Origin of the sequence: Pseudomonas sp. ChxA (assembly GCF_030263855.1) — a bacterium.
Classification (GTDB): Bacteria; Pseudomonadota; Gammaproteobacteria; order Pseudomonadales; family Pseudomonadaceae; genus Aquipseudomonas; species Aquipseudomonas fluorescens_CB.
The window spans coordinates 288,358-343,519 of sequence record NZ_JARPMK010000001.1; the positions used below are offsets into that span (position 1 = coordinate 288,358).

Sequence of the window (55,162 nt, forward strand, 5' to 3'; positions counted from 1 at the left end):
GCAGCAGTTTGTCGCGGCGATCATCCAGGTGTGTAAACGCGCCAAAACCTGGGCGACGGTGGATTTCGATGCGCTGTACCAACAGCACAATGCCGAGCGCAGCCGTGTGGTGAAGGCGCTGGATTACTTCCAGGAGCAGGGTCTGATCGAGCTGGAAAGCAAGCAGATGACTGAGGTCTACAGCCTGCTCGATACCGACTTTGATCCGCGGGTGCTGAGCGCCGAGTTATACACAGGCTTCAAGCACCATGAAGTGACGGAAGTGGCACGGATCCACGCCATGCTCGAGCTTTTTGCTACCGAGCATTGCCTGGGGCAGCGCCTGGCCAAGTACTTTGGCGATGAAAATGCCCCTCAACGCTGCGGGCATTGTTCGGTATGCCACGGCCACGTCGCACATTTGCCGCCGCCGCCGAGTTTGCCGCCACTTGTGGATAAAAACTTCATGGAGCTGTGCGGTGATTTTATCCACAGGCATCATGAGCACACCATGAACCTGCCAGAAGCGGAACGGCTGACGCGGTTTCTCGGCGGTATCAGCGTGCCGCTGTTTACCAAGCTGAAGGCGCGGGCCATATCGGGGTTTGCGGCGCTGGAGGATTACCCTTACGCCGAGGTGCGTGAGTGGGCGCAAGCCCACCTGAATGACTTGTAAACCCACTTTCCAGAGAACCGCCCATGCCTGACTCAATGCCGCAACGCGCCGATTACCGTCACTTCCAGCCGATCATCACGCGTTGGCACGACAACGATGTGTATGGCCATGTGAACAACGTCACCTACTACAGCTTTTTCGACACGGCGGTGAATACCTACCTGATTGAAGAAGGTGGGCTGGATATTCATGACGGTGAGGTGGTGGGGTTTGTGGTGAGTTCGGCGTGCGATTATTTCGCCTCGATCGCGTTTCCGGATCGCCTCGACATCGGCCTGCGCGTGGGCAAACTCGGTAACAGCTCGGTGCAATATGAGTTGGCGGTGTTCAAGGCCGGCGAGGTTGAAGCCTGTGCGGCGGGGCGCTTTGTGCATGTGTTTGTGGATCGGGCGTCGAACCAGCCGGTGGCGATTGCGGGGAAATTGCGCGAGGCGTTGGAGCGGTTGGTGGTTTGAGGCCCTTTTTCATGCAATGAAAGTCAAATGTGGGAGCTGGCTTGCCTGCGATAGCGGTGGGTCAGGACGCACATCTAATCCTGACCCACCGCTATCGCGGGCAAGCCCGCTCCCACACTGGTTATTCAGTGTTCTTTAGAACTTACCGATGACGGTAGTGGTGCTTGTTCTTGCGATGCCCATAGGCATGCCCGCGTCCACGGTGGTCATCACGGTCATAACGACGGTTATCGCGCCCGCGGTAGCGGCGGTCATCGTCATTGCTCTTGTTGCCCATGTAGTTGCCCAGCGCACCACCTGCACCACCGCCGGCTGCTGAGCCGACCAGTGCACCGGTGCTGCCGCCAACACTGCGGCCCACGACGTTGCCGCCGGCTGCGCCCAGTGCGCCACCAATGGCGGCTTCGCCACGGCTGCGTTTATCGGCACCCACCGCACTGCCGCCTGCGCCACCCAGCGCGGCGCCGATGGTCGAACCGGTGTTGCCGCCCAACTGCTGGCCGACAACCGAACCTAGAACCCCGCCCAATGCGCCGCCCACACCGGCTTCGGTGGTGCCACCGGCCATGGCTGCGCCACTGACCAGGCCAAGGGACAACAAGAGAATCGAGGAGAACTTCATAGAGAGACCTCAAGAGGATGACGGCGCGATCCTGAGGTTGTATCGAGGCGCTGACAATCGAAAACCGACCGGTGGTACAGGTTGTATACAATTCGCTAAGTTGCTGTTTTGTATAGGGAACTTAAGTCAATTTTGTGAGTCTTTAACTACTTCGGAACGGCCGCTTTTATGCAAAAGCGGCCTTTTTTGTGCCTGAGTAAAACTGCCGGCATTGTTCTCTTGTGGCGAGGGAGCTTGCTCCCGCTGGGTTGCGCAGCGACCCCAACATTATTGCGGGCGCTACGCACCCGAGCGGGAGTAAGCTCCCTCGCCACGATGGTTTCTGCTTAGGCTGAGCGGGCCATGATCAAGCCACTGTCGCTCGCCGCTTCCAGGCAAATCGCCACGAACTTCGACGTCGGCGTATGGCTGCCATCCCCTGTGCTTTCCAGCGGCACCAGCGGGTTCACTTCCGGGTAGTACGCCGCCGCCTGGCCTGCCGGAATATCAAACGCCAGCAAGGTAAAGCCCTTCACGCGGCGCTCGCGGCCATCTTCCCACAGCGACACGATGTCAGCCTTCTGCCCCGGCTTGAAGCCCAGGCGGATGATGTCGGCTTCGTTGACGAACAGCACGTCACGCTGGCCTTTGACCCCACGGTAGCGGTCGTCCAGGCCATAAATAGTGGTGTTGTACTGATCGTGGGAGCGCATCGACTGCATGATCAGGTCCGGCACCCGGCCTGTGGCGTGGGTGCGTTCGTGGATCAGGTCTTTGGGCAGCACGTTCGGACGGAAATTGGCGCGGCCCGACGGCGTGTTCCAGCGGCGTGCACCGGCGGAGTTGCCCAGGTAGAAACCGCCTGGGTGCTTGATACGTTCGTTGAAGTCCTTGAAGCCTGGGATGGTGTCGGCGATCAGGTCGCGGATGCGCCCGTAATCGGCCACCAGCCAGTTCCAGTCCACCGGCTTGCTGCCCAACGTGGCGGCGGCAATCCCGGCCAGAATCGCCGGCTCGGACTTCATCAGCTTCGACAGCGGCTGCAGTTGGCCATTGGAACCGTGCACCATGCTGAACGAGTCTTCCACTGTCACCGCTTGCGGGCCGTCGGCCTGGATATCGATGTCGGTACGGCCCAGGCACGGCAGGATCAGCGCGTCTTTGCCGTGCATGAGGTGGCTGCGGTTGAGCTTGGTGCTGATCTGCACGGTCAGGTCGCAGCTGCGCAGGGCTTCAAAGGTGCGCGGGCTGTCTGGCGTGGCTTGGGCGAAGTTGCCGCCCAGGCCGATAAACACCTTGGAGCGGCCTTCGAGCATGGCGTGGATCGCTTCGACCACGTTGTGGCCGTTGGTACGCGGCACCTGGAACTGGAAGCGCCGCTCCAGCGAATCCAAAAACGCCACCGGCGGGCGTTCGTTGATGCCCATGGTGCGGTCGCCCTGCACGTTGCTGTGACCGCGCACCGGGCACAGGCCGGCGCCTGGGCGGCCGATGTTGCCGCGCAGCAGCATCAGGTTGGCGATTTCCTGGATGGTCGGCACCGAATGGCGATGCTGGGTGATGCCCATCGCCCAGCACATGATCACGTTTTTGCCTTTGGCATACATGCGCGCCGCCTGCTCAATCTCGACCAGGCTGAGGCCGGACTGCGCGACGATTTCATCCCATGAGGTGTCGTCGATCTGGCCCAGGTACTCCAGCACATTGACGCTGTGTTCATTGAGGAAGTCGTGGTCGAACACCGCCTCTTTGCCTTCGGCCTGTGCCTGGCGCTCCCACAGCAGCAGGAACTTGGCCATGCCGCGCAGGATCGCCATGTCGCCACCCAGCGCCGGGCGGAAGTACGCGGTGTTGGTCGGCTTGTCGCCGTTGGTGAGCATTTCCAGCGGGTGTTGCGGGTGCTGGAAGCGTTCCAGGCCACGCTCTTTGAGCGGGTTGATGCACACCACCTGCGCGCCACGTTTTACCGCTTCGCGCAGCGGTTCGAGCATGCGCGGGTGGTTGGTGCCGGGGTTCTGGCCCCAGACGAAAATCGCATCGGCATGTTCGAAGTCATCAAAGGTCACGGTGCCTTTGCCGACGCCCACGCTTTGCGCCAGGGCGACGCCGCTGGCTTCGTGGCACATGTTCGAGCAGTCGGGAAAATTGTTGGTGCCATAGGCGCGCACAAACAGCTGGTACAGGTACGCCGCTTCGTTGCTGGCCCGGCCCGAGGTGTAGAACTCGGCCATGTCCGGGCTTGGCAGGGCATTGAGGTGCTCGCCGATCAGGGCAAAGGCGGCTTCCCAGCTGATGGCTTTATAACGATCGGTCTCGGCGTCATAGCGCATCGGCTCGGTCAGGCGGCCTTGGTATTCCAGCCAGTAGTCACTCTGCTCCAGCAGGGCCGTAACGCTGTGTTTGGCGAAGAAGGCCGCGTCCACGCGGCGCTTGGTGGCTTCCCAGTTGACCGCTTTGGCGCCGTTCTCGCAGAACTTGACCATGCCGCTTTCCGGCGAGTCGCCCCAGGCGCAGCCAGGGCAGTCGAAACCGCCGTTCTGGTTGGTCTTGAGCATCATGCGCAGGTTTTTCATGGCGTTGTCGCTGGTCAGCCAGGCCTGCGCCACGCTGATCAGTGCGCCCCAGCCGCCGGCCGGGCCTTTGTAAGGCTTGTAGCGCGGGGTCGGGGTTTGGTCGGCTTGGTGATGCATGCTCATGGCTGGTTCTCCATCGCAGGGCTGTAGACCCGCGGCGCACTTTTCTGCGGCAGGTGGATGAGATTGAGGTTGTGCCGGCGCGCCCATTGCAGGGCCAGGCCGGTGGGCGACGACAGGCTGACCAGGGTCTGGATGCCTGCGCGCAACACTTTTTGAATCAATTCGAGGCTGCAGCGGCTGGTGACAATGGCCAGGCCGCCGTCGGTCGGAATTTTTTGGCGGATCAGCGCGCCGATCAATTTATCCAGGGCGTTATGCCGGCCGATGTCTTCGCGGCCCATCAGCAACTCGCCCTGGTCATTCATAAAGACCGCCGCATGCACCGCGCCGCTGTATTGGCCCAAGGGTTGAAACGCGCTGATACGTTGGCGCAGGCCGTCGAGCCATTCGGCTGGCGGCAAGGGCGCACCGGGCAGCACTTGCAGGTCCGGCAGCGCTTGTTCTACGGCTTCTACGCCGCACAGGCCGCAGCCGCTGGTGCCGGCCAACTGGCGGCGCTGTTGCTTGAGGTTCCAGAAGGCGCGGCTGGAGATCTGCACTTGAGCGTACTGGGCAGAGCCTGTGCCACTGAGTTTCAGATCATAAATGTCGCTAACGTCGGTGATAATGCCGCTTCCGATGCTGAAACCGACGATAAAGTCTTCCAAGTCGGTGGGCGTCACCAGCATCACCGCCTGGCTGATGTCGTTATAGGCAATCGCCAACGCCACTTCTTCGGCCAACGCAGTGCTGGCGATTTCAGTGTGTTCGAGATTGCAAAACTGGTAGCTCTGGCTGGCGGCTGGCGCGGGCGTTTCGAGGGCAGGCGCCGCGCAGACTGGGCGCTTGGCGTTCATGGGGCAGTACCACCGAGGGAATGATCAATCTTTAGACTAGGCGCGACAAAGGGTCGCGTCTAATCGGCTGTACTGATCTATTGATAGATGGCGTCGATCACGGCGTCTGTTGTGGCCTTATTCCAGGCAGCGCGCAGGCTAGCGTGTTTGGGTCTTTGGTTGGCTTGGAACCCAAGTCTGTAGGACTGGTCTAGTCTTGGGCATCTGGAACTTAAATCCCAAGGAGAGCGCACCATGAGTATTTTTAGCTTTGTTAAGGAAGCAGGCGAGAAGTTGATTGATCTGTTGACGCCGGGTAATGCCAATGCTGGCGAAGAATTGAAAAAGCATATCGAAGCGGTAGGGCTGGGTAACCCGAACGTTCACGCCACCGTCGACGGTGACAAGGTGACGATCACCGGTGAAGTTGCCAGTCAGGAAGAGAAAGAAAAAATCCTTCTGGCGGCGGGTAATATCGCGGGTGTTGCCAGCGTGGATGACCAGATTACTGTGACCGGCCCCGCGGTCACGGCCGCTCGTTTTGTTGTGGTGAAAAAAGGCGACACCCTCAGCGCGATTTCCCTGGCGGTGTACGGCAATGCCAACCAGTACAACAAAATCTTCGAGGCCAACAAGCCGCTGCTTAAAGATGTAAACAAAATTTACCCAGGCCAGACACTGCGTATTCCTGAGTAATACACCGGCCTAACTGTGGGAGCAGGTATATGTGGGAGCTGGCTTGCCTGCGATAGCATCACCTCGGTATCACTGATACACCGAGGTGCCTGCATCGCGGGCAAGCCCGGCTCCCACACTGGCCAGTTCCCACATTTACATTAGAGCCCAGCAATCAGATCTCGGTAATCATCGACTGCCGCAAACTCCCCCGTGTCCTTTGGCCCCTTCTTACTGTCCGGCTCTTTGACCGCCAGCAAATGCCCCACGCCAAACTCGCGCGCACTGCGCAGGATCGGCAAGGTGTCATCAATAAACAGGCTGCGGGCTGGGTCGAACTGGATGTCGGCTTGCAAGGCATCCCAGAATTGCTGGTTTTCCTTGGCGAAACCGTAGTCGTGGGAGCTGATCAACCGCTCGAAATACGGTGCCAGTTCAATCCGCTCCAACTTCAATGACAGCGAATCACGATGGGCGTTGGTGATCAAAATCACACGCTTGCCGGCCTGTTTGATCGCCGCCAGAAAGGTGTCCGCGTCCGGGCGCAGGGCGATCAGGTGCGCGGTTTCCAGTTTGAGTTCGCGTACCGGAATGTTCAGCTCGGCACTCCAGAAGTCCAGGCAATACCATTGCAATTGTCCGGCGTTACGCTCGAACAGCGGCTGCAACTCCATGTCGGCCATGGCCCGGCTCACGCCGTGCAGCTCGGCGTAGCGCTGTGGCAGGTGCTCCATCCAGAAGTGGTTGTCGAAGTGCAGGTCGAGCAAGGTGCCGTCCATGTCCAGCAGGACGGTGTCGATGGCGTGCCAGGGCAAAGAGGGCATGGGGCGTTCTCATGTAAGTAAAGATATCCGACACAGACAATCGGAAAAGCCACGGTATAGTAACCCGATCACGCCAAGGAGCCGCTTATGCGCCAGAAACCCACCGTCCTCGCCCGCGAAATAGTCGCCAGTAGCCGTTTGTTCCGCGTGGAGGAAGTGCAATTGCGCTTTTCCAATGGCGTTGAACGGACCTACGAGCGCCTGGTTGGCCGCGGTGCCGGTTACGGCGCGGTGATGATCGTGGCGATGATCGATGCCGACCACGCTTTGCTGGTGGAAGAGTACTGCGGCGGCACCGACGAATATGAATTGTCGTTGCCCAAGGGCTTGATCGAACCTGGCGAGGACGTACTGGCGGCGGCCAACCGCGAACTCAAGGAGGAGGCCGGTTATGGTGCGCGTCAGTTGGAGCACATTACCGAGCTGTCCTTGTCGCCTGGTTATATGAGCCAGAAAATTCAGGTGGTACTGGCCACCGAGCTGTATGAAGAACGCCTGGAAGGCGATGAACCTGAACCGATGCGCGTGGAGCGCGTCAACCTGCGCGAGCTGTCGATGCTGGCGCAAAACGAGCAGTTCAGTGAAGGCCGTGCATTGGCGGCCCTGTATTTGGTACGAGACCTGTTGACCCAGCGTGGAGCTTTTGTCGCATGAGCGAACTGTTTTTAGGCCATCCGTTTATTGCCCCTGTGATCGAGCTGGCGCGCCAGGCGGGTGAGGTCATCCTGCCGTATTGGCGTGCGGATGTGGCGGTCACCTCCAAGGCGGATGATTCGCCGGTGACGGCGGCCGACCTGGCGGCTCACCACCTGATCCTGGCGGGCCTTACCGCCCTGGACCCGAGCATTCCGGTGTTGTCCGAAGAAGACGCCGATATCGACCAGAACGTGCGTGCCGGCTGGCAGCGCTGGTGGTTGGTGGACCCGCTGGATGGCACCAAGGAATTTATTTCCGGCAGCGAAGAGTTTACCGTCAACATTGCGTTGATCGAACAAGGCCGCGTGGTGTTTGGCGTGGTATCGATGCCCACCAGTGGCCGCTGCTACTTCGGTGGCGCGGGCCTGGGCGCGTGGCGCTCGGACGTGAGCGAGGCGCCCAAGCAGATCCAGGTACGCCAGACCCCGGCGGCCGGTGAGGCCTTTACCGTGGTCGCCAGCCGCCGCCATAGCAGCCCGGAGCAAGAGCGCCTGCTCAGTGGCTTGAGCGAAGGCTTGGGTGAGCTGAAGCTGGCCAATATCGGCAGCTCGCTGAAATTCTGCCTGCTGGCCGAAGGCAGTGCTGATTGCTACCCGCGCCTGGCGCCGACGTCGCAGTGGGACACGGCTGCGGCCCAGGGCGTGCTGGAAGGGGCGGGTGGCGAGGTGCTGGAGTTGAGTGGTGCGCCGTTCAGCTATCCGGCGCGGGCTTCGTTGCTCAATCCGTTCTTTCTGGCGTTGCCGGCCAAGGCCGCGTGGCGTGAGCGCCTGTTGACCCTGGCCCGCTCTTAAGGCCACAACAGGTCAAAATGTGGGAGCTGGCGTGCCTGCGATAGCGGTGTATCAGTCGATAGTTGATTCGACTGACACGGCCTCATCGCAGGCAAGCCAGCTCCCACAGTTGTTTTGTGTTGTGCAGGCAGTTAGCGGTGCAGGACGTATTGGCCAGTAAAGTTGACTGCTCGTTCTACACTGCCCTCATTCACAATCCACGTCTCCAGCGCCAACCGTGCCCTACCATAGCGCTGGTACGTCGCCACAAAGCGCTTCCACACCTTGTCTTCCGGCGCGGCGCAAATGGCAATCGCATCCTGGGTCACTGGCAGCGGATAACTGATCTGCCCTTCCTGAATCACGATATGCCCGTCTTCAATCCCGTCTTCGCGCAGCTTCAGGTGCAGCCAGCCCCAACCCGCCAACACGGCGCCGCAATAGAGGCTGCCGCCAAACATGGTGCTCTTGTGGTTGATATTGGGCTGCAGAGGCAGGTGCAACTGCAGTTGGCTGTGTTGCCAGTCGAGCACCTTTAGGCCCATTTCCCGGGTGAGGGGAATGTCGTGGTGAAGGATCGATTCCAGGTAGCGGCTGTCGCGGTTCATGGCGGTCTCTTGGCGGGTCATTCGTCGTCGGCGCTGTGGCTGGCGCTGTCGGCGAAGTTCAGGCCGTGCTTGCGCAGTTTGTCGTGCAGAGTTTTGCGTGGGATGCCCAAGGCTTCGGCGAGGCTGCGCACCGAGCTGTGGGGGCGGGTCAGCTCGGCGGCGATCAGGCTTTTTTCGAACTGCTCGACCTGATCGCTTAAACCGCCAGAGGTTGACGTCAGCACGCCTGCGGCGGGGTTGTCCGCCGTGGCATCGAGTGCCAGCTCCAGCCCAAGGGCAAAGCGCTCGGCTGCATTTTGCAGTTCACGCACATTGCCCGGCCAGCTGTGGCGCAACAGCAGGGCGCGTTGGCCCGGTTGCAGCTCGTGCAACGGCAGGCCATGGCGGCTGCTGGCTTCGTCGGCAAAATGCTGGAACAACATCAGTGCGTCTTCACCGCGCTCGCGCAGTGGCGGAATGCGCAGCGGTGCAACGTTGAGACGGTAATACAAGTCGGCCCTGAAGCGTCCCTGGTCGGCGGACTGGCGCAGGTCTTCCTTGGTGGCGGCGATGATGCGGATATCCAGTGGGATCAACTGATTGCCACCCAAACGCTCGACCACACGCTCCTGCAACAGGCGCAGCAGCTTGACCTGCACGTCCAGGCTCATGCTTTCGATTTCATCCAGGAACAACGTGCCGCCATTGGCGAACTCGAACTTGCCGATGCGGCGTTTCTGCGCGCCGGTAAAGGCGCCGGGCTCGTGGCCGAACAGCTCGCTCTCCACCACCGATTCCGCCAGGGCGCCGGCGTTGATCGCTACAAACGGCCCGCTGCGGCGGCTCGACAGGTCGTGCAGGGCGCGGGCCACGACTTCTTTGCCGGCGCCGGTTTCACCGAGGATCAGCACGTCGGCACGGGTCGCCGCCAGGGCGCCGATCTGCTCACGCAGGCGCAACATCTGCGGCGAATGCCCGACCAGGCGCGTGCTCAATTGCTGGCGATCACTGAGGGCCAGGCGCAGGCTGCGGTTGTCCAGCACCAGGCGGCGCAGGGCCAGTGCGCGGCGCACGCTGTCGAGCAGGGCATCACTGGCGAAAGGTTTTTCGAGAAAGTCATAGGCCCCGGCGCGCATGGCCTGCACCGCCAGCGGCACATCGCCGTGGCCGGTTATCAGCAACACCGGCAGGTCCGGGTCCTGGCCGTGCAGTTCGGCCAGCAGCTCCAGGCCGTCCATGCCGGGCATGCGGATATCGCTGACCACCACGCCCGGCCAATCGCGGGACAGGCGCGCCGTGAGGCCCGTGGCTTCGCCCAGGGTCAGGACTTTCAGCCCGGCCAGGTCCAGGGTCTGGCACAGGGCCTGACGCAAGTGTGGATCGTCGTCGATCAACACCACCTGGATCTGGTTATCGATACTCATACACTGCGGTCCTCGGACGGTTGCAGACTTACGCCCGGCGAGCCGGCACGCAATTTCAGGGTTAACAGCGCGCCGCCTTCCTTGTGGTTGGCGAACAACAGTTCGCCGCCAAAGGCACGCATCAAAGTGTCACAGATCGCCAGGCCCAGCCCCAAGCCCTGGGTGCGGGTCTTGGTGGTGTAGAACGGCTCGCTGGCGCGGCCCAGGGCTTCCATGCAAAAACCTGGGCCGTTGTCGCGAATGTACAGGTTGACGCCCTGTTCGGTGGTTTGGGCACTCAACCACAGTTTGCGCGGCGGGCCTTTTTCGGTGAGGGCGTCGAGGGCGTTGGCCAGCAAGTTGCCGAGCACCTGGCGCAGGCGGGTTTCGCCGGCTTGCACCCACAAAGTCGCCTCGGGCAAATCGCGGATCAACTCCACCTCCATCGAACGCCGCCGCTTGGCCAGCAACGCCAAGGCATCGTCGAGTGCCGGTTGCAGGGCCACGCTTTCCGGGGCGTGGCGGTCGCGGCGGGCGAAGGCGCGCAGGTGCGCGATGATCGAGGCCATGCGACCGGTCAGTTCGCTGATCAGCTTGAGGTTGCCACGGGCGTCGTTGGTGCGCTCGTGGTCGAGCAGGATCTCGGCGTTTTCCGCGTAGCTGCGGATCGCCGCCAGCGGCTGGTTGAGTTCGTGGCTGATACTCGCCGACATGGTGCCCAGCGCCGACAGCTTACCGGCCTGCACCAGGTCATCCTGGGCGCGCACCAGTTCCTGCTGGGCGTGTTCACGCTCCAGCACTTCCTGTTTGAGGCGGCGGTTGAGGCCTTCGAGGTCGCTGGTGCGCTCGATCACACGCGCTTCCAGCTCGCGGCGGGCCTTGGCTTCGAAGGCGATGCGCTCCAGGTAATGGCGACGGCGCTGCATCATCAGACCCAGCAGCAACATCAGCACCAACAGCGTCGCACCACCAACGGCCACTACGGTGCGCACCGGGCGATTGATCAGCGAGCGCGGCGCGAGGATTTCCACGGTCCAGCCGGTCTCGGCGATGGCCGTGGATTGGCGCAGCCACGCCGTGGTGTTCAGCGCCAGCGGTTGCGGGTCGCGGGTCGGGTAGGGCTGGATGGCGATGATTGCCTGGCGCTCTTCTGCCGTGAGCGGTCGGGTCGCACGGAAGCGCCATTGCGGGCGTGAGGTGAGGATGACCACGCCGTTATGGTCGGTCACCAGCAGTTGCTCGGGGGTTTTGCCCCACAGGCTTTCGGTGTGGTCCAGGTCGACCTTGACCACCAGCACGCCGATTATTTTTGCGCCGTCACGCACGGCGGCGGCGAAGAAGTAGCCGCGTTTGGCCGAGGTGGTGCCCAGGCCGAAAAACCGCCCCAGGCGCCCGGCCATGGCTTCGCTGAAATAGGGCCGGAACGAGAAATTGCGGTCGACAAAACTGTCCTGCTTGTCCCAGTTGGAGGCGGCGAGGGTCTTGCCGGTGGTGTCCATCAGGTACATCACTTCCACCCCGGCCTGGGCGGCGACGTCCTTGAGCAGCAGGTTGGCGTTGGTCAGGTTGGCGCTGACGTGGGGCGCGTCCAGCGCGGTGCGCAGGGCCGGCAAGTCACCGAGGATCTGCGGCAGCACTTCATAGCGGTGCAGGGTGCCGAGCAGGTTGGCGACGTACAGGTCGAGGGTCTGACGGTTCTGCCCGGCCAGTTCGCTGCGGTAATAGCGCTCGGCCAAGTGCTCCAGCGGCCACAGCAGCGGTGCCAGGCACAACGCCAGTAAGGCGAGGCTGCGCCAGCGAGGTCTACGCGGGAGGGGTGGAGTCATGGGAGTCATGCGCCTGTGGGGACAGGCGCATTATGCCTAGGGCCGGCGTGCAAGGCACTCGCCGGTCATGCAAACAGATCGGCGTCTGCCAAGGCCTTGCCGTTCTGATCCTTGGCGGACAGGGTTGGCGTGCCCTCAAACTGCCAGTCAATCTTGAGTGCCGGGTCGTCCCAGCGAATACAACGCTCAGCCGAAGGCGTGTAGTAGTCAGTGGTCTTGTAGAGGAACTCGGCGTAGTCGCTGAGCACTACAAACCCATGGGCGAACCCCTCTGGAACCCATAGCTGGCGGTTGTTTTCGGCGGACAGACGCACGCTGGTCCACTGGCCGAAAGTAGGCGAGCTGCGGCGGATATCCACCGCCACGTCCAGGACCTCACCGGCGGTCACCCGCACGAGTTTGCCCTGGGTGTTTTCTATCTGGTAGTGCAAGCCGCGCAGCACGCCCTTTTGCGAACGGGAGTGGTTGTCCTGCACAAACTCCAGTTGCAGGCCGGTGGCTTGGGCAAACGCCTTGGCGTTGAAACTCTCATAAAAAAAGCCACGCTCATCGCCAAATACCTTCGGCTCGAGGATCAATACTTCGGGCAGCTTGGTCGCGATTACATTCATTGGTTTCCCTCGCCGGGTGAACAGGTCGTGTGATCAGAACTTTATGCGATCAGGTCTTTTGGGTCGGTATTGCCCAGGCGCTCGCCTTGATAGCTGCCGTCCTGGACCCTGCGGCACCAGTCCAGGTTATCGAGGTACCACTGCACGGTTTTGCGCAGGCCGGTTTCAAAGGTTTCTTCCGGGACCCAGCCCAGGTCGTGTTCGATCTTGCTCGCGTCGATCGCGTAGCGCTGGTCGTGGCCCGGGCGGTCTTTGACGAAGGTGATCAGGTCGGTGAACTTCTCCACACCGGCCGGGCGCTGTGGCGCCAGTTCTTCGAGCAGGCCGCAGATGCCGCGCACCACGTCGATGTTCTTCTGCTCGTTGTGACCGCCGATGTTGTAGGTCTCGCCCACCACACCTTCGGTGACCACTTTGAACAAGGCGCGGGCGTGGTCTTCGACGAACAGCCAGTCGCGAACCTGCAGGCCATCGCCGTAGACCGGCAGCGGCTTGCCGGCGAGGGCGTTGAGGATCACCAGCGGGATCAACTTCTCAGGGAAGTGGAACGGCCCGTAGTTGTTCGAGCAGTTGGTCAGCAGCACCGGCAGGCCATAGGTGCGCTGCCAGGCGCGCACCAGATGGTCGGAGGCGGCTTTACTGGCCGAATACGGCGAGCTGGGTGCATAAGGCGTGGTTTCGGTGAACAAGTCGTCCACACCGTGGAGGTCGCCGTACACTTCGTCGGTGGAAATATGGTGGAAACGGAACGCGCTCTTGGCCGGTTCCTCCAGGGCCTGCCAATAGGCTCGTGTGGCTTCCAGCAGGCTGTAGGTGCCGACGATGTTGGTCTGGATAAAGTCCGACGGGCCGTCAATGGAGCGGTCGACGTGCGACTCGGCGGCCAGGTGCATGATGGCCTGTGGCTCAAAGCGCGCCAGCACGGCGCTGACGGTGGCCTGGTCGATGATGTCGGCCTGCACGAACTCATAGCGGCTGTTGCCGGCGATGCTGGTGAGTGACTCCAGGTTGCCGGCGTAGGTGAGTTTGTCCAGGTTGAGCACTTCGTGCTCGGTGTGTTGAATCAGGTGACGAACCAGGGCAGAACCGATGAAGCCGGCACCGCCGGTGATGAGAATGCGCATTCAGAGAGCCTTTTTTCCAAGACAGACATTAAGCCAGAGCATAGCTTGAGTTGCGCAACGGGGCGGCGCAAGCGTGCGGCGGTGTGAGGGGGTTGCCTTCTGCCCTCGGGTAATGGCGATATAGACGCTTAAAAAAACCGAGGTCGTCACAATGTTGCTCGCCACGTTGATCCATCGCGCCAATTTGCCTTGCCCATACGTAGACGCACAGCAGGCGGCACAGCTGCTCGAACACTATTACGGGCTTACCGGCACCTTGCACGCACTGGGCAGCCAGCAAGACCTCAACTACCGCGTCGACAGCGAGCGCGGCCGGTTTGTATTGAAAATCTGCCGGGGTGATTACGCCGCAGTCGAGTTGCAGGCACAGCACGCGGCCTTCAACGCGCTGCAGGCGCATGCGGATGTTCGCGTGCCCAAGGTCATCAAGGCGCTCAGCGGTGACGAGTTACTCACCGTGGCGCTGGGCGGGCAAACCCTGCATGTGCGCCTGCTGGATTACATCGAGGGCCAGCCTTTGACCCATCTGCCGCATCTGGGCCGTGCGGTGATCGCAGGCTTCGGTGACCTGTGTGGGCGGATGAGCCAGGCGCTGGCCCCGTTCACCCATCCGGGCCTGGAGCGCACCCTGCAATGGGACCCGCGCCACGCCCAGGCGCTGATTACCCACCTGTTGGGCACATTGGAAAACCTGCCCCAGCGCACGGCGCTGGAGCAGGTGGCCGAGCAGGTCGGCCGCCGCCTGCAGCCGCTGGCCGAGCACCTGCCATGGCAGGCCGTGCACATGGACATCACCGATGACAATGTGGTGTGGCAGCGTGATGCCCAGCGGCATTGGCAGGTTCAGGGCGTGATTGATTTCGGCGACCTCGTGCACACCTGGCGCATTGCCGACTTGTCAGTGACCTGCGCGGCACTGCTGCACCATGCCGACGGTGATCCCTTCGCGATGTTGCCGGCGATCCAGGCGTTTCACGCGGTCACGCCGCTGGCGCGTGCAGAGTTGCAGGCATTGTGGCCGCTGATAGTCGCCCGCGCCGCGGTGCTGGTGCTCAGCAGCGAACAACAGCAACGCCTGGACCCGGACAATAGCTACTTAAAGAAAAACGCCGAGCACGAGTGGGAAATTTTCCATGTGGCGACCTCAGTGCCCTTCGAGTTGATGGACGCCGCCATTTTGAGTTGCGTCGGTGAAGCGCTCACGCCGCTTGCCGATCAAGACTTCGCACCGTTACTGCCAGGCTTGGTGGGCCGTGAGTTCGCGTTGATTGACCTGGGCGTTCTCAGCCCGCATTTCGAGGCGGGCAATTGGGAGGCGCCCGGCATCGACCGGCGGTTGCTGGATGAAGCCGCAGCGTTGCATGGGCTGGCGGCCAGCCGTTACGGGCAGTATCGGCTGTCGCGGACCTGCGCCGACAGTGCCGTGGAGCCGGACACTTTTCCCCTTCATGTGGAATTGCACCTGCCCCATGGCACCGTGCTGGAAGCGCCCTTTGCTGGCACGTTGCGTCACGGCGACGACGGTGTGCTGTGCGTACACAGCGCCGCGTTGAACCTGCGTTTATGGGGTGTGACCACGGCCCTCAAGGCCGGCGCGGTGCTGGTGGCAGGACAAGTCCTGGGTGAGGTTCACGCGCCGCTTACCGTGCAGTTATGCCGTGTCGACCTTGAGCCGCCGTTGTTCTGCACGCCGTCCCAGGCGCAGGCCTGGCAGGCCCTTTGCCCGTCGCCGGCGACGCTGCTGGGGTTGGCCTGTGATGCGCAGCCGGAGCTGGACCCCGAAGCGCTGTTGGCGCGGCGCGATGCCAGCTTCGCCCGCTCGCAAAAGCACTATTACGTCGACCCGCCGCGCATCGAGCGCGGCTGGCGCAACCATTTGATCGACATGCAGGGCCGTTCTTACCTGGACATGCTCAACAACGTCGCGGTGCTTGGCCATGGCCACCCGCGCATGGCGGCGGTGGCGGCGCGGCAATGGTCATTGCTCAATACCAATTCGCGCTTTCACTACGCGGCCATTGCCGAGTTTTCCGAACGTTTGCTGGCGCTGGCACCTCAAGGTATGGACCGGGTGTTTCTGGTCAACAGCGGCACCGAGGCCAACGACCTGGCCATCCGCCTGGCGTGGGCCTACAGCGGCGGGCGCGACATGCTCAGCGTGCTGGAGGCCTACCACGGTTGGTCGGTGGCGGCGGATGCGGTGTCCACCTCGATTGCAGATAACCCGCAAGCCCTGAGCAGCCGCCCGGACTGGGTGCACCCGGTGACCGCGCCGAATACCTATCGCGGCGAGTTTCGTGGGCAGGACAGTGCGGCCGATTACGTGCGCAGCGTGGAACACAACCTGGCGAATATCGCCGCGAGTCAGCGCCAACTGGCAGGGTTTATCTGCGAGCCGGTGTATGGCAATGCCGGTGGCATTTCGCTGCCGCCGGGTTATTTGCAGCAGGTGTACGCCTTGGTTCGCGCCCAAGGCGGCGTGTGCATTGCCGATGAAGTGCAGGTGGGTTACGGGCGCATGGGCCACTTCTTCTGGGGGTTTGAAGAGCAAGGCGTGGTGCCGGACATCATCACCATGGCCAAGGGCATGGGCAATGGCCAGCCGTTGGGCGCGGTGATCACCCGCCGGAAAATCGCCGAGGCACTGGAGGCCGAAGGGTATTTCTTTTCGTCCTCAGGCGGCAGCCCGGTGAGTTGCCGCATCGGCATGGCCGTGCTGGATGTAATGGAGGAAGAAAAGCTGTGGGAAAACGCCCAGGTGGTGGGTGGGCACTTCAAGGCGCGCCTGGAGGCGTTGATCGAGCGTCACCCGTTGGTCGGCGCGGTGCACGGGTCCGGCTTCTACCTGGGGCTGGAGTTGGTGCGTGATCGGCAGAGCCTGGAACCGGCCACTTCCGAGACGGCGCTGCTGTGTGATCGCCTGCGCGAGTTGGGGATTTTCATGCAGCCGACCGGCGACTACCTCAACATCCTCAAGATCAAGCCGCCGATGGTGACGTCTAAACGCAGCGTGGATTTCTTTGTCGACATGTTGTCGAAAGTGCTCGATGAGCAATTGTAGGTTGTCGATTGTTATCGGCTAAATGTTGTCATATTTGTCTACTATGATCTTTTATCACTTTTAAAGCCGATTTTTATCCGTTATAAAGTCGGCCTTCACCCCATCCGGAGTCTTGAACGCCATGACCACCCTGCACAGCACACCTCGCGCCGATGGCTTCTACATGCCCGCCGAATGGGCGCCGCAAACCCAAACCTGGATGATCTGGCCCGAGCGCCCGGACAACTGGCGCCTGGGCGGCAAGCCGGCGCAGGCCGCGCATGTGGCGGTGGCCAAGGCCATTGCGCGCTTTGAACCGGTGACGGTCGCGGTGTCTGCCGGCCAGTACGAGAACGCCCGTGCGCGCCTGGATGTGCCCAATATCCGCGTGGTCGAAATGTCCAACGACGACGCCTGGGTGCGCGACACCGGCCCGACCTTTGTGATCAATAACAGCGGCGAAGTGCGTGGTGTGAACTGGGATTTCAACGCCTGGGGCGGCTTTGACGGCGGCCTGTATGCGCCGTGGAACCGCGATTCGCAGGTGGGCGGCAAGATCCTCGAGATCGAGCGCGCACCGCGCTACCGCACCGAAGGCTTCGTGCTGGAAGGCGGTTCGATCCATGTCGACGGCGAAGGCACCGTGATCACCACCGAAGAGTGCCTGTTGAACCGCAACCGCAACCCGCATCTGGACCGCGCGGCTATCGAAGCGGTGCTGCGTGACAATTTGGCGGTGGATAAAGTCATCTGGTTGCCGGACGGCCTGTTCAACGATGAAACCGACGGCCATGTGGATAACTTCTGCTGCTACGTGCGCCCCGGCGAAGTGTTGCTGGCCTGGACCGATGACCCACAAGACCCCAACTACGCGCGCTGCCACGCCGCCATGGCCGTACTGCAAAGCAGCACAGACGCAAAAGGCCGCTCGTTCACAGTGCATAAAATGCCGATCCCGGGCCCGTTGTATGCCACCGAAGAAGAATGCGCCGGTGTCGATCCGGTAGACGGCTCGCAGGAACGTAATCCCACTGTGCGCCTGGCCGGTTCCTACGTGAACTTCCTGATCGTCAACGGCGGCATCATCGCGCCGAGCTTCGACGACCCGTTGGACAGCCAAGCCAAAGAGATCCTGCAGAACCTGTTCCCACAGCACGAAGTGGTGATGGTGCCGGGCCGCGAACTGTTACTGGGTGGCGGCAATATCCATTGCCTGACCCAACAACAGCCGGCACCGCACAAAAATTGAGTGCGGTTGTAACAGCGTTTGAGTGAACGCCAAGCGCTACCTGTTTATAGTGCTTACAGCAAGCCCGCAGCCTGGCTAGGTTGCGGGCTTTTTTGTGTCCGAACGCCTATAAACACGGGACATTGGCATAGCTCTTGTATCGGTGTTGCCACAGTGTCCCAAGGTGATGACTGCACAGTTCTGTCACAAACCTTGAGTAAGTTAGCCGCTCACGCAGTAGGAGAGAGCGCTGAAATGAATGCCGATATCAACCTGATCTACACGCGCCCGTTCCACCCGACGCGGGTTAGCGGTGATGCGATCCATGCGCTGGCGCTGTGGTTGAAGGCAAACGGCTCGCGACAGGTGAGACAGCAACAGCCTGATGTGCGCAGCGTGATGAGCGAACGCTACCCGGCGGGGTTGTTCAGTGAGGATGAGCTGCTGGCGTTGTGCGAACTACTGAAAACCTGAAGACCACTGAGATCAATTGTGGGAGCTGGCTTGCCTGCGATGGCATTCTGTCAGTCAGCGACTTTCCAGCAGATGTACCGCTTTCGCAGGCAAGCCAGCTCCCACATTGACCGCGTGAAATTTAGAAGCTGTAGGTGCCTGTCACTACCAGGCTACGTGGCTCGCCCGGTTGGATCTGCGCTGCGCTGGTGGCCGAGGCGTAGTAGTTTTTGTCCGCGATGTTGTTCAGCGCCGCGCGCACGTCCCATTCTTTCTGGCGGAACCCGGCCAGCGCATCCCAGCGGCCATAACCTGGCAGCACCACGGTGTTGAGGTTGTCGGCGTAACGGTCGCCCACCAGGGTCAGGCCGGTTTCTGCGTACCAGCCCATCTCCGGTTTCCAGGTGATAAACAGGCTGGCGTTACGCTTGGCGACGTCGCTGATGCGTTTGCCTTCAAAGCCGTTGTTGTCCTTCACCACCTTGGCATCCTGCAGGCCGATGCCACCGCGTACGTACCAGTTGCCGACGACTTTGCCGGTGGCGGTCAGCTCCACGCCGCGTGAGCGTTGTTCGCCGGTGAGCAGGGTGATGGTGCGGTCCAATGGGTCGCTGGTGCGGCGGTTGTAGAGTTCCAGCTCGTACACGGCCAGGGTGGTGCTCAAGCGGTCTTCGAGCCAGTCGCTTTTAACGCCGATTTCCTTTTGCTTGGTCAGCTCGGGGCTCAGGTCGTTGACGGCGCCTGCGGCATTGGGGGCGATGCCGATCAAGCCGCCGCCAGCTGGCGAGAAGGTCTTGCTCCATGAAGCATAGAACGAGTGGTGTTCCAGCGGCGTCCAGACCAGGCCGATGCGCGGGCTGGTGCTGCGGCTGTCGACCGCCTGTTGGGTGTTGAGCAGCTTGCTGGTGGTGTCCACTTCAAAGTAGTCGTAGCGCAGGCCGGCCAGCACTTGCCATTGATCGTTGAGGCGCAGTTGGTCCTGCACGTAAAGGGCGCGGCTTTCGACTTCGGTGTGGTTGTTGCTGGAAACACTCATGCGGCCGGTGTGGCTCAAGTGGCGGTTGGGCTGGTTGAGGTCCAGGCCAGGCACGGCTTGGCCGCCACGGTTGGTGGCGGTGGCGCTGTACAACTTTGGATCACGGCGCTGGCTGCCCAGCTCCAGGCCGGTGAGCAGGCGGTGCTCCAGGCCGAAGGTGTCGAAACCGCCTTCCAGCTCAAGGTTGTTGAACACGTTGCGAGTGTTCAGGTCTTGTTGCCAACGTTGGCGCGAGACTTTGTTGGTTTTTGGGTCGTAGCCGACCTGGTAGGTGTTGTCGAAATCGCTGTCGAGCTTGAACACGCCGAGGGTGTGGCGCAGCTGCCAGTTGGCATTGATTTCGTAGGCCAGCTTGGAGCGCAGGGACTGGGATTTATCGTCGATGTAATCGCGGCTATCGAAGTAGGTCGTGCTGCGACTCACATCGGCCGGGCGGCCGTTGACCCCGGGAATGCCACGGTCCGGCGTGCGGTTGTAACGGCTGTATTCGTATTGCACCAGCCAGTTCAGGTCCGGCGTCAGTTGCCAGCTCATCGACGGCGCGAACAGTTGGCGATTGCCGCTCACACCGTCGCGAAAACTGTTGTTGTCCTGGTTGCCCATGTTCAGGCGCAGGCTGATGTTATCCGTTGGGTCGGTGCTGAGGTCGGCGTACAGGCTGCGCAAATCCTGGCTGCCGCCTTGGGCTTCGATGCTGGATGTGTGGCCCGCCTGGGGCAGTTTGCTCACGCGGTTGACGATCCCGCCCTGGCCGCCGCGCCCGTACAGTACGGCGGCCGGGCCTTTGAGGACTTCAATGCGCTCGATGTTATGCAGGTCGCGCACGTACTGGCTGTCGTCGCGGATGCCGTCCAGGTAGAAGTCATTGCTCGCGTCAAAACCACGAATACGCAGGCTGTCGAAGCGCGTATCGGCGCCGCTGCTGACGTTGGGAATGCCGCTTAACGCCTGGCCCAGGTCGTTGGTGCCGTAGGAACGCAGGCTTTCGGTTTTAACCGAGTCGATGGCCTGGGGCACGTAACGCACCGAAGTGGCCGTGCGGGTGGCGGTATTGGTCTCCTTGACGCGCGGGTCGTCTTCATCGGCTTCGGCGCTCACCGAAGTTTCAGGCAAGACCGTGGCGGCACAGGCAAAACCGGCAGACAGCAAAACAGAAAGCCCAAAAGTGATGGGCGTCAGGCGAGAGGCAGGCATGGGGAATAGATCCAAAAGTGTTGGAAAAAGAAAAGCGCGCGAATGGTAATGCTTTGCATTTGCGCAAGTTATCTATTCCCAAACATACCTTCGCTAAAAATGTTACATGATGTGTTTTCTTGACGAATCAGACGATTTTTCAGGCTCGAGCGAAGGCCCTGGAATGCATCGCTTAGAATTATTTCGCCTAAATTCAGACGATTCACGAAATTGACACATAGTTCAACGCGCGCATAGGATTGCGCCCAACGCCTGTGGCTCACCGCCATGACTCATCCAATAAAAAAAGGCCCGCGGCAGTTCAGTCGTCCGCGGGCCTTATTTTTTTGGGGAAAGTCGACACCAGAAAAGCGACACGGAGCCTGGTGTCACAGCGCGTACTCAACCAGTAATAAGGAATATAAGAAATGTTGAAGCAACGGATGAGTCTGATCGCTCTGGGGATTTTGAGCGCATCGACAGCAATGGCTAACGACCAGGAGCAATCCAAGGGTTTCGTGGACGACAGCCACCTGAACATCGCAGCACGTAACGCCTACATCAGCCGTGACTACAAAAACGGCAAGCAAGACAAAGCCGAATGGGGCCAGGGCTTCATCGGCAAGTTCGAGTCCGGCTTCACCCAAGGCACCGTCGGTGTGGGTGTGGACGTGATCGGCCAATACGCTATTCGCCTGGACGGCGGTAAAGGTCGCAGCGGCGCTGGCGGTATCGACTTCTTCAAGCAAGGCGATAGCGGCGAAGCAGCCAACGACCTGGCCAAAGGCGGCGCAGCCGTCAAGGCGCGCATCTCCAACACCGTGATCAAATACGGTCAGCAGATGCCAGCCGTGCCGGTCCTGCAATATGACAACTCGCGCCTGCTGTCGGAAACCTACGAGGGCACCTCGATCGTTTCCAAAGAGATCGCCGGCCTGCAACTGGACGCTGGTCACTTCACCAAGGAAGCCCGCAAGAGCGCCGAAGGTTCCGACAGTGGCGCGCTGAAAAGCATCGACTACATCGGTGGTAGCTACAAATTCACCGAAAGCCTGTCGGCCGCGTTGTACGCCTCCAACATGCAGGACGTGCTGAAGAAGCAATACGTCAACGTCAACTACGTGCTGGCCCTGCCAGAAAAGCAATCGTTGACCTTTGACTTCAACGGCTACAAAACCAAGCTGGACCGCAGCTTCGCCCTGGAAAACCAAGGTGATGCGGACGCCCGCGACAACAAAATCTGGAGCCTGGGCGCTACCTGGGCTGTTGGCCCGCACAGCTTCACCCTCGCTCACCAGCGCAGCACCGGCGACACCGGCTACCTGTACGGCGGCTACCGCAACGCTGGCGGTGTCGGCGACGGCGGCAATACCATCTTGCTGGCCAACTCCTACTGGTCCGACTTCAACGGCAAGGACGAGCGCTCCTGGCAAGCAGGCTACGGCCTGGACTTCAGCGCCTTCGGCGTGCCTGGCCTGACCTACAACATCGCTTACGTGCGCGGCACCAACATTGACGACGGTTCCAACCGTGGCAGTGGCACCGAGCGTGAAATCTTCAACCAGTTCAAATATGTCGTTCAAAGCGGCCCAGCCAAAGACCTGAGCCTGCGCGCTCGTGCGTCGTGGTTGCGCGTCTCCAACAACGCCAGCAACTACAACGTAGGCGGTAACGAAATCCGTCTGTTCGCCGACTACCCGATCAACGTTTTCTAATTGATCGCACGTCGCGCCTGATTCCAGGCGATAAAAAACCCCGACTGGTTCGGGGTTTTTTTATGCCTGCGTGTTGATCGTTCCCACGCTCTGCGTGGTAACGCCTCTTGGGACGCTCCGCGTCCCGCAGTCAACGATCAAAGGGTTGTTTTTTATCAGTTTTGCGGACGCCAGCGAGTGGCGTCCAATCGCGTAGATGTACCGTGAGAACTTGTTACATCACATCACTAATGTAGTACTCAAACCCCCATTTATCTCGCCTCAGCGCACGCCTAAATTGACCCCACTGCCGGCCCATCACCCCGATGCCCGCCCATTGGAGTCACCAGCATGCCCTTCGTGAGCCTGCGCATCACCCGTGACGGCGTGACCCCTGAGCAAAAAGCCCAGGTTACCGCCGAGTTCACCGAAACCCTCGAACGCGTGCTCAACAAGCGCCCGGACCTGACCCACATCGTCATCGAAGAAATAGACACCGATAACTGGGGCTACGCCGGCGTCACCACCACCGAATACCGCAGATCCCAAGCCCTTACCGGAGAAACACAATGAGCAAAGTCGTGATCATCACCGGCGCCTCCCAAGGCATCGGCGCCGCCGTGGTCCAAGCCTACCGCGCCCTCGATTACCGCGTGGTTGCCACCTCGCGCTCGATCCAGCCATCCACCGACCCTAACATCCTCACGGTGCCCGGCGACATCGCCGACCCGGCCACCGCCCAGCGCGTCATCCGCGAAGCGCTGGTCACCTTCGGGCGTGTCGACAGCCTGATCAACAACGCCGGCATCTTCATCGCCAAACCCTTTACCGCCTACACCCAGGACGATTACGCCAACGTGCTGGCAGTGAACCTCAACGGCTTTTTCTACATCACCCAACTGGCCATCGCCGAGATGGAAAAACACGGCGCCGGCCACATCGTCAATGTCACCACCAGCCTGGTCGATCACGCTATCGACGGCGTGCCTTCGGTGCTCGCCAGCCTCACCAAAGGCGGGCTGAATGCCGCGACCAAATCCCTGGCGATTGAGTACGCCAAACGCGGTATTCGGGTGAACGCGGTAAGCCCGGGCATCATCAAGACACCGATGCACGGCGAAGACACCCATGCGGCGCTGGGGCAACTGCACCCGGTGGGGCGTATGGGTGAAGTGAGTGATATCGCCCAGGCGATCACCTACCTGGAGAGCGCCGGGTTTGTCACCGGCGAGATCCTGCACGTGGACGGCGGGCAAAGCGCCGGGCACTGATACACCGGCACGCCCGGCCTAACCTGGCCGGGCGTTATCATCCCGAGGCGAGCGCCCGAAAAAGGCTTTATAGGCCCGACTGAACGCGGCCTCGGACTCATAGCCAATCGCAAAACCCACCTCGCCGATGCGACCTTCCTGCTTGGCGAGCATGCTTTTGGCCAAGGTCAGCCGCCATTCATTCTGATACCGCAACGGCGAGCGCCCCACCAACGCGCTGAACCGCTCGCAGAAATTGGAACGCGACATGCCGGCCACCTCCGCCAGCGCATCAATGCGCCACTGCTGGCCCGGCGTTGCATGAATAGCCCTCAGCGCCCGCGCGATACGCGCATCCGACAACCCGCCCAGCCATCCCGACGCAGCCCCTTGCTGCACCCAAGTGCGCAGGATGCGAATCACCACCAAATCAATCAGGCGGGAAATCATCAACGCCCCGCCCGGCTGCGTGTCATGGGCCTCAAGCAACATGAAATGCAGGATGCCTTCGGCCCAGGCGGCGGCTTCGGTGTGCCGAATATGAATAAGCCGGGGCAGGGCAAACAGCATCGCCTGGAAACTGCTCGCGTCGAACCAGAACCGACACACCACCACACTGGCCGGCCCATCGCACGCCGTCAGCGTGATGCCCGTGGGGTTGTGAGGCAGCAACAGCACATCGCCCTGTTGCAGCGTACTCGGCGCGTGGCCGCCGCCCTCCAGTTGTAACTGGCCTTGCTGGAGCACGCAGATATGCGCGCTGTTTTCATCCAGTTCGAGCGGCTGCTGATCGGCCAGCGTAGAGGAATACACCCGATCACCCGTCAGACGAATCTGCGCCAGCACCTGCGACAACAGATCGCCCTTGGCCAGCCCCTCCAACTGCATTTCCGGATGAATGATCAAGTTATCGAGGGGATTCATCATGTCTACCCGGCCACGCCTTCACTAAGCTGATCCCCAGATCATAACGCGCCGACGTCATCGCGATAAACGTTTCCAGCGCGGCCCGTTTATGCACATCATCCACCCACACGGGACACATACAATGTTCGGAATCTCCCCCCTCGGCTGGCTCCACACCCTCGGCAGCCTGCCCGCCATCCCGCTGGCCGCCTACATGTTCATCCGCCACGGCCGCATCGTGCCCCGCTCAACACCCGGCAAGTTCTACCTGGCATCAATGCTGATCGGCGCCTTCAGCGTATTCCTGGTCGCCAAACAGCCAGTGAGCAACATCATAGGCATCATCACCCTTGCCCTGCTCGCGGCCGGATATGCAGTAGGGCACATAACCTGGCTGGGCCGCGCACGCGCGTACCTGGAAACAATCTTCCTGAGCCTGACCGCATTTTTCCTGATGGTACCCACCGTATCCGAAACACTGCGCCGCGTGCCCGACGGACACCCGTTCGTGACAGACCTGCAATCCCCCGTACTGCTCGGCGCACAAGGCAGCCTCGCGCTGGCGCTGGTCATCGGCGTGACTGCGCAGATGATCTACCTGCGCAAAAAAGGCGGCCAATTCGCCTAAAAGCGCTTCCAGCCGAGTCATTCACAACAAACAACACACACCCTGTGGCGAGCGGGCTTGCCCCGCGTTGGACTGCGCAGCAGTCCCATTTCCGCAGCCACCTCCCAACCCACCGCGAGAAAAGCCCGCCCGCCACAGTTGAAACGACCCGTTCAAATGTGGAAGCCAGGCTTGCCCGCGATAGCGCCCGCCCGGCCGCCCCGTTTACCCCTTACTGCTCAGCATTACAGGGCGACGCCAACACCTTCACCACATCATCAATCACCGCCTTGCTCATCTCCTGCAAATAATGCGACGCCCAGGCATAACGGTCCGTCTCCTTCATCATCGCCGCATCCTCTGCGAGCAACTTGGCGACGTGGAGCAAATCGGAAACGTGGTGCAAGGCTTCATGCAGGGAAACGCCGCTGTTGACGCGGAACAGAGGTTGGTCGGAGTGAAAGGAGAAAGGGGTGACGCCGAGGGTGGTGAGGGTGGGTGGATTTGTTGCGGTCATTGGTGGAACTCCCATATTTATTGAGAGCAACACGTTCGTTGTGAAAACGAATGCGTGGCGCTGTTGGCGCCTGCATCAAATCGGGTTCTCAGGCCCGGTCGCTGGGTGGCGACGGGGGGAGGTTAGCGTGGTAAGGGGTGGGGAGCAATCGGGAAAATTGATGGGTTGTTTTTTTCGGTCGGGTCGGGTGGTACGGATTGGTGGCTGGGGAAATTATTGGTTTTATGAGGGCAGCATAATTATTGGCTAGCCATAATTTTGGATAAAGCTTGGGAGGCGAGGTGAGGGTGGCTTTTGGTGGGCCGGTGGGTTTGGAGAGTATGTCTACCGAGACTGACGTTGAGCTGAGTAAGGCGTCATAGAAATCGATATTTGGACTGAGGCAGGCAGCCCGAGATTTTAAGTGTGCACACTTTTTGGGCATTTCGGCCAAAACGGTGATCTGACTTTTTGTGGTTTCCCAAAGCCCAGAAACCACAAAGCCTCGCATTGCGAGGCTTTGAGATATGGTGCGGCACCAGGAGTCGAAAATTCTCACAACTAATTGATTTTTAAGTATTTTACTTCTATAGGCGCGTACTTCTATCTCTAAAACTATCCTCAGGCGCCCCCTCTGATGATTAACGAGTCAAGGAAAGCTAAAACAAGAACTTAGGGAATTACACTGCCTCGAGGTTTCGATATCGCAGACCCTCATAGTCGGATGATGGAGGGCACGACCCTACCGCTTAGGGTAAGCGACAGCACATGACCTCGTGTAAAAGGCAAAGCTCGATACTCTTTCAATTTGAGCTGACTGCTATAAATGCGTGGGAAGCGGCCATGGCGGAAAATGGCCGGAAGCTGAAAACAGTGCTAAAGAAATTTTAGCAAAAAAGCCCGGCAAGCGATTGAGCTTACCGGGCTTTCTATCTACATCAGTGAGGCTTGGATGGTGCGCTGTCGTCCGTCAGGTCGAGCGTACCTTGCTCACCGGCTCCTTCTGGTTGCTTCGCCTTCCGAACTTCATCTACCTCAAAGCAGAACGCGGTTTTACCAACCTCGTGTGCGAAAAGGCGTTTGCCGTTGCGGAGGGTAATGAAGGGTCTGCAAATCAAAGTCATACGGATTCTCCAAGAGAACCCGGAAGTACTTGCGACACTGCAAATGCCGCTAGTCAAGCAGGTGTTGTAAAGAGATCGATATGTACGTAGAATCTCTTCCCGAGTATGGAAACCTGACCTCCGGGTTTGTTTTCTAATTGTGCTTTGGAGTTCTGCAAAAACATCCATTGCACGGTTCAAATCGCCTGCCAATGCTGCAAACATTGGTGGGCTTTTTTGTCGATAAAAAAGCTATCGGCAATTATAATTATCCTGTCATATCATCTTGCCGTCAACCCTTCTCCTCTAATTTTCCCTTCGTTTTCAGGCCGTTGGCTCAGAAGTTGAGATTTTTTCACTCAGACGTCAAAAATTGGCTGCGCTGGGTCGCTTCGCAAGCTCACATAGTCAGCCTGCCATCTGATCAGGTTTAGCGACTGACCATAGGTCAGCGCCTCATCGGATATCACGTTGATTTCTGTCAGCTCGATCCATTCCCAAGCCTGATTCGCGCCTGTTCTGCAGCGGCTCAGAAAAAGTTCGTCGATGGCCTTTGCTGCAGCCAAGGCTGCTTCTTCCGCAGTCTCAGGATCTTCGTCGGTTTTGTAGAGAACCAAGATCGCGAGCTCGTAAAGATCGTCCGATCCTTCTCGGGTTCTCTCCGTCCCCTGATCAACGTCAAAGAACACTGCTGGAATGTGGTTCCCGGACTCTTTAAAAAGCCTGGCAAGTCGATCGGCAACCTTTGTATCTCGCAGCCTGCGGTCAAACTCGTCCGGGAACGATGATCGGCGATATCTTGCTGCTAGCCAGCGCTGGAAGATGCTTCGTTCCTGGCCGTTCATCAAGGCAGCCCGAGTCGGCTCGTAGGACACAAATGCCTTGGACGGATCCTTATGCTCCTTCTGAACCCTAACCCGCTTGCTTGCATCGAATTCGCAAAGTAAGTGCTCGTCCGTGCCAGTCAGTTCGATATGTAGGCGCCTCGCGGTTTTGCAGTGCGTATAGTTCCCATCAAGTTTGTCCGTCAGGACCTTCCCTAAAATGAGCTCCACCTCCGGTTCGCCGTATGCTAGCTGCGCAAGGTCGCAATCATGCGTGGCGACGGCTGCGATGATTTTTTCCTGGTCATCGCCGTCGATGGTGATGCCGAGCTGGGCGAGTGTTTCGCTATCGACAATATAACCTTGTCGCCACGGTGTTGATCGACTCCAGCTCACCATCAACTGCTACCTCATGCTCTGTCTTGCAAATGGGGTGAGCCGATCGACGCGAGATCTACGGCGGCCCGATTTCGAGTTTTCAGTCTCGAGTCCATTGCTGCACGTTGTGCGCCTTCCTTTTGAGCCATAGCGATGAGTTTCCCAGCTGCCTCTACACCCGACATGCCTCCGGCAACAGCTTCAAATAGAGATTTGCCGCCTGGGAGCTTCCGCTTGGCGTTCACTTGTCCTGCTAGCGGATGGGCCACGATACGATCGGCCGCTGCGGCCAGTTCGTAGAGCAGGGCTTGGTTGCCCTCTGAGATGTGCTCACCGGCTTGCCAGTTATAAATCGCCTGCCTCGAAACTCCGAAGATCAATGCCAATTCGGTCACCGCTGGTTTCAAGGTGTTGCGTACGTAAGACATAGCTTCTGCGGTTGTCCGTGGGGCAGTTGTTTGCTCATGCTTGGCGATGCCTTGAGCCGATTCTTTGTATTCCTTGCTAGCCCGGTTCTCGCGAGGTTGGGGTTGTGGTGACAAGGTTCCAAGGCATAGTGCAAAGGCAACAGTCAGGCCGTAGCCCCAAGCCAGTGCTGCGCTGCCTGCCGTGCGCTTGACCTTCTCTCGTTCGGATTCGAGATGCCGGCTTGCTGCATTAAATGATCGGTTTGCCATTCCCGGGTTTGGAGATGGCGCGTACATTGTGCTCATAGGTTAACTCCATGCTTTCCGTGCGTAGTCCGTCACAGTCGCGTTGAAGAACAGCTCAACGAGGTCGTGAAGGTGTTGAAACCTATCTTTGATTTCGGTCGAGTCGTACTTTCGGCGCTCGGAAAAACTGGCGTCGACGTCAACGGTTGCGTGCTGACCATTGAGTCCTCTGAAGCGCTCGCCAACTTTGAGCGGATCTGGCAGCAGGTCTGGTGGAAAGCGCAGTTCGCTGTTCTGGGCAACCACCCGCGAGACCACCTGCCCTATGCTTGGGATGGTGGCCGACGACTCGGCAAAAGAATGATTGTAAGTCAGTGGTTGCCCTTCGAACTGGTACATCTGGTTGAGATCGAGCGAGGCTGGTGTTCCCCACACCTCTCGAGCAAGGTACTGCTGTAAGGTTTCCCCTTCAGCAGGTACTACAGCATCGAGGTACCTCAGGCCTAAGCGCTCAAAATAAGCGAGACCGTCGACCGCTTCCTCCAGAATGCTCAAACCCCGTTCCAATTCAGCATAGAACTTCGGAAAGGTCTCGTATTCAGTGCAGCGAAACGAAAGCGCACTCGGCTCCATCAGAAAGCCTTGAGTACCTTCGAGGTTGGAGAACGTATAGCTTTCGATCTGCTGTACGCCCGGCTGGAAAGGCTGCGTGTCATCCCCGCCTGTAATAGCACCAAAAGAGAATTGCATCTGCTGAGCGCTTTTGAAATCAGGGTAACCAGCCTTGCGCATCCGCTCCTGAATAGCCGGAAGGTAAGCCTTCAGTGACAGCAGTGTGTTGTGACGCACCTGGCCGATGGTGAAGTAGACTGGGGCGTTTGCGTATTTCTTTCCCATTTCGATTACTCAGCTTGACACTTTGATTGACAGTTTACAGCTAGGTTTACACTCTAGCAAGCGGATGAGTGTCCGCTGTGTCTAGAGCTCGACATCAGCGCTCATCAAGGGGAGCTGACTGATGCCTACGCAAAAAGCCACTAGTCAAGGTCAGTTGCTTTTGGGTTGATTGCTATCGGTATCAGGTGCCACTTAGAGATTGAAAGTCCATGACGTCTGTAGGCGCTGAGCGAGCAGTCGGACGGTAAGCAGGTAATAGTAACGAGTCGCTTCACTACGCCCAGCTAGCCGATGGTCCATAAACCAAATTAGGTGTTTTCTCTGCCAGCTCCATGGCGTCTCTCGCCGCCATCGCGCTGCGATCTCGGCGCTAATAATCCTGGCTTGCCGCAAATGCCGCTGCTGCGTTGCATGCGATCCAGTCAGCACGCCACCTAGGAACATCTCCATATCAAACGCCTTACTCATGTCCGTCCTCCAATATAGGCAGCGGCAACGTCGATCCGACTGTGCCCCAGTTCTTTGCTGATCTGCATGCGAGCCTCACAGTCAAGACGCCGATCCACGGCATAGCACTGACCACCATTAACCGGCGCTTGGTGCTGGGTAATTTGCTCATAGCGCTCACAAGCAAACGCCGCCCGTAGCTCGTGAAAGCCTTTGAGGTTGTGCTTATGGAGAAGGTCCCGCGCGGGACGGACGATTTCCCGTTGGAAATCGAGGTATCTTTCATTCGGCGCAAGCAGGTTGTGGCTGCCGCGGGGTGAGACCTGTTCGGCGAATCTCAAAGCTTCGTGAATATGATCATCCACTCTGATCCAGCGAGGTGCCGAGGCACCTGAGCGCCCCCCTTTGGTGCCATCCTGGATGTTGATCTTGCCGTAGTGTTCGGCCTCACGTTTTAAGCGCGGTAAGTCGGCCAAAATGGCCTCGCGCAGGCGCATTCCGGTGGCCCGCGCTAACTGAGCGATGGCCGCGGCACGAGAGTGCTGTTCGCTGAGCGTCTCGACGATTCGCATCAGGTGTTCGCGATCCTGGCCTTGTGGAGCTGTCGTGCGGATGGTGGTGCGCTGCATTCCCAGCGCTTTGCTCGGACTCGGCACTTTCACGTACTGATCACCGCGAAGCGCCGCCATGGTTCGGTTGACGCTGGACAATCGATTTTGTGCGGTGGCGATGGAGAGGTCGCCGCGATCGACCAAGTGACGCAGATGCGCCACGTAATCCGCCAAGATCTGACGATCTACCTGTCGTGCATCGTTGAGTCCTGGTCCATCGTCTGAGCGGCACCAGCGCACGAATGCCTGCCAACGATCACAGTGCGCTTTAACGGTCCCGTAGTGCCCGCCACCGAACATGTCTCTCAGCGCTTGCGGCCCGGCATAGCTCAGTTGCCGGCCATAGCCAAAATTGCGCCCATCTCGTCTGCCCACCAGCGCCATGATCAAACTCCTCTCGAAGCCAAAACTTTTAAAACTTTCCCCACGTCATCCCGCCAAGAATGTTGAGTGTTATCAGGGATCAAGGCCCCTGCGACCTGTGAGGGTTGTCCATTAACGCGGGACTGGCGGCTCCTTACGACCGGGAGCGTGGGCATCTCATGATCTGGCCTCCTGAACACTTCCGAAGAAGTGGGCGGGTGGAGGCTGTGCTGGCTGACGAAACCAACGCCGCGAGATCCTGAGTCGAGTGAAGGCAGTGATGTGATGACCGGGGCATGCCTGACTGTCAGTCAGGTTCAGTCCATTCCCTGGGCTGCGACACCATCATCTGCATCGCTGTTGCTGGTGACTTCGGTGTTTGTCACGCCGATTGTCACGAGGGGGAATGCCGCAAAGCCTTGTACGAGTTGGGCTGCAGCAGCGGTAGGAGCGCCCGTCTCTTTCCGGGAGAAAGAGACGGGCGCAGGTTGGCGCAAGGAAATGGCCAAGCGGATAGGTTGCTGCAGGGCAGCTATGAAAGGGGTGAGTTGCCGCAGTGGGCACTCTGATAGAAGTAGGCATCCATCACATCGCTGTGACTGTGCGAGCCACCGGACGCTAATCGCACTTTGGGAGAACCACCACCGTGTGGCGTAGCCTTGAAGGTTCTGGCTACCTGGGTTGCTGTCGACGACAGCGCTTTGCTCGATCTTTTCTACGCCTGTGGATAATTTGGGTCAAGGCCCCAATTTTCGGGAGTTCTGCGGCTGTGGATGAAATTATCCACCGGTGGAAATCCGTGGTTTTCCACAGACAGTTGCGTGGGCTTTAGATTTTTTAAGTGAGGTCCATCCAAACAGGGCGGCTTTGCAGCCCTGTTTGGATGGACCCGCGTGGCAGAGCAGATTGCGAGAGCCTTACGGATGTACGCTTACTTTACTGCGGCACTTTAAAAGCCAAAGTAGTGTTAGCACCGTCGGCCAAAATAACGTGTTGAGAACGTCGTGAGCGCTTGCCTGCCAGCGCCAGTACCCGAAGCTTCCAATATCGTCTCGCCGATCTACCCACTCGCCTGCACACGCAATGATGAAAACAACCAGCCAGCCAAGGTATGGCCTGAATCGTCGGGTGCCAACGATCAACGTCAAATAGACCGCCATGCCCAAATAGATATGCAGCGCGTCTTTTGACAGTCCGGTTGCCGACACAATGGCGAGCTTGATGCTTTGTGCGGTTGAGATATCCATATCAACTCCTCCTCTCTGCGCCAATGCCAGGCTTCGCCTTTATGCGAGTAACGTTATCTCCAATCTGGTTGGCGAATTCGTGTGGAGTGACATGCTCCTGTCGGTTGGCCTCCAGGTACCGACTCCACCAGTTCATGATCAGCCTGCGTTCCTCAATGAATTCGGCCTTGTGGATGTAAGCGGCGCGGACATTGTTGCGTTCCTTGTGGCTCATCTGCCGTTCAATGGCTGTCTCGGACCACAATCCTGACTCGATCAGTGCGCTGCAGGCCATCGAACGAAACCCATGTCCGCAGATATCGGTTTTGGTGTCGTATCCCATCGTCCGTAGCGCGTTGTTCACGGTGTTTTCAGACATGGGTTTCCAGGGCTTGGCATCGCCTGCAAACACCAGGTCGAATTTACCGGTGAGTGCGTGGATCTGTTCAAGCAAGGCCACTGCTTGCGGCGATAAGGGTACTAAATGGATATCCCCTGCCATCTTCGTACCCCTTGTGGAAAAGGCTACTCCCTCCAACGCGGGTCGAGTGTCCGGGATTTCCCAGACGCCGCGCTTAAGGTCGAACTCGCTCCATCGGGCGAAGCGCAGCTCGCTGGACCGTACAAACACATGGAGCGACAGCATCACCGTCAGACGGGTAAGTGCCCGGCCTTTATAGGTGTCGATCCGCTCTTGCAGTTCCGGCAGTCGCGATAAGGGTAGAGCGGGGCGATGGATCACCCGCGGGGCTTTGATCAAGCCTTCGAGGTCGTAAGCAGGGTTTGCGGTGATAAGCCGGAGTCGCTTTGCCTCGCGCATGATGCTCTGCAGGTAGTTTTGTACCCTTAAAGCAACGTCTATCGTTCCGCGCTTCTTGATCGCTTCCAAGGGCTGCATAAGGTCATGGGTGTCGAGATCAACAATGGCGCGTGCGCCGATCAGCGGGAATACGTGGGTTTTTAGGCGGCTCATCACTGTCTTGGAATGGCCTGGTGCCCACTTGGCCGACATTTCTGTGTGCCAGTCCAGCGCAACGCTTTCAAAGGTTCTGCCTTTGATCACGGCTTCCGCCTTGGCTTGGTGCTTGGTCTCTATGGGATCAATGCCATCCGCCAGCATTCGCTTGATCTCCAAGCGCTTGCGGCGCGCATCGGCGAGGCCAATGACGGGGTAGTTGCCGAACGAGGTCAGTCCTTCCCGTCCGTCAGGTTTGACGTAACGGAGCCGCCAGCCTTTGCGGCCATTGGGTTGGACTAGGAGGTAGAGGCCGTCGCCGTCGAAAAGCTTGTAGGCGCGGTCGGTGGGCTTGGCTGAGCGGCAAGCCGAATCAGAGAGTGGAGCAGTGGTGCGCGACATAAGGGTACTCCCTTTTATCGAAGTGACCTGTATCCCAAACTCTACCCTTAAAACGGTTGGAATCCACCAGTTTCTGACGGAAACCGATGGAACGCCAAAACGAAAAAACCCGCCAGAAGGCGGGTTTTTCGGGGGTTCTAGAGATTTTGAAAGCCTTCTCTGGAACCTTGTATGGTGCCGGCACCAGGAGTCGAACCCGGGACCTACTGATTACAAGTCAGTTGCTCTACCAACTGAGCTATACCGGCGTGTTAGGGCGACGATTATAGCGATTGCCAAGCTTCTGTAAACCCCTGAATTCTGACTATTTTTGCAGATACCAAGGTTTTTTTACGCTCGCTGCTTTTTCCTACCCTCGTGAGCCTCAAATCCGACTCAATTGCCGTCGCCACACTGGTCGGTAAATTTCATGTACGCCAACACCTGCGTCTCGCCTTTGGCGTTCAGGTACGTCATGCGCGCGTTCACCACCCCGCATCCCGAGCGGGTGTCTTCGGTGGTCGACAGTACGCGCTGAATATCCGGCTTATGGCTTGCCTCGGCATGGGCGGTGAAGGTCAAGCCAAGCAGGGTGGCGGTGATTAGGGTTTTCCAGTTGTTGGTGTTCATGGTGTTGGCCTCGCAGGTGCAATGGTGGGTGAGGCCATTGAATGCCGGGAAGGTATCCGGGCTGTGTCGCGCAGGGCGGGTTTTGTTTCGTTGTGTATGGCGTGTGGATCTGTGTACTTGTTGATACGAACGGCGAGCTTGCATTGGTTAAAAAACACACAGTGACCGCCTAGTGCGTTGTTTTATAGAGGTATATCTCCTTGCAGAGGAGGAGCCATAAAAATGGCGCCATGCCGCTCATCTGAAAGGTTTTGGATACAAACACCAGAATACTGACACCATCACTGTGATATCACACAATGCGGCCCAGTTATTCATTGGCCCAACAGGGAGGAGCAGCCAGTGGGGCGTGCAGATCACATCACCAAGCTATATACCGCGCTGGCTGAGCCTTGTTTGCGGGAGTCGCAGGTGGCGGTGCCTTTTCAGCAGTTGCTGCATCAGCTGAATCAGGGCACTGCGCCCTATCGTCATGAGGCGGTAGAGGGGCCGCATGGCGTGGTGTATACGGATGCGGTGGCACCCAAGGTCGTGGTGGTGGTTTCCGCCACCGGCGGTGTGGGGCGCAGCACGTTGGCGGCCGCGCTTGCCAGTGGTTTGCAGCGCCAGGGCCACCCGGCGCTGGCGTTGGAGTTGGACCCGCAAAACGCGCTGCGCCATCACTTGTGCCCAGGCTTTGATGTGCCCGGTCTGGGCGCTACCAGCCTGCTTAATCAAACCTGGCAAGCGTTGCCTAAACGCGGCTTTGCCGGCTGCCGCCTGGTCACCTTTGGTGAAACCGATGCTGTGCAGCAGCAAAGCCTTAATCGCTGGCTCGGCCAGGACCAGGCATTTCTCGCAAAGCGCCTGGCCGGGTTGGGGCTCAGTGCGAGTGACACGGTGGTGATCGATGTGCCGGCGGGTAATACGGTGTACTTGAGCCAGGCGCTGTCTGTGGCTGATTTGGTGTTGGTGGTGGTGCAGCCGGATGCCGCTTCGTTTCGCCGTTTGGCCAAGATGGACGAGGTGCTTGCGCCCTACCTTGCGGGGGAGGCGCCGCCTCAGCGGTTTTACGTGATCAACCAGGTCGACGCCGGCCATTCTTTTAGCGAGGACATGGCCGGAGTGTTCAAGCTGCGCTTGGGCGATGCCGTACTCGGCACCGTCCAGCGTGATGTTTCGTTCAGTGAGGCGCAGGCCTATGGGCGCGACCCGTTTGACCCTGCGTTGAACAGCGGCGGCTCCCAGGATGTGAGTGCGTTATGCCGGGCGCTGAGCGTTCGGATGCATTTATCGAGCAATGGCCATTAAATTGACCATTTACCGCTTGTCTAAAAAATGATCAGTTAAAACAGCAAAATAATGACACTTTCCCGCGCCTGTCACAGAATGCTTCACTAAGACGCCCATAATAAGACCTGCGGTAAGTGCCTGCTTGCCGACCTTCACGTCTTTAGCTGCGTCGTGAGGAGCTGCCCATGAGCCTTAGCGAAGAGCTGTTGACGTTGTTCGGCAAGAACGTCAGCCACGATGCCGACGGCATCAATGCACGCATGCACTTTTTTGGCAGCGTGCCCGCAAACGAAAACACCCATCCCCAATCGACTCATCCAGCAGCGCTGCGCCCCAAAGTGGTGGCGTTGGTGTCGATCAATGGCGGTGTCGGCCGCAGCACCCTGGCCACGGCGTTGAGCAGCGGTTTGCAGCGCCATGGCGAGTCAGTGGTGGCGCTGGACCTGGACCCGCAAAATGCCCTGCACCATCACTTTGGCGTCAGTGGCACCTTGCCGGGTGTCGGCCGTACCAGCCTGGAGCATGGGCAGTGGAACTCGCTGCAGCAGCTTGGCTTTGCCGGTTGCCAGGTCATTACCTTTGGCGATATCGACATAGAGCAGCAGGAGAACCTTGAGCGCTGGCTCAAGCACGAACCCAGCTGGTTGGCGCAGCGCCTGGCGGCCCTGGGTTTGAGTGAGCGGCAGACGGTGATCATCGATACGCCTGCGGGTAACAACGTCTACTTCCATCAAGCGCTGAGCGTGGCCGATGTGGTGCTGGTTATTGCCCAGGCGGATGCTGCGTGCCTGGGCACCCTTGATCATCTGGATGTATTGCTCGCGCCGCACCTGGAGGGTGAACGCCCGCCTGTGGTGCATGTGGTGGTCAACCAAGTGGATGAGAGCAACGCCTTTAGCCTGGATATGCTGGAGGCGTTCAAACAGCGCCTGGGCAAAGCGCCGTTGGAGGTGCATCGCGATATGGCGATCAACGAAGCGCTGGCGTTTGCGGCCGACCCGTTGGACAACGCCACAAAGCGGCTGGCCGGCGACGATATCAACGAGATTTGCCGCGTGCTGAAGGCACCGAAAAGAACCGCCTAAATCGCGCTTTATGCCCTTAGCGCCAGATGCTTATGCACAATCGGTTGGTCGGGCCTGTCACCAAACAGCCATTTTGTGGAGCCGTTCTCAACACGCTGCAACTGCCTGTTTTGTGTGCGTTTTATTTTGTGAACAAAAAATGACCAGGGTGGGTTTTGGTCTGTAGCGCTGATAGCTACGGACTCTGTAAAGAATTCATCAACAGAGTTATCCACAGGGCGCGTGTAGGAAGTTTCGCCCCTTAATCGCGCTCCGCCAGCACCATCAAGTTGCGCGGCGTTAGCGTGGGTTCGCAGAAGGTGCCTATCTCAACCTTGTAGCCCTGTTCTTTCAAGAACAGCGCGCGATCCAAGACCAGCCACAGTTCCAGCGGCCGCCGAAACAATCCCCTGACTAACTCCAGGTTGCGCACCTCGGCCAAGCGCTGCCAGCCGTGTGCTTCCAGCGCCGCCCAAGCCTGTTCACCTGTGGATAAATCCTTTAGACGCGCCAGTTCCTGGCAGTAGTCAGCGAAGGGTTTATCCAGCCAGCTGGCGGGCAGGGACGGCGTGGGCAGGTACTCATCGCAGCCACGCAGTTCGCGTTGCAACTGATCAAAGCCCAGGCGCCGGGCCATGGACGTGTCCCGTTGCTGGCGCACGCGGTTGCCGGCAGTGACGGTTTCGCTCAGGGGTAATCCCAAGTCGTCGACCGAAAGCTGTAGTTGCGAGGCGCGCCCGGCGATCGACAACGCTTGGTAGCGCTCGGCACCGATGCGGTTATAGCAACAAGGTGCCAGCGCCAGGCGTTTGCAGCCCGCTGCACTGGCCACGTGCAAGAGCCGCACATGCAGGTCGCCGCAGGCATGTAAGGCGACGGGCGTGTGCTCGGCACTGATTGCCACATCGGCCATCACGTCTTGCAGGCGATGGGTCACGGCCAGGCCGTGATGCTCGCTCAAGGCCTGGCCGGAGGCGATCAGCGCCGGGTCGTATTCAAGGCAAGTCAGTTGTTGGCCGGGTTGCAGCAAGCGCCGGCCGAGGTGGCCTTTGCCGGCGCACCAGTCCAGCCAATGCAGGGGTGTTGCGGCAAAATTCAGTGCGGCACCGAACGCCTCGATTTGCTGCCATTTGCGCCCGGGCACATCCACGTTCAGGCGATGGCGGGCAGGCTCCAGCGCGTGTGCGGGTAGCTTGCCCACAGCGCTCAGCTGCGCTGCCTGAAATGCCAGCTGTGGAAAAGGCGCAGGCGCCGGCAGGTCATACGGGTGGTTGTGACAGGTTTCGGCATCGGCCAGCGAGCGCTGGCGCAGCCACTGGGCCAGCTCGGGGTGCTGGTGTTCCCAGGGTAGGTGCCGGTGCGTAAAGGGCCGTGGTCGCCACAGCCCTTGGTGCTCGACTAGAAACGCATCCAGCGCCGCGAAGCGTGCTTCAACGTCCCTGGCAAGCATCGACGCGCAGCCAGCGTTCGAGCAGTTTGAAGCCGCGCACCAGGATGTAGGCCATCAGCAGGTAGAACAGCCCGGCCGCGAAGAAGATCTCCACCGGTAAGTAGGTGCGGGCGATGATGGTGCGCGCCATGCCGGTCAGTTCCAGCAGGGTGACGGTGCTAGCCAGTGCGCTGGCCTTGAGCATCAGGATCACTTCGTTGCTGTACGCCGGCAGGCCGATGCGCGAGGCACGCGGCAGGATGATGTAGAACAGCGTCTTGGGCTTGGACATGCCCAAGGCACGCGCCGCTTCGATCTCACCCGGCGGGATGGCCTGGATCGCGCCGCGCAGGATCTCGGCGATATAGGCGGCGGTGTGCAAGGTCATGGTGGTCGTGGCACACCAGAACGGATCGCGCAGGTACGGCCACATGAAGCTCTCACGCACGGCATCGAACTGCGCCAGGCCGTAATAAACCAGAAACAACTGCACCAGCAGCGGCGTGCCACGGAAGAAGAAAATATAGGCGTAGGGCAGGGCGCTCACGTACCAACGGCGCGAAGAGCGCGCGATACCCAGTGGAATCGCCAGCAGCAAACCGGCGATCACGGCGATGGCCACCAGTTCCAGGGTCAGGGTTGCGCCTTGGGCCAGTTTGGGCAGCCACTTGATGATCACGGCCCAGTTCAGGCCCAGGTCGAAGTGCGACAGCCAGCTGTAGTCACCGCTCATTGGGTGCTCCTTGCAAAGCCGCGGGCGGCGCGTTTTTCCAGGAAGTACATGCCGGTCATGGCCAGCACGGTGAGGCCCAGGTACATAAAGGCCGCGACCATAAAGAAGGTGAACGGCTGCTTGGTCACGGTCACGCCGATCTGCGCGTGACGCATGATTTCTTCAAGGCCGATCACCGACACCAGCGCAGTGTCTTTCATCAGGATCATGAACAGGTTGCCCAGGCCCGGCAGGGCGATGCGCCACATCTGCGGCATGATCAAGCGGGTGAAAATCCGCACCTTCGACAGGCCCAGCGCCACACCGGCTTCGCGGTGGCCCTTGGGAATGGCGAGAATCGCACCGCGGAACACTTCCGTGGCGTACGCGCCAAAGCACAGGCCCAGGGCGATAACCCCAGCGGCAAAGGCGCTGAGGGAAAGGTCGGGGTTGCCAAAAAACTCGCCCAGGGCACGCATCAGGTTGACGGTGCCGAAGTAAATCAGCAGCACCCACAACAGCTCGGGAATGCCACGAACGATGGTCGAGTAAGCACCGCCCAGCCATTGCAATGGCTTGTACGGTGAAGTCTTGGCCAAGGCGCCGGCAAGGCCCAGCACCAGCCCCAGGCACAGGGCCGTGAGCGCCAGTTTGACGGTCATCAGCGCGCCAGCGGCAAGCGCCGGGCCGAATCCGTAGAGATCGAAATTCATGGTGTTTTCATATCGCGGCAGGCATTGCTGAAAGCCGGCGCGCTACTAGTAGAAGCGCGCCGGTCAGGCCGTTCAGATCATTCGATGCTGAACGGGAAGTACTTGTCGTTGATCTTCTTGTAGGTGCCGTCTGCCTTGATCTCTGCCAGGGCTTTGTTCAGGCGCTCGCGCAGCGGGTCGCCCTTGCGTACGGCGATACCGATCTTGTCGCTTTCTACCACCGGGTCGCCTTTGAACTCATAGGCCGAACCGTCTTTGCTCTTGAGCCATTCGTACTGCACGTACTTGTCGGCGAGAATCCCGTCCAAACGGCCGGAAGTCAGGTCGAGGTAGGCGTTTTCCTGGGTGTCGTAGAGCTTGGCGGTGGTGTCCGGCAGCTTGTCTTCCAGGTAAGTACCGGCCAGCGTCGCGCGCTGTGCACCGATAATCTTGCCCTTCAGGTAACCGGCGTCGGTCTTGAAGTCGGCTGTGGCTTTAGGTGCGATGAACTGCAGCTTGTTGGAGTAGTACGGGTCGGTGAAGTCGACGGCCTGCTTACGCTCATCGGTGATCGACAGCGAAGACACCAGGAAGTCGAACTTCTTGGCGTTCAGGGCCGGGATGATGCCGTCCCAGTCGGACACGTACACTTCGCACTTCTCGACTTTCATCTTGGCGCACAGGGCGTCGCCGATGTCTTTGTCAAAGCCCACGACGTTGCCGCTGGCGTCTTTATTGTTGAAGGGCGGGTAAGCCGCTTCGATCCCCATTTTCAAGGTCTCTGCCATGGCCGTGGCGCTGAACGCCATCGAAACGGCCGCGGCCAGAAGGAATTTTTTATAGTTCTGCATGCATGTTGCTCCGTTAGCGGTTGCTGGACATGAATTGTTTGCAGCGCGCCGAAAGCGGGTTTTCAAACACCTGCTGTGGCGATCCTTGCTCTTCGACCAGGCCCTGGTGCAGGAACACCACTTCACTGGAAACCTGACGGGCAAAGCCCATTTCATGGGTGACCAGCAGCATGGTGCGGCCTTCTTCGGCCAGTGCGCGGATCACATTAAGTACTTCCTGGACCATTTCCGGGTCAAGCGCCGATGTCGGCTCGTCGAACAGGATGACTTTGGGCTGCATGGCCAAGGTGCGTGCAATCGCCGCGCGTTGTTGCTGGCCGCCGGACAGTTGCGCCGGGTAGGCGTGGCGCTTGTCGCTGATGCCGACCTTGGCCAGCAAGGCTTCGGCTACTTCGATCGCCTCGGCCTTGCTCTGGCCGAGCACACGGCGGGGCGCCTCGATGATGTTGTCGAGGATGCTCATGTGCGGCCACAGGTTAAAGTTTTGAAACACAAAACCGATTTCGCTGCGCAGGCGGTTGATCTGTTTGCCGTCGGCGGCCATCAGCTCGCCGTTTTTCGCAGCCTTGAGCTTGAGTTCTTCACCGGCCACCAGAATCTGGCCCTGATGTGGGTTTTCCAGCAGGTTGATGCAACGCAAAAAGGTGGACTTGCCGGAACCGGAGGAACCCAGGATCGAGATCACGTCGCCGTCGCGGGCGGTCAGCGAGATACCTTTGAGTACCTCCAGCTCACCATAGCGTTTATGCAAGTTGCGGATTTCAAGCGCGGGCGCGGCCTCAGCCATGTGCGGTCCTCATTGTGTTCAGTGCATTCTTGCTGTTGGGCCGCCTTCCTGGCGAGGCGCCAAGCTAGCATAGCGTTCGGATGGCAGCCAACAGCGCTGCGGACGGTTAACGGGTGGTCTGCGGCAAGGTGTCGCATCGGCACAGCAGCGTGTCGCGCTATCAACAACCTACAGACGTTCGAACCCGATAAATCCACAGGCTTCGCGTAAAAAAGGGCGCGATGGTGCCAGCTTTGGCCGGGTGTTGGAAGGGTTAACCGGGCAAACGGTCCTTAACAGCCCTTTTATGGAGCGTCACGTACTTTTTGTGTGTGTTTTTGGTGCGTATTTTCGTGCCGCAGGTGGGTCGCACGGTAACGCTATAGCGGAATGCCATTGTTCTCAACGACTTGCGTGAGCTGATGAATTGTCCTACAGCCCGCGTCAATCGCGGGTCTGTAATATTTTGGCGCAAATCTTGCGTAAAAAATAAAGAACGCCCCGTTGGATTCTTTTCACGAGAAAGCGTGCAGGCCGGGCGGACCGTTTTCGCAATTCCTCGCAAAGGTGTGTCAATGAGTAGTACGCAAAGCTCCAATGACCTCGAACAGGGGCTCAAACCGCGTCACGTCACCATGCTGTCGATTGCCGGCGTTATTGGTGCCGGTTTGTTTGTCGGCTCCGGCCACGCGATTGCAGCCGCCGGCCCCGCTGTACTGCTGGCTTACGCCGCTGCGGGCACGCTGGTGGTGTTGGTGATGCGCATGCTCGCCGAAATGGCCGTGGCCTCGCCGGACACCGGTTCGTTCTCCACCTATGCCGACCGTGCGATCGGTCACTGGGCCGGTTTCACTATCGGCTGGTTGTACTGGTGGTTCTGGGTGTTGGTGATTCCACTGGAAGCCAACGCCGCTGCGACCATCCTGCATGCCTGGTTCCCCGATGTGGCGATCTGGGCGTTTACCTTGATCATCACCTTGCTGCTCACGGCCACCAACCTGTTCAGCGTGAAGAACTACGGTGAGTTCGAGTTCTGGTTTGCGCTGATCAAAGTCGTGGCGATTGTGGCGTTTGTGATCCTTGGCCTCGCGGCGATTTTCGGCTTCCTGCCGACCAGCCAGGTCAGCGGTGTCTCGCACTTGTTCGACACCCAAGGCTTTATGCCTAACGGCATGGGCGCGGTATTGGCAGCGATCCTGACCACCATGTTCTCGTTCATGGGCACCGAAATCGTCACCATTGCAGCGGCCGAATCGAAGAACCCTGGCCAGCAAATCACCAAGGCCACCAACTCGGTGATCTGGCGGATTGGTTTGTTCTACCTGCTGTCGATCTTCATCGTGGTGTCCCTGGTGCCTTGGAACGATCCGACCCTGGCGGCGGTAGGTTCTTACCAGACCGTGCTTGAGCGCATGGGCATCCCGAATGCCAAGCTGATCGTCGACCTGGTGGTATTGGTTGCCGTGACCAGCTGCCTCAACTCGGCGCTGTACACCGCTTCGCGCATGCTGTTCTCCCTGGGCCGTCGCGGTGATGCACCGGCCGTGGCCAAGCGCATCAACAAAAGCGGCACGCCTTACTGGGCCGTGTTGCTGTCGACCGGCGCTGCGTTCCTGGCGGTATTCGCCAACTATGTGGCGCCAGCTGCAGTGTTCGAATTCCTGCTGGCCAGCTCCGGCGCCATTGCACTGCTGGTGTACCTGGTGATCGCCGTGTCGCAACTGCGCATGCGCCAGAAACGCACGGCAGCGGGCGAGAAGATTGTCTTCAAGATGTGGCTGTTCCCCGGCCTGACCTACGCGGTGATGGTGTTCATCGTCGGCACGTTGACCATCATGCTGTTCCAGGAAGCCCACCGCGTCGAGATCATCGCGACCGGCATTCTGAGCTTGCTGGTGGTGTTGGCTGGGCTGTTTGTGGCGAGCCGTCGCAAGGCGCAGAAGGCAGGCGCTGCGGTGCTCAATTGATGTGATGAACTGCGGTGCCAAAAGCGCCGCAGTTCAAAAAAGTGTGGGAGCGGGCTTGCTCGCGAAAGCGATGTGTCAGTCGCCAGATGTGCTGGCTGATCCACCGCATTCGCGAGCAAGCCCGCTCCCACAGTTGTTTTGTGTCGGTCAGATGAATCAGCCAAAACCACTGAACCCTGTGGGAGCCGGGCTTGCCCGCGATGACGGGCTGGCAGTCGATAAATGCCTCGCCTGACATGCCCCCATCGCGGCATAGGTATCTACACAATTTCTGTTGAACACAACGTCTGTGGCAAGTGGGCTGTTGTGGCGAGCAGGCTTGTCCTGCGTTGGGCTGCGGAGCGGCCCCAGTAAAGGCACTACACTTTTCCTGAAAGAACTCAGCGTCTGGGTTAGGGGCTGCTTTGCAGCCCAACGCAGGACAAGCCTGCTCGCCACAGGAGAAATTTGCTGCCTTCAAAAGTTGTGTAGATACCCATGCCCATCGCGGGCAAGCCCGCTCCCACATTTTGTTTTGTGTCAGTCCTGGGCGTTGGCCAGCGCCTGGGAGGCCGCCACGTAATCGGCCTGGAACTGCGGGGATTCAATCCACGCCAGCGCCGCGGCTTCATCCTCGGTGTCCGTTGCCCACTGGCGATATTCGATCAGCGCCGCCAGGATAAAATCTGTCGCGTCTTCTTCGCCTTCCTGCTCCAGCACCACGGCCAGCAGCGGGTGCGCCAGGAATGCCGCACACAACGCCTGCTGGCTGGTTTCGCCGGCGGCGCGCATCTCGACAAACAACTCGGTCAAATCCACCGACTTAAGGTCAATGCGGCTGTCGTCGCCAGCGAACGCATCCGGCTTGGTCGCGACGGCGCGCTGGGTGCGGTTTTGCTTGGCCTTGGCCTTGGCCCGGTGGGCACGTTTTTGCTGCTTGTTCGGCGAGGCCATGGGCTCAACGTCCTTGGGTACTTAATCGGGGTGGGGTATTGAAGCGCAGGTTGGGGGAAATCCCAAGGGAATCTAGACGCGCTGACCGGGTGTGCTTGGCGCCAGCTCGCCCTTCTGCAGCCATTGCAGCGCAATCGGCCACAACCGGTCCTGATATTCACTGCGAAAAAAAGCGAAATGCCCGACGGCTTTTTCGCCGATGTCCTCGGGCGCGATTCGCAGATGAGTGCGCGCGCTGTTTTCAAAATAGCCCAGCAGTCGCTCAATAGCCGCCACTGTGCCAAACGGATCGTCGGTGATGCTGATAGCCAGCAACTGCGCCTTCACCCGGGCAAAGGGCAGCACGCCCAGGCCGCGCCCGCTGGGGCGCGTTTCATAGCGCGGTGTCGGCATGCTCCAGTCGCGCACCACGCCTGCCGGCGTGTCCTCCAGCCAGCCCATGCGCTTGCCTGGGAAATATCCGTACAGGGCTGTCACCAGCGGCATCACCACGTGCCATTTGGCAAACATGCGCCAGCGCCCGCTCGCCGCGTAATCGCGCCAGTACGCAAACTGCGCGCCGACGGTCACGATGCGCCGAATCGCCGCGCCGGAAGCACCGAGCCCTGCCGCGCAGCCCCCAAAACTGTGGCCGACCACATCAATCGGCTGCCCCGGAAACTCCCGTTGCGCACGTTGCAGCATCGCCTCGAAATCCAGCACGCCCCAGTCCGACCACGACGCCTTGAAGCCTCGCAACGAGCCGCTGCGGGATTCGCCGATGCCGCGATAGTCGTAGGTGATCACGTCGAAGCCGTTGGCAAACAGATAGTCGGCGAAGCGTGAATAGTGGCGGCAGCAGACCGAGGTGGCGGCGTTGATGATGACGACCGGGCGTTCGAGGTCGGTGCGCGGGTGGCGCCAGGTGAAGCCGCCGATTGGGTAGCCGTCGGCAGCGAGTTCCTTGAAGGGATCGCCGTGGCCTGGTTTGGAGTTGATCGCAGCCATTCGCAAAGAAGCGTCATTCAAGTTCATCGTTTATCGGCCCGTGCCTGTTTTTATTTTTTTAGTAACAGTTGTTCAGTTTGCCAGCACTTGTGCCCACTCTGACAGTGCTACTAATGTTCGGCACTTACTGATAACGCCACACATCCGAGAGGAACGACAGCAAACCATGGAGCGTTTAGACTGGCAGGTACCCATTACGGAGGTCTCTATGAGCATTCCCCTTTCTCCCATCGTTTCGGAATTTGAAACCGAGGAGCAGGCTGCCAGTTATGACCTTTGGTTCCGCGCCAAAGTGCAGGCTTCGATTGATGACCCACGCCCGAGTATTCCGCATGACGAGGTCATGGCTGAAATGCGAGCTTTGATTGAGTTGAAGCGAAAAGAGCGTGATGCGAGTTGAGTGGCGGCCTGAGGCGCGGGCTGAACTCAGAGCAATTTTGAATTATATCGTTGAGCACAATGTTGCTGCGGCCAGTCTTCTGAACGAAGCCATTGAGGCTGCGACAACGGCGCTTCCTCAGCATCCTTACCTGTACCGCTTGGGGAGGGTCTCGGGCACACGAGAAATTGTTGTGCATCCCAATTATCTGGTGATTTATCGCATTACAGATTGGATTGAGATACTGACGGTACTCCATGCTCGCCAGGAATACCCCTGATACGCGCCCCACTTTTACCACTCGACCTCCCGCCAGTAGATGCCTAGGCTTGCACCTTTGCGATCGACTCGAGCGTCCTCATGACCCGCGACACCCTCGAACACAACCAGATCCCGATCTACTTCGTCGCCGTGCTCCTGGCGGCCGCATTTGGCGTGTTCGTACCCTTGTCAGCCCAAGGGCTTGGCGTGTTGGTCACGCCTGCCATTGCAGTGCTGATGTACGCCATGTTCCTGCAAATTCCGTTTCTGGACCTGCGCCAGGGCCTGGGCAACAAACGCTTTATCTGCGCATTGCTGCTGGCCAATTTCATTCTGGTGCCCTTGCTGGTGTGGGCGTTGACCCGAGGCCTGGTGGAGCGCCCGGCGTTGCTGGTGGGCGCGTTGCTGGTGTTGCTCACGCCGTGTATCGACTATGTGGTGGTGTTTACCCATATCGGCAAGGGTGACTCGCGGCTGATGCTGGCGGCGACGCCGGTGCTGTTGTTGCTGCAACTGGTGCTGCTGCCGGTGTACCTGAGCTTCATGATGGGCGCGCAGTCCGCCGTGGTGGTGGCGGTGGGGCCGTTTGTCGAGGCGTTCCTGTTGCTGATTGTGCTGCCGATGGTCCTGGCGGTGTTGACCACCTCCCTGGCGCGGCGCTCAAGCATTATCAAGTGTTGGAACAGCGCCTGGGCGTGGCTGCCGGTGCCCGCGATGGCGCTGGTACTGTTTGTGGTGATCGGCTCGCAGATCAATTCGGTGGTGCGTGATATCGCGTTGTTGTTGCCGGTGATCCCGGTGTACCTCGGCTTCCTGTTGCTGGCGCCGCTGATGGGCGCGCTGGCTGCGCGGCTGTTTGCGTTGCCTGCTGTGGCAGCGCGGGCGGTGACCTTCAGTGCTTCGACGCGCAACTCGTTGGTGGTGCTGCCACTGGCCTTGGCGCTGCCTGAAGATGTGCGCGGGCTGGCCGCGACGGCGGTCATTGTGCAAACCCTGCTTGAGCTGGTGGGCGAGCTACTCTACATCCGGCTGATTCCCGCGCTGGTGTGGCGCGCCGGTCGATAGATCCATAAATACTCGGATTTGTTCAGGCGTCATTCAGGGGTGGAGTCGGCACCATGGAGTCGGCGTACCCTACCTGAAAGGACATTCGATGGATCACCGCAGCCGTTATCGCCTGGAGTCGCTGGGCCTGTTTCTGATCGCTTTATTGCTGTTTACCTTGGGCATCTGGGACGAGCAACCCCAAGGCTTTGACGGGCGCTGGGCGTTGTTCATGCAGGAAATGTTTCGCCATGGCGCGAGTCTTTTCCCTACCACCTACGGTCAGCCGTACCCGGACTATCCCGGCACTGCGACTTTCTTCAGTTTTGTGTTTGCCCGCCTGTTCGGCGCGCCGAACCACCTGGCCAACGTGCTGCCGACGGCTCTGGCTGCAGCGGGCATGATCGCCCTGATTTATCGCTTGCTGGTGCCGTTCAGTCGGCCTTGGGCATTGCTGACGGTGCTGCTCACGCTGCTCACCACCCAATTACTCGACAAGTCGCGCTCGGTCTGCCTGGACCTGATGGTCGCGTTGTTATGCGTAGGCAGCTTCTACCTGCTGCACACGGGCGAGCGTCTCGGGTCACGGCTTCGACAGTTGGCCGTATTCCCGCTGTTGGTGCTGGCCTTCGCGATTCGTGGGCCTCTAGGGCTTATCGAGGTCTGCGGCGTGGTCTGCGTTTACTGGGCGCTGGGCCGGCCGGGTGAGCGGGTCAAGCAGGTGCTGATCCATGGTTTTGTCGGGCTGGCGTTGCTCGGGGCCTGCTGGTGGGCGTTGATGAAGCTGGCGCGGGTCAGCGGTGGCGATGCCTTTGCCGATGAGGTGTTCAGGATGCAAGTCAGTGGGCGCCTCGACGAGTCCGGCGAGCCGTTCTACTTCTACTTCAAGCTGAGTTTGTACCGTTACTTCCCGGTGGTGCCGTTGGCGTTGGCGGCGATGATCGCGTTGCGTCATCGCTGGTCTGAGCGCTGGGCCAACGAAGACGTGCAAATGGTAGTGCGCCTGGCGGCCTGTGGCCTGATGATCTTGCTCGGGCTGTCGGTGCCGCACTTCAAACGCGCTTACTACATTCTGCCGATGGTGCCGATGTTTGCCGCTGTCGCGGCCTATGGGCTGCTCCAGGCGCAAAACTGGTTCGTCGGCGTGCGCCGCTGCTACGAATGGCTTGTCGTGGCGCTACCGGCGTTGTGCCTGGTTGTGTTGTTTATCTGCCGGCACACCTGGCAGAAGCACGGTTACTGGCCCGACGTGTCGCTGCCGCCGTTGATTGGCGTGTGGGTGGTGCTGCAAGTGGCGGCGCTGATTGCCTGGCGTCGCCCAATGCGCCTTATATGGCTCAGTGCGATCGCCCTGGCGGCGCAATGGTTGCTGCTGGTGGTGGTGATCGATCCAGCCAAGGACCTGCAATACGACACCCGTAAGTTTGTCAGCCAGGTAGAGGCACTGCGCGCGTCGCAGCCGGGGCCATTGGTGTTTGTCGACCTTGGCCGCGACACCTGGGCTATCCGCTACATGATGAACCTTACGCATGATGAGCAACCGCTGTTCGTCGCCGGTAACGAGCCTGAGAAGCTCGCCACCCTGCCGCGTCCATCCTGGGTGCTGGTGCCGCGCAAAGAAGCGGCATTGCTCAAGGGCACGCCGATGGAGCAGCAGGCACCAAACTTCGAAGGGCGGCTTAACGACAACCCGCTGATGGTGTTTCTACTGAAGTAGGCAGGCGCCTACTTGCACTGGTAGCCCTCGGGCATCGTCACGGTGTAGTTGCGCTGCACGCGGTCCTGGAAGTTGAGGTTCTGCAGGCCCTGTTCGACCAGGAAGGCTTCGATCTTGGCGGCCTGGCAGTCTTCGTTGTAGGACATCACCCGCAACACGTACACCGCGCGTCGGCTCACTTCGTCACGCGCGGTGGCGGTGAAGGTGGTGAGCGTGGTGTAGCCGGTGCGTTCCGAGGTGCCCACCGGGCCGTAGGTGGTGTTCGGCTTGCTGGTGCAGGTCAACTGGTCGGCTTTCTTTTTGTTCTTCTTGCACTCGGTGGTGGTGCTGGTGGGCACCTGGCCGTAATCGGTGGCGGTGTAGCGGTAAGTGACCTGCTTGCTGTCGACATCCAGGATGATGGTCATTTTGATCGGCCCGTGGTTCTTGGGCAGGCTGGCATCGGTGTACACCTCGCGAAAACCCTGGTCCTTCATGGCGCTGACCATGTCCCGCAGGTAGTAGCGGGCATTGAGCGTGTTTTGCGCGCTGCCGCCCACGGATGTGGTCACCAGCACCAGCGCCTGTCGATCAAAGTGATAGTCCGGATCCGGTGTTGCGTTGATCGAGACATCCATTTGTGTGGCGCAGCCACTGAGCAACGCCGTCAGCAGCAACAGCGCGCAGAACAAGTACCGGTTCATCAAATAACTACCTTGCAACAGAAAATTCAGTAACAGCTAAACGATCGAGCAGCGGGATAAATAACCCTCGGGTGTGGATCAGGTGGGGCGTTGGCCCGCGGCCACTAAATCGCAGGCAATAAAAAACCCCAAGGAATCATCTTCGCTTGGGGTTTTTCGGTATTTTGGTGCCCAGAGACGGAATCGAACCGCCGACACGGGGATTTTCAATCCCCTGCTCTACCGACTGAGCTATCTGGGCAACGGGGCGCATTAAACGGGTTTTTCAGGGGGTCGTCAAGCAAGTTTTCAAAAAATATTTAATTATTACCGTCGCTTACGTGCCGACCCCGGTTTTTGATCAATTATTGAGCAGGCGGCACGTAGCCGTCGGCCTTGGCGTAATCCTCGCCGGAAAAGAACTTGTCCATTTCGCCCGCCAGGTATTTACGGTCTTCGGCGTTCATCATGTTCAGGCGTTTTTCGTTGATCAGCAGGGTCTGGTGTTTCAGCCAGTCACCCCAGGCTTGGGCAGAGATATGCTCGAAAATATCCTGGCCCTTGGCACCTGGGTACGGAGGGCGTTCCAGGCCTGGCAGTTCTTCTTTGTACTTGCGGCACGTTACGGTGCGGGTCATGACGAAACTCCTGCGTTCAATACGTCGGCCGCGCGCTTCAGCAGTTCTTTCACCGGGGCGGCAAGGCCCAGGCGCGGCGGGGTGGCGAGGTTATACCAGAGCCAGTCGGCCTCGGCCACGTGATGGGCAGATTCCTCCACCTGCACCAGCCAGGGCTCGATGGCCAGCTGGAAGTGGCTGAAGGTGTGGATCAGCCCCGGCAGCGGCTGTTGCTCGCCCAGTCCCAGCGCGTGTTGGTGGGCGAGGTGTTCCAGGTCTTGCAGGTCATCGAGTTCCGGCAAGCTCCACAAACCGCCCCACAGGCCCGTGGACGGGCGACGGTACAGCAGAATCGCGCCCTCGGCGTTAGCCAGCAGCGGCATCAGCGTGCGCTTTTGCGGGATGGTCTTGCGCGGCTTGGGGATCGGATAGCGTGTTTCCAGGCCGAGCATGTGGGCTTCGCAGCCTTTTTCCAGCGGGCACAGCAGGCAGCTTGGCTTGCTGCGCGTGCAGAGCGTGGCGCCCATGTCCATCATCGCCTGGGTGTAGGCGTTGACGCGATCGTGGGGCGTAAAGCGCTCAGCGGTGGCCCAGAGCTGTTTCGCGACCTTGGGTTCGCCTGGGTAGCCCTCTTGCGCGGTAAAACGCGCCAGTACGCGTTTGACGTTGCCGTCCAGGATCGGCGCGCGCAGGCCCATGCTCAAACTGGCGATGGCGCCGGCAGTGGACAAGCCAATGCCGGGCAGCTCAGTGAGCTTTTCCACATCCTTGGGGAATTCACCCCCGTATTCAGCAACGACAATCTTGGCGGTCTTCTGCAGGTTACGTGCGCGGGTGTAATAACCCAGGCCGGTCCACAGGTGCAGCACTTCATCTTCCGGCGCGGCGGCCAGGGCTTCGACCGTCGGCAAGGAAGCCATGAACCGGTCGAAGTAGTTGAGCACGGTGCTCACCTGGGTCTGTTGCAGCATGATCTCCGAGACCCACACCCGGTAAGGCGTGATGCCCTGTTGCCAGGGCAGGTCATGGCGACCGTGGCGGTCGTACCAGTCCAGCACCGCCTGTGAAAACTGCTCGTTTCTCATCGTTTGAACAGGCCTTTAAGGGCGTCTTTAAGCTGCGGATTAACCTTGTCGAGCTTCTCTTCGATTTTGTCGCTGAGCTTGTTGCCGGCGGCTTTGATGGCGACTTGGGTCAAGCCGTCCTTGTCCAGGCGGCAAGCTTTGGCACCCAGCTCCAGCGGGCCACGGCAGCGCAGCGGCACTTCGATGTTCTGGAAGTTGGCGCCAACCTGGCAGGCCGGGTCCGGCACGTCGCGTTGGTCGCCTTCGACGATGATGCCAACGCGGTAGTCCATGCCCAGCACACGCAGGTCGACGTCACCGTTGCCGTTGACCGCCAGTCCCGGGATGCGCACTTTCAGGTCCGGGTTACTTGCCACGCCGTTACGGAAGTTAAGCGTGCCGCGCAGCTCCTGGAACGGTGTGTCCTTGCCCTGTGGCGTGGCGCTGAGGGTTTTGCGGTTGAGCAAGGCAATGCCGGTGCACAGTTGCTGTTCAATATTGGCATTGAGCAGCGCGCCGTTATTGATCACAAAGCTGGCGGTACCGTTGAGGCTGTCGATCAGCGCTTTCTGGCTGTTGCCACGGCCGCTGAGGTTGCTGTCCAGAGTGACCTGGCCTTTGACCGGCGGGTTTTGCCCCTGGGCTTGCAGGATGCGTTCAACCGGCACTTGCTTGATGTGGGTTTGCAGCGCCAGCAGCGGGATGTCCTGGCGCACATCGAGGGTGCCGTTGGCCTGGAAGGTACCGTTGTAGAGGCCGCCGCTCAACGTGTCGAGTTTGAGCTGGCCGTCGGCGCCGGAGGCTTTGAGCGCTGCATTCTGGATCGGCAGCTTGCTTAAGGTCAGTTGCCCAAAGGCCAGGTCGGCGTTTACGTCCAGGGCGCGCAGGCGGGTCAGTGGCAGCAGCTTGTCGGTGCTCCACGCGCCTTTGGTTGGAGCTTCCGGCAGTGGTGTGGTGCCACCGGCAGCCATGGCGCCAGCTTCGCTGTTCTGCACTTCGGCTTGGCGGGCGGCGGTTGCACCTTTGGCCGATTCGGACTTGGCCGGCAGGTAGTTGTCGGCATTGAAGGTGTCGCCCTTGAGCTGCACGCGCAGGGCTTGCTTGGCGAAGTCATCCACGGCGATGCGACCGGTGAAGGTGCTGCCGTCGAGTTTCAGGTTCAGGTCTTCCAGTGCCACGCTGGTCGGCGTGCCCTTGAGGCGGCTGACCAGCTCGACCTTGCTCAGGCTGCCGTCAGCCATGGGCGGCAGTGGGTGGCCGACGCTGTCGAGGAATTTGGCCAGGTCAAACTGAGCGATCGATAAAGCGCCGCTGAGTTGCGGGGTTTTGTTCAGGTCATTGACCTTCAGTTCGCCCAAGGCCCGCAATTGGTTGGCGGAGAGCTTGAGGTTGGTCCATTCGGCGATGTTGGCCGCCAGATCCACCAGCAATTGGCCCTGGGTGGAGAAGGTCACGGTCTTGCCTTGCAGCGGCTCGCCGGTGGCTTCGCCGCTGAGTTTCATGTCTTCGAACTGGTAGCGCTGCAGGGCACGCTGGATGCGCAGGTTGCCGTTCAGTTCGGTTTTGACGCGCATCAGTGGCTGGTTGCTGCCCAGGAATGCGGTGAGCTTGAGTGGAATGCTCGCGCCTTCGTGCACGGCACCGGCGCTCAGTTGGATGCTTTCAGCGCTGAACTGTTTGCCGGTCTGCTCATCGTTGTATTCAACGCGGGCGTTGTTGATGGTCAGGCTGTCGATGTCCAGGCGGATCGGCTTGGGCGGCTTTTCCGGTTCAGGCTCGGCAGGCGCTTGCGCTGGGGCAGGGGCGCTGGCCGTTTCGGTCGCATCCGGCACGTTCTTGCCGATGTCTTCCCAGTTGCCATGGCCTTGCTTGTCGCGATTAAGGCGCAGGTTCAGGCCTTCGACACGCACGTCGCTCATCTGCACTTCGCGGCGCAGCAACGGCAGCACGCGCACTGACAAACCGAGCATCTGCAAGTCGGCGAACGGTTGGGTCGGGGCAGTGAGGGTCGCTACGCTGGCTTCATGCAGCTCAAGGCCCAGCCACGGGAACAGGCTCCAGCCGATATCGCCATTGAGCGTCAGCTCGATGTGGGCCTTGTCGCGGGCAATCTGGCGAATCTCGTCTTTGTAGTCGTTGGGATCGAAGAGGTGGGTCAGGGCAAAGCCCAGGGCCACAATGATCAGCAACAGCCCGAGGAGTACCAGACCCAGGATTTTGCCGAACGCTTTCATGGGCGAGTCCTTGTATGTCGATTTCAAAATTTAGCCGCAGAGTATAACGCCCGGAGGCCTGCGTCAGTTCACGCATCGTTACATTGTATCTAGCGGCGGCAAAATCGGATTTTTACGCCAGACAGATCAGATTGAGTGAAAAAGGTGATGTCAGTTTGGTTTTTCTGTCATCCACTGGTGCTAATCTTCGCGGGTTCGTCTGTCGTCTGCGACACAACGTCGCGCTTAAAAGGAGCTTTACTCAACAACAACGGCCAACGCTCTGCGTGCAAGGTCGAGGGAGAGAGCGCCTGACGGACACATACTAATAACTGGGGGAAACACCAATGAGCACTAGCACTGCGGCCGGTAGTACAGCCGCGCAGCCTGCGTTCCTGTCCAAGGAGCGCATTATCGCCAAGCCCGGGTTCAACCGCTGGCTGGTTCCGCCGGCCGCCCTGGCCATCCACCTCTGCATCGGCATGGCCTACGGGTTCTCGGTATTTTGGCTGCCGCTGTCCAAAGCACTGGGTATCACCGCGCCGGTCGCCTGCGCACCGGACATGAGCTTTATCGCGCAAGTCTTCTCGTCCCAGTGCGACTGGCCCATCTCCATGCTGGGCTGGATCTACACCCTGTTCTTTATCTTCCTGGGTTGCTCGGCAGCCATCTGGGGCGGCTGGCTGGAACATGCCGGGCCACGTAAGGCGGGCGTTGTATCGGCGTTGTGCTGGTGCGGCGGCCTGTTGATCTCGGCGCTGGGGATTTATACCCACCAGATCTGGCTGATGTGGATCGGCTCCGGCGTGATCGGTGGTATCGGCCTGGGCCTGGGTTATATCTCGCCTGTATCGACGCTGATCAAGTGGTTCCCGGACAAGCGCGGCATGGCTACCGGCATGGCGATCATGGGCTTCGGCGGTGGCGCAATGGTGGGTGCACCGTTGGCCGCAGCGCTGATGGGCCATTTTGCCTCGCCAACCAGCGTGGGCGTGTGGCAGAGCTTTGTGGTCATGGCCGTCATCTACTTCGTGTTCATGATCGGTGGCGCACTGTCGTACCGCGTGCCGCCGACCGGCTGGAAGCCTGAGGGCTGGACCGCGCCGGCGAAAAAAGCCAGCAACGCGATGATCACCCACCGTCACGTGCACGTGAACGTGGCGTGGAAAACCCCGCAATTCCGCCTGGTATGGCTGGTGCTGTGCCTGAACGTGTCCGCCGGTATCGGCATCCTCGGCATGGCTTCGCCGCTGTTGCAGGAAGTGTTCGGTGGCAAGTTGCTGGGTGTGGATGTGCCGTTCGGTCAACTGGACGCGGGCCAGTTGGCCTCTATTGCGGCCATCGCTGCAGGTTTCACCGGTCTGTTGAGCCTGTTCAACATCGGTGGCCGGTTCTTCTGGGCGTCGTTCTCCGACTACCTGGGCCGTAAAAATACCTACTTCGTGTTCTTCGCCCTGGGCTTTGCCCTGTATGCGCTGATCCCGAACCTGGGGCACCTGGGCAACGTGGCGCTGTTTGTGGCGGCGTTCTGCATCATCCTGTCGATGTACGGCGGCGGTTTTGCGACCGTGCCTGCGTACCTGGCCGACCTGTTCGGCACCCAGATGGTCGGCGCGATCCACGGTCGCCTGTTGACTGCATGGGCGGCGGCTGGCGTGCTGGGCCCGGTGTTGGTGAACTACCTTCGCGAATACCAGCTGAGCATTGGCGTTCCGCGCGCTGCGGCTTACGACATCACCTTGTACATCCTCGCAGGCCTGTTGGTGCTGGGTTTCCTCTGCAACCTGCTGGTGCGCCCGGTGGCCGACAAGTACTTCATGACCGACGCCGAGCTGGCTGCCGAACAGGCGCTGGGCCATGACAAAGGCGCCGATGCCAGCACTTCGCTGGAGTGGAAAGCCGCCCCAGGCAGCAAACCATTGGCGATTGCCGCCTGGCTGGTGGTGGGTATTCCGTTGGCGTGGGGTGTGTGGGTAACCCTGCAGAAAACGGCGGTACTGTTCCACTAACACCGCAAAACCCTTGTTGAAGGGGGGGTTGTTGTGGCGAGGGAGCTTGCTCCCGCTGGGTCGCGAAGCGGCCCCAACCGAGTCACCGCGTTGTTTCAGGCAGATTGCGGTGACTGGCTTTGGGGCTGCTGCGCAGCCCAGCGGGAGCAAGCTCCCTCGCCACATAAGCCTTCCCGCGCTTGTATGCACATGTCTATCCTCGACACTCCATCAGTCTTATCCCCTTCGATGTTTCTGTTTAGCGCCCGCGCCCCTATAATGGCTGCCTTTTTCGCCCAATGATTTTGCGGAGCTGGTGATGGCCGAACGTAAGGTATCCGTCGAGCGCGACACTCTGGAAACCCAGATCAAAGCCTCGATCAACCTGGATGGCACCGGAAAGGCCCGATTTGATATCGGTGTACCTTTTCTTGAGCACATGCTGGACCAGATCG

The 55,162-nt window shown here is 59.7% G+C and carries 53 protein-coding genes and 2 tRNA genes (2 of these 55 running past the window's edge); 21 read left to right on the plus strand and 34 right to left on the minus strand.

Annotated elements, in window-relative coordinates:
* Positions 1-655 carry the final stretch of a RecQ family ATP-dependent DNA helicase gene (locus P5706_RS01165; protein WP_285678361.1) on the plus strand. It extends 1,283 nt beyond the left edge of the window, so the window shows 655 of its 1,938 coding nt (coding positions 1,284-1,938); its start codon lies beyond the left edge, outside the window; it ends in the stop codon at positions 653-655.
* A gap of 23 nt (positions 656-678) precedes the next feature.
* Positions 679-1,110 carry an acyl-CoA thioesterase gene (locus tag P5706_RS01170; protein WP_219269098.1) on the plus strand — a complete coding sequence of 144 codons (432 nt, stop codon included), beginning with the start codon at positions 679-681 and terminating at the stop codon, positions 1,108-1,110.
* Between the two features lie 142 nt (positions 1,111-1,252).
* On the opposite strand, the gene P5706_RS01175 is transcribed toward P5706_RS01170, so the two are convergent.
* The 3 genes from P5706_RS01175 to fdhD all read right to left on the minus strand — a co-directional run bounded on the left by P5706_RS01175 (position 1,253) and on the right by fdhD (position 5,243).
* Positions 1,253-1,732, minus strand: a complete 480-nt coding sequence (locus tag P5706_RS01175; protein WP_200431127.1) for a glycine zipper domain-containing protein — start codon at positions 1,730-1,732, stop codon at positions 1,253-1,255.
* A gap of 326 nt (positions 1,733-2,058) precedes the next feature.
* On the minus strand, positions 2,059-4,407 hold the full coding sequence (locus P5706_RS01180) for an FdhF/YdeP family oxidoreductase (protein WP_200431126.1): 2,349 nt from the start codon (positions 4,405-4,407) through the stop codon (positions 2,059-2,061).
* On the minus strand, positions 4,404-5,243 hold the full coding sequence (gene fdhD / locus P5706_RS01185) for a formate dehydrogenase accessory sulfurtransferase FdhD (protein WP_200431125.1): 840 nt from the start codon (positions 5,241-5,243) through the stop codon (positions 4,404-4,406). The genes P5706_RS01180 and fdhD overlap by 4 nt, the downstream gene beginning before the upstream one ends.
* Before the next feature lie 234 nt (positions 5,244-5,477).
* On the opposite strand from fdhD, the gene lysM reads away from it, so the two are divergent.
* Positions 5,478-5,918 (plus strand): peptidoglycan-binding protein LysM, encoded by a 441-nt coding sequence (gene lysM, locus P5706_RS01190; RefSeq protein WP_200431124.1) that lies wholly within the window; start codon positions 5,478-5,480, stop codon positions 5,916-5,918.
* Between the two features lie 140 nt (positions 5,919-6,058).
* Here lysM and yrfG read toward each other — a convergent pair whose 3' ends face one another.
* Positions 6,059-6,721: a GMP/IMP nucleotidase gene (yrfG, locus tag P5706_RS01195; protein ID WP_200431123.1), complete on the minus strand. Its 663-nt coding sequence runs from the start codon at positions 6,719-6,721 to the stop codon at positions 6,059-6,061.
* 87 nt (positions 6,722-6,808) lie between these two features.
* Between yrfG and nudE the strand changes: the two genes are divergently transcribed.
* On the plus strand, positions 6,809-7,375 hold the full coding sequence (gene nudE / locus P5706_RS01200; protein ID WP_017135384.1) for an ADP compounds hydrolase NudE: 567 nt from the start codon (positions 6,809-6,811) through the stop codon (positions 7,373-7,375).
* Positions 7,372-8,208: a 3'(2'),5'-bisphosphate nucleotidase CysQ gene (cysQ, locus tag P5706_RS01205; protein WP_056860705.1), complete on the plus strand. Its 837-nt coding sequence runs from the start codon at positions 7,372-7,374 to the stop codon at positions 8,206-8,208. Before nudE ends, cysQ begins: the two co-directional genes overlap by 4 nt.
* 131 nt (positions 8,209-8,339) lie before the next feature.
* Here the strand turns inward: cysQ and P5706_RS01210 are convergent, their stop codons facing one another.
* The 5 genes from P5706_RS01210 to rfbB form a co-directional block, all read right to left on the minus strand.
* On the minus strand, positions 8,340-8,795 hold the full coding sequence (locus P5706_RS01210) for a thioesterase domain-containing protein (protein ID WP_285678362.1): 456 nt from the start codon (positions 8,793-8,795) through the stop codon (positions 8,340-8,342).
* A gap of 17 nt (positions 8,796-8,812) precedes the next feature.
* On the minus strand, positions 8,813-10,198 hold the full coding sequence (locus P5706_RS01215) for a sigma-54-dependent transcriptional regulator (protein WP_017135387.1): 1,386 nt from the start codon (positions 10,196-10,198) through the stop codon (positions 8,813-8,815).
* Complete coding sequence (locus P5706_RS01220) at positions 10,195-12,003, minus strand: sensor histidine kinase (RefSeq protein ID WP_285678363.1); 1,809 nt, start codon at positions 12,001-12,003, stop codon at positions 10,195-10,197. Before P5706_RS01220 ends, P5706_RS01215 begins: the two co-directional genes overlap by 4 nt.
* Before the next feature lie 65 nt (positions 12,004-12,068).
* Positions 12,069-12,614 carry a dTDP-4-dehydrorhamnose 3,5-epimerase gene (gene rfbC / locus P5706_RS01225; protein ID WP_285678364.1) on the minus strand — a complete coding sequence of 182 codons (546 nt, stop codon included), beginning with the start codon at positions 12,612-12,614 and terminating at the stop codon, positions 12,069-12,071.
* Positions 12,615-12,655: 41 nt separating this feature from the next.
* A complete protein-coding gene (gene rfbB / locus P5706_RS01230; protein WP_285678366.1) occupies positions 12,656-13,738 on the minus strand; it encodes a dTDP-glucose 4,6-dehydratase in 1,083 nt (360 codons plus the stop codon).
* Between the two features lie 151 nt (positions 13,739-13,889).
* Here rfbB and P5706_RS01235 point away from each other — a divergent pair, with 151 nt between their 5' ends.
* The 3 genes from P5706_RS01235 (at position 13,890) to P5706_RS01245 (ending at position 18,480) form a co-directional block, all read left to right on the plus strand.
* Entirely contained in the window at positions 13,890-16,799 is a 2,910-nt protein-coding gene (locus tag P5706_RS01235) for an aminotransferase (RefSeq protein ID WP_285678367.1), read from the plus strand.
* Positions 16,800-16,920: 121 nt separating this feature from the next.
* Positions 16,921-18,027 (plus strand): agmatine deiminase, encoded by a 1,107-nt coding sequence (gene aguA / locus P5706_RS01240; protein ID WP_200431118.1) that lies wholly within the window; start codon positions 16,921-16,923, stop codon positions 18,025-18,027.
* A gap of 234 nt (positions 18,028-18,261) precedes the next feature.
* Positions 18,262-18,480, plus strand: coding sequence for a hypothetical protein (locus P5706_RS01245; protein WP_200431117.1), 219 nt, complete (start codon positions 18,262-18,264; stop codon positions 18,478-18,480).
* A gap of 121 nt (positions 18,481-18,601) precedes the next feature.
* Here P5706_RS01245 and P5706_RS01250 read toward each other — a convergent pair whose 3' ends face one another.
* Positions 18,602-20,689, minus strand: a complete 2,088-nt coding sequence (locus tag P5706_RS01250; protein WP_285678368.1) for a TonB-dependent receptor — start codon at positions 20,687-20,689, stop codon at positions 18,602-18,604.
* Positions 20,690-21,096: 407 nt separating this feature from the next.
* On the opposite strand from P5706_RS01250, the gene P5706_RS01255 reads away from it, so the two are divergent.
* From P5706_RS01255 to P5706_RS01265, 3 genes are all read left to right on the plus strand, one after another.
* The gene (locus P5706_RS01255) at positions 21,097-22,383 is read left to right on the plus strand and encodes an OprD family porin (protein ID WP_285678369.1); all 1,287 of its coding nucleotides are present in this window, start codon (positions 21,097-21,099) and stop codon (positions 22,381-22,383) included.
* A 330-nt stretch (positions 22,384-22,713) separates the two neighbouring features.
* Positions 22,714-22,935 (plus strand): tautomerase family protein, encoded by a 222-nt coding sequence (locus P5706_RS01260; RefSeq protein ID WP_285678370.1) that lies wholly within the window; start codon positions 22,714-22,716, stop codon positions 22,933-22,935.
* A complete protein-coding gene (locus P5706_RS01265; RefSeq protein ID WP_285678371.1) occupies positions 22,932-23,633 on the plus strand; it encodes an SDR family NAD(P)-dependent oxidoreductase in 702 nt (233 codons plus the stop codon). The genes P5706_RS01260 and P5706_RS01265 overlap by 4 nt, the downstream gene beginning before the upstream one ends.
* Positions 23,634-23,651: 18 nt before the next feature.
* On the opposite strand, the gene P5706_RS01270 is transcribed toward P5706_RS01265, so the two are convergent.
* Positions 23,652-24,539 carry an AraC family transcriptional regulator gene (locus tag P5706_RS01270; protein WP_285678372.1) on the minus strand — a complete coding sequence of 296 codons (888 nt, stop codon included), beginning with the start codon at positions 24,537-24,539 and terminating at the stop codon, positions 23,652-23,654.
* Between the two features lie 121 nt (positions 24,540-24,660).
* Between P5706_RS01270 and P5706_RS01275 the strand changes: the two genes are divergently transcribed.
* Entirely contained in the window at positions 24,661-25,146 is a 486-nt protein-coding gene (locus tag P5706_RS01275) for a hypothetical protein (RefSeq protein ID WP_285678373.1), read from the plus strand.
* A 211-nt stretch (positions 25,147-25,357) separates the two neighbouring features.
* Here the strand turns inward: P5706_RS01275 and P5706_RS01280 are convergent, their stop codons facing one another.
* The 11 genes from P5706_RS01280 to P5706_RS01330 all read right to left on the minus strand — a co-directional run bounded on the left by P5706_RS01280 (position 25,358) and on the right by P5706_RS01330 (position 34,089).
* On the minus strand, positions 25,358-25,642 hold the full coding sequence (locus P5706_RS01280) for a DUF3077 domain-containing protein (RefSeq protein ID WP_285678374.1): 285 nt from the start codon (positions 25,640-25,642) through the stop codon (positions 25,358-25,360).
* Between the two features lie 917 nt (positions 25,643-26,559).
* The gene (locus P5706_RS01285) at positions 26,560-26,745 is read right to left on the minus strand and encodes a hypothetical protein (protein ID WP_038445250.1); all 186 of its coding nucleotides are present in this window, start codon (positions 26,743-26,745) and stop codon (positions 26,560-26,562) included.
* A gap of 338 nt (positions 26,746-27,083) precedes the next feature.
* On the minus strand, positions 27,084-27,947 hold the full coding sequence (locus P5706_RS01290) for a hypothetical protein (protein ID WP_014336076.1): 864 nt from the start codon (positions 27,945-27,947) through the stop codon (positions 27,084-27,086).
* An 11-nt stretch (positions 27,948-27,958) separates the two neighbouring features.
* Positions 27,959-28,639, minus strand: a complete 681-nt coding sequence (locus tag P5706_RS01295; RefSeq protein WP_038445253.1) for a hypothetical protein — start codon at positions 28,637-28,639, stop codon at positions 27,959-27,961.
* Between the two features lie 3 nt (positions 28,640-28,642).
* Entirely contained in the window at positions 28,643-29,476 is an 834-nt protein-coding gene (locus tag P5706_RS01300; protein ID WP_014336078.1) for a TIGR04255 family protein, read from the minus strand.
* Between the two features lie 192 nt (positions 29,477-29,668).
* On the minus strand, positions 29,669-29,944 hold the full coding sequence (locus P5706_RS01305) for a hypothetical protein (RefSeq protein ID WP_038445255.1): 276 nt from the start codon (positions 29,942-29,944) through the stop codon (positions 29,669-29,671).
* On the minus strand, positions 29,941-30,918 hold the full coding sequence (locus P5706_RS01310; protein ID WP_038445257.1) for an integrase domain-containing protein: 978 nt from the start codon (positions 30,916-30,918) through the stop codon (positions 29,941-29,943). The genes P5706_RS01305 and P5706_RS01310 overlap by 4 nt, the downstream gene beginning before the upstream one ends.
* 896 nt (positions 30,919-31,814) lie before the next feature.
* Positions 31,815-32,144, minus strand: coding sequence for a hypothetical protein (locus tag P5706_RS01315; protein ID WP_038445259.1), 330 nt, complete (start codon positions 32,142-32,144; stop codon positions 31,815-31,817).
* A 1-nt stretch (position 32,145) separates the two neighbouring features.
* A complete protein-coding gene (locus P5706_RS01320; RefSeq protein ID WP_038445261.1) occupies positions 32,146-33,480 on the minus strand; it encodes a tyrosine-type recombinase/integrase in 1,335 nt (444 codons plus the stop codon).
* 172 nt (positions 33,481-33,652) lie between these two features.
* Positions 33,653-33,728: transfer RNA gene (locus tag P5706_RS01325), tRNA-Thr, on the minus strand.
* Positions 33,729-33,855: 127 nt separating this feature from the next.
* Entirely contained in the window at positions 33,856-34,089 is a 234-nt protein-coding gene (locus P5706_RS01330; RefSeq protein ID WP_285678376.1) for a DUF2790 domain-containing protein, read from the minus strand.
* A gap of 411 nt (positions 34,090-34,500) precedes the next feature.
* Between P5706_RS01330 and bcsQ (P5706_RS01335) the strand changes: the two genes are divergently transcribed.
* Both bcsQ (P5706_RS01335) and bcsQ (P5706_RS01340) read left to right on the plus strand, forming a co-directional pair.
* Entirely contained in the window at positions 34,501-35,379 is an 879-nt protein-coding gene (gene bcsQ, locus P5706_RS01335; RefSeq protein ID WP_285678377.1) for a cellulose biosynthesis protein BcsQ, read from the plus strand.
* A gap of 167 nt (positions 35,380-35,546) precedes the next feature.
* On the plus strand, positions 35,547-36,446 hold the full coding sequence (bcsQ, locus tag P5706_RS01340) for a cellulose biosynthesis protein BcsQ (protein WP_285678378.1): 900 nt from the start codon (positions 35,547-35,549) through the stop codon (positions 36,444-36,446).
* A gap of 241 nt (positions 36,447-36,687) precedes the next feature.
* Here the strand turns inward: bcsQ (P5706_RS01340) and P5706_RS01345 are convergent, their stop codons facing one another.
* From P5706_RS01345 to P5706_RS01365, 5 genes are all read right to left on the minus strand, one after another.
* The gene (locus P5706_RS01345) at positions 36,688-37,875 is read right to left on the minus strand and encodes a methyltransferase (RefSeq protein WP_285678379.1); all 1,188 of its coding nucleotides are present in this window, start codon (positions 37,873-37,875) and stop codon (positions 36,688-36,690) included.
* The gene (locus tag P5706_RS01350) at positions 37,856-38,545 is read right to left on the minus strand and encodes an ABC transporter permease (RefSeq protein WP_285682634.1); all 690 of its coding nucleotides are present in this window, start codon (positions 38,543-38,545) and stop codon (positions 37,856-37,858) included. The genes P5706_RS01345 and P5706_RS01350 overlap by 20 nt, the downstream gene beginning before the upstream one ends.
* 38 nt (positions 38,546-38,583) lie before the next feature.
* Positions 38,584-39,279: an ABC transporter permease gene (locus P5706_RS01355; protein ID WP_017138658.1), complete on the minus strand. Its 696-nt coding sequence runs from the start codon at positions 39,277-39,279 to the stop codon at positions 38,584-38,586.
* 77 nt (positions 39,280-39,356) lie between these two features.
* Complete coding sequence (locus tag P5706_RS01360) at positions 39,357-40,109, minus strand: ABC transporter substrate-binding protein (protein ID WP_017138657.1); 753 nt, start codon at positions 40,107-40,109, stop codon at positions 39,357-39,359.
* 13 nt (positions 40,110-40,122) lie between these two features.
* Entirely contained in the window at positions 40,123-40,896 is a 774-nt protein-coding gene (locus P5706_RS01365) for an ABC transporter ATP-binding protein (RefSeq protein ID WP_017138656.1), read from the minus strand.
* A 554-nt stretch (positions 40,897-41,450) separates the two neighbouring features.
* On the opposite strand from P5706_RS01365, the gene gabP reads away from it, so the two are divergent.
* Positions 41,451-42,842 carry a GABA permease gene (gene gabP, locus P5706_RS01370; RefSeq protein WP_285678380.1) on the plus strand — a complete coding sequence of 464 codons (1,392 nt, stop codon included), beginning with the start codon at positions 41,451-41,453 and terminating at the stop codon, positions 42,840-42,842.
* A gap of 519 nt (positions 42,843-43,361) precedes the next feature.
* On the opposite strand, the gene P5706_RS01375 is transcribed toward gabP, so the two are convergent.
* On the minus strand, positions 43,362-43,775 hold the full coding sequence (locus tag P5706_RS01375) for a hypothetical protein (protein ID WP_285678381.1): 414 nt from the start codon (positions 43,773-43,775) through the stop codon (positions 43,362-43,364).
* 72 nt (positions 43,776-43,847) lie between these two features.
* The gene (locus tag P5706_RS01380) at positions 43,848-44,789 is read right to left on the minus strand and encodes an alpha/beta hydrolase family protein (protein ID WP_502945427.1); all 942 of its coding nucleotides are present in this window, start codon (positions 44,787-44,789) and stop codon (positions 43,848-43,850) included.
* Positions 44,790-44,970: 181 nt separating this feature from the next.
* Here P5706_RS01380 and relB point away from each other — a divergent pair, with 181 nt between their 5' ends.
* The 4 genes from relB to P5706_RS01400 all read left to right on the plus strand — a co-directional run bounded on the left by relB (position 44,971) and on the right by P5706_RS01400 (position 48,163).
* The gene (gene relB / locus P5706_RS01385; protein ID WP_056860716.1) at positions 44,971-45,162 is read left to right on the plus strand and encodes a type II toxin-antitoxin system RelB family antitoxin; all 192 of its coding nucleotides are present in this window, start codon (positions 44,971-44,973) and stop codon (positions 45,160-45,162) included.
* Entirely contained in the window at positions 45,152-45,421 is a 270-nt protein-coding gene (locus P5706_RS01390; protein WP_285678383.1) for a type II toxin-antitoxin system RelE/ParE family toxin, read from the plus strand. Before relB ends, P5706_RS01390 begins: the two co-directional genes overlap by 11 nt.
* Before the next feature lie 80 nt (positions 45,422-45,501).
* Positions 45,502-46,467: an arsenic resistance protein gene (locus P5706_RS01395; protein ID WP_285678384.1), complete on the plus strand. Its 966-nt coding sequence runs from the start codon at positions 45,502-45,504 to the stop codon at positions 46,465-46,467.
* 88 nt (positions 46,468-46,555) lie between these two features.
* Positions 46,556-48,163 carry an ArnT family glycosyltransferase gene (locus P5706_RS01400; RefSeq protein ID WP_285678385.1) on the plus strand — a complete coding sequence of 536 codons (1,608 nt, stop codon included), beginning with the start codon at positions 46,556-46,558 and terminating at the stop codon, positions 48,161-48,163.
* A gap of 8 nt (positions 48,164-48,171) precedes the next feature.
* On the opposite strand, the gene P5706_RS01405 is transcribed toward P5706_RS01400, so the two are convergent.
* The 5 genes from P5706_RS01405 to P5706_RS01425 form a co-directional block, all read right to left on the minus strand.
* Positions 48,172-48,846 (minus strand): hypothetical protein, encoded by a 675-nt coding sequence (locus P5706_RS01405; RefSeq protein ID WP_285678386.1) that lies wholly within the window; start codon positions 48,844-48,846, stop codon positions 48,172-48,174.
* A 165-nt stretch (positions 48,847-49,011) separates the two neighbouring features.
* Positions 49,012-49,087 (minus strand) — tRNA-Phe (locus P5706_RS01410).
* A gap of 103 nt (positions 49,088-49,190) precedes the next feature.
* Positions 49,191-49,463 carry an oxidative damage protection protein gene (locus P5706_RS01415; RefSeq protein ID WP_099487712.1) on the minus strand — a complete coding sequence of 91 codons (273 nt, stop codon included), beginning with the start codon at positions 49,461-49,463 and terminating at the stop codon, positions 49,191-49,193.
* Positions 49,460-50,527, minus strand: coding sequence for an A/G-specific adenine glycosylase (mutY, locus tag P5706_RS01420; RefSeq protein ID WP_285678387.1), 1,068 nt, complete (start codon positions 50,525-50,527; stop codon positions 49,460-49,462). Before mutY ends, P5706_RS01415 begins: the two co-directional genes overlap by 4 nt.
* Positions 50,524-52,740 carry an AsmA family protein gene (locus P5706_RS01425; protein ID WP_285678388.1) on the minus strand — a complete coding sequence of 739 codons (2,217 nt, stop codon included), beginning with the start codon at positions 52,738-52,740 and terminating at the stop codon, positions 50,524-50,526. Before P5706_RS01425 ends, mutY begins: the two co-directional genes overlap by 4 nt.
* Before the next feature lie 326 nt (positions 52,741-53,066).
* On the opposite strand from P5706_RS01425, the gene P5706_RS01430 reads away from it, so the two are divergent.
* Positions 53,067-54,728 (plus strand): OFA family MFS transporter, encoded by a 1,662-nt coding sequence (locus P5706_RS01430; RefSeq protein ID WP_200433734.1) that lies wholly within the window; start codon positions 53,067-53,069, stop codon positions 54,726-54,728.
* A 298-nt stretch (positions 54,729-55,026) separates the two neighbouring features.
* On the plus strand, positions 55,027-55,162 hold the 5' end (the start) of the coding sequence (gene hisB / locus P5706_RS01435; RefSeq protein WP_017138645.1) for an imidazoleglycerol-phosphate dehydratase HisB. 458 nt of this gene lie beyond the right edge of the window; the window shows 136 of its 594 coding nt (coding positions 1-136); it begins with the start codon at positions 55,027-55,029; the stop codon falls past the right edge of the window.

What these genes read in the sequence shown, in the direction of transcription:
- P5706_RS01170 (WP_219269098.1), top strand. Translation starts at nt 679, where the DNA reads ATGCCTGACTCAATGCCGCAACGCGCCGATTACCGTCACTTCCAGCCG.
- P5706_RS01175 (WP_200431127.1), bottom strand. Translation starts at nt 1,732, where the DNA reads ATGAAGTTCTCCTCGATTCTCTTGTTGTCCCTTGGCCTGGTCAGTGGC.
- P5706_RS01180 (WP_200431126.1), bottom strand. Translation starts at nt 4,407, where the DNA reads ATGAGCATGCATCACCAAGCCGACCAAACCCCGACCCCGCGCTACAAG.
- fdhD (WP_200431125.1), bottom strand. Translation starts at nt 5,243, where the DNA reads ATGAACGCCAAGCGCCCAGTCTGCGCGGCGCCTGCCCTCGAAACGCCC.
- lysM (WP_200431124.1), top strand. Translation starts at nt 5,478, where the DNA reads ATGAGTATTTTTAGCTTTGTTAAGGAAGCAGGCGAGAAGTTGATTGAT.
- yrfG (WP_200431123.1), bottom strand. Translation starts at nt 6,721, where the DNA reads ATGCCCTCTTTGCCCTGGCACGCCATCGACACCGTCCTGCTGGACATG.
- nudE (WP_017135384.1), top strand. Translation starts at nt 6,809, where the DNA reads ATGCGCCAGAAACCCACCGTCCTCGCCCGCGAAATAGTCGCCAGTAGC.
- cysQ (WP_056860705.1), top strand. Translation starts at nt 7,372, where the DNA reads ATGAGCGAACTGTTTTTAGGCCATCCGTTTATTGCCCCTGTGATCGAG.
- P5706_RS01210 (WP_285678362.1), bottom strand. Translation starts at nt 8,795, where the DNA reads ATGAACCGCGACAGCCGCTACCTGGAATCGATCCTTCACCACGACATT.
- P5706_RS01215 (WP_017135387.1), bottom strand. Translation starts at nt 10,198, where the DNA reads ATGAGTATCGATAACCAGATCCAGGTGGTGTTGATCGACGACGATCCA.
- P5706_RS01220 (WP_285678363.1), bottom strand. Translation starts at nt 12,003, where the DNA reads ATGACTCCACCCCTCCCGCGTAGACCTCGCTGGCGCAGCCTCGCCTTA.
- rfbC (WP_285678364.1), bottom strand. Translation starts at nt 12,614, where the DNA reads ATGAATGTAATCGCGACCAAGCTGCCCGAAGTATTGATCCTCGAGCCG.
- rfbB (WP_285678366.1), bottom strand. Translation starts at nt 13,738, where the DNA reads ATGCGCATTCTCATCACCGGCGGTGCCGGCTTCATCGGTTCTGCCCTG.
- P5706_RS01235 (WP_285678367.1), top strand. Translation starts at nt 13,890, where the DNA reads ATGTTGCTCGCCACGTTGATCCATCGCGCCAATTTGCCTTGCCCATAC.
- aguA (WP_200431118.1), top strand. Translation starts at nt 16,921, where the DNA reads ATGACCACCCTGCACAGCACACCTCGCGCCGATGGCTTCTACATGCCC.
- P5706_RS01245 (WP_200431117.1), top strand. Translation starts at nt 18,262, where the DNA reads ATGAATGCCGATATCAACCTGATCTACACGCGCCCGTTCCACCCGACG.
- P5706_RS01250 (WP_285678368.1), bottom strand. Translation starts at nt 20,689, where the DNA reads ATGCCTGCCTCTCGCCTGACGCCCATCACTTTTGGGCTTTCTGTTTTG.
- P5706_RS01255 (WP_285678369.1), top strand. Translation starts at nt 21,097, where the DNA reads ATGTTGAAGCAACGGATGAGTCTGATCGCTCTGGGGATTTTGAGCGCA.
- P5706_RS01260 (WP_285678370.1), top strand. Translation starts at nt 22,714, where the DNA reads ATGCCCTTCGTGAGCCTGCGCATCACCCGTGACGGCGTGACCCCTGAG.
- P5706_RS01265 (WP_285678371.1), top strand. Translation starts at nt 22,932, where the DNA reads ATGAGCAAAGTCGTGATCATCACCGGCGCCTCCCAAGGCATCGGCGCC.
- P5706_RS01270 (WP_285678372.1), bottom strand. Translation starts at nt 24,539, where the DNA reads ATGATGAATCCCCTCGATAACTTGATCATTCATCCGGAAATGCAGTTG.
- P5706_RS01275 (WP_285678373.1), top strand. Translation starts at nt 24,661, where the DNA reads ATGTTCGGAATCTCCCCCCTCGGCTGGCTCCACACCCTCGGCAGCCTG.
- P5706_RS01280 (WP_285678374.1), bottom strand. Translation starts at nt 25,642, where the DNA reads ATGACCGCAACAAATCCACCCACCCTCACCACCCTCGGCGTCACCCCT.
- P5706_RS01285 (WP_038445250.1), bottom strand. Translation starts at nt 26,745, where the DNA reads ATGACTTTGATTTGCAGACCCTTCATTACCCTCCGCAACGGCAAACGC.
- P5706_RS01290 (WP_014336076.1), bottom strand. Translation starts at nt 27,947, where the DNA reads ATGGTGAGCTGGAGTCGATCAACACCGTGGCGACAAGGTTATATTGTC.
- P5706_RS01295 (WP_038445253.1), bottom strand. Translation starts at nt 28,639, where the DNA reads ATGAGCACAATGTACGCGCCATCTCCAAACCCGGGAATGGCAAACCGA.
- P5706_RS01300 (WP_014336078.1), bottom strand. Translation starts at nt 29,476, where the DNA reads ATGGGAAAGAAATACGCAAACGCCCCAGTCTACTTCACCATCGGCCAG.
- P5706_RS01305 (WP_038445255.1), bottom strand. Translation starts at nt 29,944, where the DNA reads ATGAGTAAGGCGTTTGATATGGAGATGTTCCTAGGTGGCGTGCTGACT.
- P5706_RS01310 (WP_038445257.1), bottom strand. Translation starts at nt 30,918, where the DNA reads ATGGCGCTGGTGGGCAGACGAGATGGGCGCAATTTTGGCTATGGCCGG.
- P5706_RS01315 (WP_038445259.1), bottom strand. Translation starts at nt 32,144, where the DNA reads ATGGATATCTCAACCGCACAAAGCATCAAGCTCGCCATTGTGTCGGCA.
- P5706_RS01320 (WP_038445261.1), bottom strand. Translation starts at nt 33,480, where the DNA reads ATGTCGCGCACCACTGCTCCACTCTCTGATTCGGCTTGCCGCTCAGCC.
- P5706_RS01330 (WP_285678376.1), bottom strand. Translation starts at nt 34,089, where the DNA reads ATGAACACCAACAACTGGAAAACCCTAATCACCGCCACCCTGCTTGGC.
- bcsQ (WP_285678378.1), top strand. Translation starts at nt 35,547, where the DNA reads ATGAGCCTTAGCGAAGAGCTGTTGACGTTGTTCGGCAAGAACGTCAGC.
- P5706_RS01345 (WP_285678379.1), bottom strand. Translation starts at nt 37,875, where the DNA reads ATGCTTGCCAGGGACGTTGAAGCACGCTTCGCGGCGCTGGATGCGTTT.
- P5706_RS01355 (WP_017138658.1), bottom strand. Translation starts at nt 39,279, where the DNA reads ATGAATTTCGATCTCTACGGATTCGGCCCGGCGCTTGCCGCTGGCGCG.
- P5706_RS01360 (WP_017138657.1), bottom strand. Translation starts at nt 40,109, where the DNA reads ATGCAGAACTATAAAAAATTCCTTCTGGCCGCGGCCGTTTCGATGGCG.
- P5706_RS01365 (WP_017138656.1), bottom strand. Translation starts at nt 40,896, where the DNA reads ATGGCTGAGGCCGCGCCCGCGCTTGAAATCCGCAACTTGCATAAACGC.
- gabP (WP_285678380.1), top strand. Translation starts at nt 41,451, where the DNA reads ATGAGTAGTACGCAAAGCTCCAATGACCTCGAACAGGGGCTCAAACCG.
- P5706_RS01375 (WP_285678381.1), bottom strand. Translation starts at nt 43,775, where the DNA reads ATGGCCTCGCCGAACAAGCAGCAAAAACGTGCCCACCGGGCCAAGGCC.
- P5706_RS01380 (WP_502945427.1), bottom strand. Translation starts at nt 44,789, where the DNA reads ATGAACTTGAATGACGCTTCTTTGCGAATGGCTGCGATCAACTCCAAA.
- relB (WP_056860716.1), top strand. Translation starts at nt 44,971, where the DNA reads ATGAGCATTCCCCTTTCTCCCATCGTTTCGGAATTTGAAACCGAGGAG.
- P5706_RS01390 (WP_285678383.1), top strand. Translation starts at nt 45,152, where the DNA reads ATGCGAGTTGAGTGGCGGCCTGAGGCGCGGGCTGAACTCAGAGCAATT.
- P5706_RS01395 (WP_285678384.1), top strand. Translation starts at nt 45,502, where the DNA reads ATGACCCGCGACACCCTCGAACACAACCAGATCCCGATCTACTTCGTC.
- P5706_RS01400 (WP_285678385.1), top strand. Translation starts at nt 46,556, where the DNA reads ATGGATCACCGCAGCCGTTATCGCCTGGAGTCGCTGGGCCTGTTTCTG.
- P5706_RS01405 (WP_285678386.1), bottom strand. Translation starts at nt 48,846, where the DNA reads ATGAACCGGTACTTGTTCTGCGCGCTGTTGCTGCTGACGGCGTTGCTC.
- P5706_RS01415 (WP_099487712.1), bottom strand. Translation starts at nt 49,463, where the DNA reads ATGACCCGCACCGTAACGTGCCGCAAGTACAAAGAAGAACTGCCAGGC.
- mutY (WP_285678387.1), bottom strand. Translation starts at nt 50,527, where the DNA reads ATGAGAAACGAGCAGTTTTCACAGGCGGTGCTGGACTGGTACGACCGC.
- P5706_RS01425 (WP_285678388.1), bottom strand. Translation starts at nt 52,740, where the DNA reads ATGAAAGCGTTCGGCAAAATCCTGGGTCTGGTACTCCTCGGGCTGTTG.
- P5706_RS01430 (WP_200433734.1), top strand. Translation starts at nt 53,067, where the DNA reads ATGAGCACTAGCACTGCGGCCGGTAGTACAGCCGCGCAGCCTGCGTTC.